The sequence below is a fragment of the Thiorhodococcus minor genome (genome assembly GCF_010820565.1).
Classification (GTDB): domain Bacteria; phylum Pseudomonadota; class Gammaproteobacteria; order Chromatiales; family Chromatiaceae; genus Thiorhodococcus; species Thiorhodococcus minor.
This window is the reverse complement of record NZ_JAAIJQ010000016.1, coordinates 1-56,753: the sequence shown is the minus strand read 5'-3', so window position 1 is coordinate 56,753 and position 56,753 is coordinate 1. Positions and strand designations below refer to the sequence as shown.

52 protein-coding genes and 2 pseudogenes (1 of these 54 running past the window's edge) are annotated in these 56,753 nt (G+C 65.8%); 10 read left to right on the top strand and 44 right to left on the bottom strand.

The window, feature by feature from the left end:
- Positions 1–737 carry the 5' portion of a bifunctional alpha/beta hydrolase/OsmC family protein gene (locus G3446_RS07530; RefSeq protein ID WP_164452213.1) on the bottom strand. The gene continues 514 nt to the left of window position 1, outside the view, so 737 of the gene's 1,251 nt are visible here — the first part of the coding sequence; its start codon is at positions 735–737; the stop codon falls past the left edge of the window.
- A gap of 311 nt (positions 738–1,048) precedes the next feature.
- On the opposite strand from G3446_RS07530, the gene alr reads away from it, so the two are divergent.
- From alr to G3446_RS07515, 3 genes are all read left to right on the top strand, one after another.
- Positions 1,049–2,140: an alanine racemase gene (gene alr / locus G3446_RS07525; RefSeq protein ID WP_164452212.1), complete on the top strand. Its 1,092-nt coding sequence runs from the start codon at positions 1,049–1,051 to the stop codon at positions 2,138–2,140.
- A gap of 121 nt (positions 2,141–2,261) precedes the next feature.
- Positions 2,262–5,042, top strand: a complete 2,781-nt coding sequence (rapA, locus tag G3446_RS07520; RefSeq protein WP_164452211.1) for an RNA polymerase-associated protein RapA — start codon at positions 2,262–2,264, stop codon at positions 5,040–5,042.
- Between the two features lie 304 nt (positions 5,043–5,346).
- Complete coding sequence (locus G3446_RS07515; protein ID WP_164452210.1) at positions 5,347–5,934, top strand: cytochrome b/b6 domain-containing protein; 588 nt, start codon at positions 5,347–5,349, stop codon at positions 5,932–5,934.
- 112 nt (positions 5,935–6,046) lie between these two features.
- On the opposite strand, the gene G3446_RS07510 is transcribed toward G3446_RS07515, so the two are convergent.
- Together G3446_RS07510 and G3446_RS07505 are read right to left on the bottom strand one after the other, a co-directional pair.
- Positions 6,047–7,201 carry a GGDEF domain-containing protein gene (locus G3446_RS07510; RefSeq protein WP_164452209.1) on the bottom strand — a complete coding sequence of 385 codons (1,155 nt, stop codon included), beginning with the start codon at positions 7,199–7,201 and terminating at the stop codon, positions 6,047–6,049.
- A gap of 252 nt (positions 7,202–7,453) precedes the next feature.
- Positions 7,454–7,654: a Trm112 family protein gene (locus G3446_RS07505; protein WP_164452238.1), complete on the bottom strand. Its 201-nt coding sequence runs from the start codon at positions 7,652–7,654 to the stop codon at positions 7,454–7,456.
- A gap of 329 nt (positions 7,655–7,983) precedes the next feature.
- Here G3446_RS07505 and G3446_RS07500 point away from each other — a divergent pair, with 329 nt between their 5' ends.
- Both G3446_RS07500 and G3446_RS07495 read left to right on the top strand, forming a co-directional pair.
- On the top strand, positions 7,984–9,429 hold the full coding sequence (locus G3446_RS07500) for an alpha/beta hydrolase (protein ID WP_342450060.1): 1,446 nt from the start codon (positions 7,984–7,986) through the stop codon (positions 9,427–9,429).
- 490 nt (positions 9,430–9,919) lie between these two features.
- A complete protein-coding gene (locus G3446_RS07495; RefSeq protein WP_164452208.1) occupies positions 9,920–10,369 on the top strand; it encodes a hypothetical protein in 450 nt (149 codons plus the stop codon).
- Between the two features lie 114 nt (positions 10,370–10,483).
- Here the strand turns inward: G3446_RS07495 and clpX are convergent, their stop codons facing one another.
- The 9 genes and pseudogenes from clpX to G3446_RS07450 form a co-directional block, all read right to left on the bottom strand.
- Entirely contained in the window at positions 10,484–11,782 is a 1,299-nt protein-coding gene (clpX, locus tag G3446_RS07490) for an ATP-dependent Clp protease ATP-binding subunit ClpX (protein WP_164452207.1), read from the bottom strand.
- Positions 11,779–12,615 (bottom strand): annotated as a pseudogene (nifM, locus tag G3446_RS07485) (nitrogen fixation protein NifM); the annotation flags it as partial. The pseudogene nifM and the gene clpX, both read right to left, overlap by 4 nt.
- 102 nt (positions 12,616–12,717) lie before the next feature.
- Positions 12,718–13,176 (bottom strand): annotated as a pseudogene (locus G3446_RS07480) (nitrogen fixation protein NifZ); the annotation flags it as partial.
- Positions 13,160–13,504: a nitrogenase-stabilizing/protective protein NifW gene (nifW, locus tag G3446_RS07475; protein WP_164452206.1), complete on the bottom strand. Its 345-nt coding sequence runs from the start codon at positions 13,502–13,504 to the stop codon at positions 13,160–13,162. The pseudogene G3446_RS07480 and the gene nifW, both read right to left, overlap by 17 nt.
- A 147-nt stretch (positions 13,505–13,651) precedes the next feature.
- A complete protein-coding gene (locus tag G3446_RS07470) occupies positions 13,652–14,194 on the bottom strand; it encodes a hypothetical protein (protein ID WP_164452205.1) in 543 nt (180 codons plus the stop codon).
- A gap of 4 nt (positions 14,195–14,198) precedes the next feature.
- Positions 14,199–14,981 carry a serine O-acetyltransferase gene (gene cysE, locus G3446_RS07465; protein WP_164452204.1) on the bottom strand — a complete coding sequence of 261 codons (783 nt, stop codon included), beginning with the start codon at positions 14,979–14,981 and terminating at the stop codon, positions 14,199–14,201.
- 21 nt (positions 14,982–15,002) lie between these two features.
- On the bottom strand, positions 15,003–16,151 hold the full coding sequence (gene nifV, locus G3446_RS07460; protein ID WP_164452203.1) for a homocitrate synthase: 1,149 nt from the start codon (positions 16,149–16,151) through the stop codon (positions 15,003–15,005).
- Between the two features lie 478 nt (positions 16,152–16,629).
- On the bottom strand, positions 16,630–17,508 hold the full coding sequence (locus G3446_RS07455) for an HDOD domain-containing protein (protein WP_164452202.1): 879 nt from the start codon (positions 17,506–17,508) through the stop codon (positions 16,630–16,632).
- Between the two features lie 230 nt (positions 17,509–17,738).
- Entirely contained in the window at positions 17,739–18,398 is a 660-nt protein-coding gene (locus G3446_RS07450; protein ID WP_342450059.1) for an SOUL family heme-binding protein, read from the bottom strand.
- A 358-nt stretch (positions 18,399–18,756) separates the two neighbouring features.
- Between G3446_RS07450 and G3446_RS07445 the strand changes: the two genes are divergently transcribed.
- Positions 18,757–20,247, top strand: coding sequence for a DUF2867 domain-containing protein (locus G3446_RS07445; RefSeq protein ID WP_164452201.1), 1,491 nt, complete (start codon positions 18,757–18,759; stop codon positions 20,245–20,247).
- Between the two features lie 26 nt (positions 20,248–20,273).
- Here the strand turns inward: G3446_RS07445 and G3446_RS07440 are convergent, their stop codons facing one another.
- The 14 genes from G3446_RS07440 to G3446_RS07375 form a co-directional block, all read right to left on the bottom strand.
- Complete coding sequence (locus tag G3446_RS07440) at positions 20,274–20,723, bottom strand: PAS domain-containing protein (protein WP_164452200.1); 450 nt, start codon at positions 20,721–20,723, stop codon at positions 20,274–20,276.
- Between the two features lie 19 nt (positions 20,724–20,742).
- Positions 20,743–21,207 carry an SRPBCC family protein gene (locus G3446_RS07435; RefSeq protein WP_164452199.1) on the bottom strand — a complete coding sequence of 155 codons (465 nt, stop codon included), beginning with the start codon at positions 21,205–21,207 and terminating at the stop codon, positions 20,743–20,745.
- Positions 21,208–21,395: 188 nt separating this feature from the next.
- A complete protein-coding gene (gene der, locus G3446_RS07430; protein WP_164452198.1) occupies positions 21,396–22,793 on the bottom strand; it encodes a ribosome biogenesis GTPase Der in 1,398 nt (465 codons plus the stop codon).
- A 5-nt stretch (positions 22,794–22,798) separates the two neighbouring features.
- Complete coding sequence (gene bamB / locus G3446_RS07425) at positions 22,799–24,070, bottom strand: outer membrane protein assembly factor BamB (RefSeq protein WP_164452197.1); 1,272 nt, start codon at positions 24,068–24,070, stop codon at positions 22,799–22,801.
- Positions 24,071–24,091: 21 nt separating this feature from the next.
- Positions 24,092–24,724: a tetratricopeptide repeat protein gene (locus tag G3446_RS07420; RefSeq protein ID WP_164452196.1), complete on the bottom strand. Its 633-nt coding sequence runs from the start codon at positions 24,722–24,724 to the stop codon at positions 24,092–24,094.
- Positions 24,725–24,865: 141 nt separating this feature from the next.
- Entirely contained in the window at positions 24,866–26,146 is a 1,281-nt protein-coding gene (gene hisS, locus G3446_RS07415) for a histidine--tRNA ligase (protein WP_164452195.1), read from the bottom strand.
- A gap of 69 nt (positions 26,147–26,215) precedes the next feature.
- Positions 26,216–27,199, bottom strand: coding sequence for a RodZ domain-containing protein (locus G3446_RS07410; RefSeq protein ID WP_164452194.1), 984 nt, complete (start codon positions 27,197–27,199; stop codon positions 26,216–26,218).
- A gap of 15 nt (positions 27,200–27,214) precedes the next feature.
- Positions 27,215–27,997, bottom strand: coding sequence for a type IV pilus biogenesis/stability protein PilW (pilW, locus tag G3446_RS07405; RefSeq protein ID WP_164452193.1), 783 nt, complete (start codon positions 27,995–27,997; stop codon positions 27,215–27,217).
- On the bottom strand, positions 27,994–29,088 hold the full coding sequence (rlmN, locus tag G3446_RS07400) for a dual-specificity RNA methyltransferase RlmN (protein WP_164452192.1): 1,095 nt from the start codon (positions 29,086–29,088) through the stop codon (positions 27,994–27,996). The genes pilW and rlmN overlap by 4 nt, the downstream gene beginning before the upstream one ends.
- Before the next feature lie 16 nt (positions 29,089–29,104).
- Positions 29,105–29,533 carry a nucleoside-diphosphate kinase gene (gene ndk / locus G3446_RS07395; protein WP_164452191.1) on the bottom strand — a complete coding sequence of 143 codons (429 nt, stop codon included), beginning with the start codon at positions 29,531–29,533 and terminating at the stop codon, positions 29,105–29,107.
- Between the two features lie 199 nt (positions 29,534–29,732).
- On the bottom strand, positions 29,733–30,659 hold the full coding sequence (locus G3446_RS07390) for an FAD:protein FMN transferase (RefSeq protein ID WP_164452190.1): 927 nt from the start codon (positions 30,657–30,659) through the stop codon (positions 29,733–29,735).
- Between the two features lie 10 nt (positions 30,660–30,669).
- Complete coding sequence (locus G3446_RS07385; protein WP_164452189.1) at positions 30,670–31,944, bottom strand: DUF3570 domain-containing protein; 1,275 nt, start codon at positions 31,942–31,944, stop codon at positions 30,670–30,672.
- Positions 31,931–32,158, bottom strand: coding sequence for a DUF4266 domain-containing protein (locus G3446_RS07380; protein WP_164452188.1), 228 nt, complete (start codon positions 32,156–32,158; stop codon positions 31,931–31,933). Before G3446_RS07380 ends, G3446_RS07385 begins: the two co-directional genes overlap by 14 nt.
- Before the next feature lie 9 nt (positions 32,159–32,167).
- Positions 32,168–32,662, bottom strand: a complete 495-nt coding sequence (locus tag G3446_RS07375) for a TlpA family protein disulfide reductase (RefSeq protein ID WP_164452187.1) — start codon at positions 32,660–32,662, stop codon at positions 32,168–32,170.
- Between the two features lie 327 nt (positions 32,663–32,989).
- Between G3446_RS07375 and G3446_RS07370 the strand changes: the two genes are divergently transcribed.
- Positions 32,990–33,943 (top strand): acetyltransferase, encoded by a 954-nt coding sequence (locus G3446_RS07370; protein ID WP_164452186.1) that lies wholly within the window; start codon positions 32,990–32,992, stop codon positions 33,941–33,943.
- A 784-nt stretch (positions 33,944–34,727) separates the two neighbouring features.
- Positions 34,728–36,395: a BCCT family transporter gene (locus tag G3446_RS07365; RefSeq protein WP_164452185.1), complete on the top strand. Its 1,668-nt coding sequence runs from the start codon at positions 34,728–34,730 to the stop codon at positions 36,393–36,395.
- A gap of 610 nt (positions 36,396–37,005) precedes the next feature.
- On the opposite strand, the gene G3446_RS07360 is transcribed toward G3446_RS07365, so the two are convergent.
- The 5 genes from G3446_RS07360 to G3446_RS07340 all read right to left on the bottom strand — a co-directional run bounded on the left by G3446_RS07360 (position 37,006) and on the right by G3446_RS07340 (position 43,710).
- Positions 37,006–37,596 carry a L,D-transpeptidase gene (locus G3446_RS07360; RefSeq protein ID WP_164452184.1) on the bottom strand — a complete coding sequence of 197 codons (591 nt, stop codon included), beginning with the start codon at positions 37,594–37,596 and terminating at the stop codon, positions 37,006–37,008.
- 25 nt (positions 37,597–37,621) lie between these two features.
- Entirely contained in the window at positions 37,622–38,890 is a 1,269-nt protein-coding gene (locus G3446_RS07355) for an alpha-amylase family glycosyl hydrolase (RefSeq protein WP_164452183.1), read from the bottom strand.
- 156 nt (positions 38,891–39,046) lie between these two features.
- Complete coding sequence (locus G3446_RS07350) at positions 39,047–41,161, bottom strand: glycogen synthase (protein ID WP_164452182.1); 2,115 nt, start codon at positions 41,159–41,161, stop codon at positions 39,047–39,049.
- A gap of 156 nt (positions 41,162–41,317) precedes the next feature.
- Entirely contained in the window at positions 41,318–43,162 is a 1,845-nt protein-coding gene (locus G3446_RS07345) for an Hsp70 family protein (protein WP_164452181.1), read from the bottom strand.
- Positions 43,159–43,710 carry a DUF2760 domain-containing protein gene (locus G3446_RS07340; protein ID WP_164452180.1) on the bottom strand — a complete coding sequence of 184 codons (552 nt, stop codon included), beginning with the start codon at positions 43,708–43,710 and terminating at the stop codon, positions 43,159–43,161. The genes G3446_RS07345 and G3446_RS07340 overlap by 4 nt, the downstream gene beginning before the upstream one ends.
- Positions 43,711–43,925: 215 nt before the next feature.
- Between G3446_RS07340 and G3446_RS07335 the strand changes: the two genes are divergently transcribed.
- Positions 43,926–44,165 carry a DUF2934 domain-containing protein gene (locus G3446_RS07335; protein ID WP_164452179.1) on the top strand — a complete coding sequence of 80 codons (240 nt, stop codon included), beginning with the start codon at positions 43,926–43,928 and terminating at the stop codon, positions 44,163–44,165.
- Between the two features lie 327 nt (positions 44,166–44,492).
- Here G3446_RS07335 and G3446_RS07330 read toward each other — a convergent pair whose 3' ends face one another.
- The 12 genes from G3446_RS07330 to G3446_RS07275 all read right to left on the bottom strand — a co-directional run bounded on the left by G3446_RS07330 (position 44,493) and on the right by G3446_RS07275 (position 54,800).
- Positions 44,493–45,119 (bottom strand): flavin prenyltransferase UbiX, encoded by a 627-nt coding sequence (locus G3446_RS07330; protein WP_164452178.1) that lies wholly within the window; start codon positions 45,117–45,119, stop codon positions 44,493–44,495.
- 59 nt (positions 45,120–45,178) lie between these two features.
- On the bottom strand, positions 45,179–46,543 hold the full coding sequence (gene mpl, locus G3446_RS07325; RefSeq protein ID WP_164452177.1) for a UDP-N-acetylmuramate:L-alanyl-gamma-D-glutamyl-meso-diaminopimelate ligase: 1,365 nt from the start codon (positions 46,541–46,543) through the stop codon (positions 45,179–45,181).
- A gap of 175 nt (positions 46,544–46,718) precedes the next feature.
- Entirely contained in the window at positions 46,719–47,234 is a 516-nt protein-coding gene (locus G3446_RS07320) for a hypothetical protein (protein ID WP_164452176.1), read from the bottom strand.
- A 101-nt stretch (positions 47,235–47,335) separates the two neighbouring features.
- Positions 47,336–48,850 (bottom strand): apolipoprotein N-acyltransferase, encoded by a 1,515-nt coding sequence (gene lnt / locus G3446_RS07315; RefSeq protein WP_164452175.1) that lies wholly within the window; start codon positions 48,848–48,850, stop codon positions 47,336–47,338.
- Between the two features lie 186 nt (positions 48,851–49,036).
- Positions 49,037–49,345, bottom strand: coding sequence for a ferredoxin III, nif-specific (fdxB, locus tag G3446_RS07310; protein WP_164452174.1), 309 nt, complete (start codon positions 49,343–49,345; stop codon positions 49,037–49,039).
- Positions 49,346–49,558: 213 nt separating this feature from the next.
- Positions 49,559–49,777: a CCE_0567 family metalloprotein gene (locus G3446_RS07305; protein ID WP_164452173.1), complete on the bottom strand. Its 219-nt coding sequence runs from the start codon at positions 49,775–49,777 to the stop codon at positions 49,559–49,561.
- Positions 49,778–49,906: 129 nt separating this feature from the next.
- Complete coding sequence (locus tag G3446_RS07300; RefSeq protein ID WP_164452172.1) at positions 49,907–50,380, bottom strand: NifX-associated nitrogen fixation protein; 474 nt, start codon at positions 50,378–50,380, stop codon at positions 49,907–49,909.
- Positions 50,381–50,489: 109 nt separating this feature from the next.
- Complete coding sequence (locus G3446_RS07295; protein ID WP_164452171.1) at positions 50,490–50,987, bottom strand: SoxR reducing system RseC family protein; 498 nt, start codon at positions 50,985–50,987, stop codon at positions 50,490–50,492.
- A complete protein-coding gene (locus G3446_RS07290; protein ID WP_245232363.1) occupies positions 50,975–51,406 on the bottom strand; it encodes a NifB/NifX family molybdenum-iron cluster-binding protein in 432 nt (143 codons plus the stop codon). Before G3446_RS07290 ends, G3446_RS07295 begins: the two co-directional genes overlap by 13 nt.
- Before the next feature lie 237 nt (positions 51,407–51,643).
- Entirely contained in the window at positions 51,644–53,041 is a 1,398-nt protein-coding gene (gene nifN / locus G3446_RS07285; protein WP_164452169.1) for a nitrogenase iron-molybdenum cofactor biosynthesis protein NifN, read from the bottom strand.
- Positions 53,034–54,497, bottom strand: coding sequence for a nitrogenase iron-molybdenum cofactor biosynthesis protein NifE (gene nifE / locus G3446_RS07280; RefSeq protein ID WP_164452168.1), 1,464 nt, complete (start codon positions 54,495–54,497; stop codon positions 53,034–53,036). Before nifE ends, nifN begins: the two co-directional genes overlap by 8 nt.
- 57 nt (positions 54,498–54,554) lie before the next feature.
- Positions 54,555–54,800, bottom strand: a complete 246-nt coding sequence (locus G3446_RS07275) for a hypothetical protein (RefSeq protein WP_164452167.1) — start codon at positions 54,798–54,800, stop codon at positions 54,555–54,557.
- A 47-nt stretch (positions 54,801–54,847) separates the two neighbouring features.
- Between G3446_RS07275 and G3446_RS07270 the strand changes: the two genes are divergently transcribed.
- Positions 54,848–55,492, top strand: coding sequence for a bifunctional 4-hydroxy-2-oxoglutarate aldolase/2-dehydro-3-deoxy-phosphogluconate aldolase (locus G3446_RS07270; RefSeq protein WP_164452166.1), 645 nt, complete (start codon positions 54,848–54,850; stop codon positions 55,490–55,492).
- 151 nt (positions 55,493–55,643) lie between these two features.
- On the opposite strand, the gene G3446_RS07265 is transcribed toward G3446_RS07270, so the two are convergent.
- Positions 55,644–56,753 (bottom strand): reverse transcriptase domain-containing protein (locus G3446_RS07265; RefSeq protein ID WP_164452165.1); only part of this gene is annotated, 1,110 nt, incomplete at its 5' end.

Sequence of the window (56,753 nt, the reverse complement as noted above, 5' to 3'; positions counted from 1 at the left end):
ACCAGGGTCTCGGCGACATACTCGGCGTCTTCACGGTTGCTGAGCATGTGGTCGGCGTTGTCGAGCGAGATGAAGCTCTTGGGGTGGCGCGCCGCCTGGTAGATCTTGGCCGCTTCCTCGATGTCGACGATGGTGTCCAGCGGCGAGTGGAAGACCAGAAGGGCACGGTTCAGATGACGGATGTGGTCGGCATCGCCGTATTGGGCCAAGTCATCGAGCAACTGCTTCTTGATGCGGAAACGGCGCAGGCCGATGGTGATGTCGGCCTCCCCCGTCTCCTCCAGCTGACCGCGTGCCCCACTCAGCAGGTGCTGGACATGCGAGGCGGTGGCCGGTGCGGCGATGGTGACGACGGCCTCGACCGAGGGGAGCTGGGGTGCCGCGGCCAGCACGGCGGCGCCGCCCAGGCTGTGCCCGATCAGCAGGGCCGGTGCCTCGAAGTCCTGCTCGAGCTTGCGCGCGGCGGCCAGCAGGTCCTGGACGTTGGATGAGAAATTGGTGTTCGCGAAGTCGCCGTCGCTGTTTCCCAGGCCGGTGAAATCGAAGCGGAGCGAGGCGATGCCGCGCGCCGCCAGCGCGCGGCTGATGCGGCTTGCGGCCGCCACATCCTTGCTGCAGGTGAAGCAGTGGGCGAAGAGGGCATAGCGGGCGATGGGGACGCGATCCGGCGGCGTCTCCAAGAGACCGACGAGGGTCTCGCCCTCGGAATTGGGGAATTCGAGCTTGGTGCGTGACATTCCTAAGGCAATCCGTTCAGCGTTGCATCCAGGCTGGGTTGTGACCGGTGTGGTGGCAATCAAGCGGCGCCAGGCGTGCCTTGCGTCGCCTGCGGCCTCTCATGCTGCGGCGCAATATAACGCAGAGGCCGCAAGGGTGCGAACTGGATCGCCGATAAAGCTCAATATAATCATTGAATTATATTCTGCGCCGCAGCCTTTCCCGAGCGCGGTCGGCGTGGATGCGGGGGCGGGGACCTCCTCGACGCCATCGCCCTTGTGACACCATCGCCTCCGCGACAAGGGTGTCGCGCCCATGGCAAAGTGATCGCATGACCCCTCAAGCCCGTCCGCTCAGCGCCCGCATCCATCTGGATGCCATCCTGCACAACTACCGTCTCGCGAAACGCGCTGCCCCCGCGGCGCGTGCCCTGGCCATCATCAAGGCCAACGCCTATGGGCATGGTGCCGTGCGGGTCGGCCAGGCATTGGCGCCGGAGGCCGACGGCTTCGCGGTCGCCTGTGTCGCGGAGGCCCTGGAGCTGCGCGAATCGGGGATCCGCAATCGCGTCTTGCTCTTGGAAGGGGCCTTCTCGCCGGACGAGATCGTCCTGGCGGACCGCGCCGGGCTTGCGCTGGTGGTGCATTGCCAGCAGCAGCTGGATTGGGTGCTGGCCGCGCGTCCGGAGAGACCGCTGGAATGCTGGATCAAGATCGACTCGGGCATGCATCGGGTTGGCTTTGCGCCAGGGGATTTCCGCGCCGCCCATGCACGCTTGCGCGGCTGCCCGCACGTGGCGGCGGTGCATGCCATGACCCATTTCGCCCGTGCGGATGAGCCGCGGCATCCCTACACGGCAAATCAGGTCGAGGTCTTCGACGGGGCCTTGCAGGGACTCCAACTGCCGTGCAGCCTCGCCAACTCCGCCGCCATTCTGGCGTGGCCGCAGACCCATCGCGATTGGGTCCGTCCCGGCATCATGCTCTACGGGGCCTCGCCCTTCGCGGAGGCCGTGGCACGGGCGGCAGGGCTCCGGCCGGCGATGACCTTGGAGTCGGCGCTCATCTCGATCCGCGACCTCGCCCCCGGCGAGCCGGTCGGCTACGGCGGCCGCTTCGTCTGCGATCGGCCGATGCGGGTCGGCGTGGTGGCCGTCGGCTACGCGGACGGCTATCCGCGCCATGCCAAGGATGGGACCCCGGTCGCGGTCAATGGCCAACTGACCCGTGTGATCGGGCGTGTCTCCATGGACATGATCACAGTGGATCTCACTGGGCTCGACAACGCCGGACTGGGCGACAGGGTGGAGCTCTGGGGGCGGCGGGTGGCGGCGGCGGACGTTGCGCGCTGGAGTGACACCATCGCCTACCAGCTCTTCACCAGCATCAGCCGACGCGTGCCTCTGGTCTACGCCTCGGGGTGACGGACGTCGCCGGCGTCGCGCTGCGGGTCCGCTGCGTGGAGGCATGCTCGAATTGGGTCAAGCTCCCCTGGGGTGTTAGCATGGCAGGCTGTTTGATGACGGCTCCGGTGACTGAAGAGAAATGCAAGAATTCGTGCCTGGCCAGCGCTGGCTGAGCGAGACCCAGGCCGAGCTGGGTCTGGGCATTGTCATGTCGACGGATGGCCGTTGCGTGCAGATTGCCTTTCCGGCAACGGGGGAGACGCGGCTCTACGCCATGCGGGATGCGCCCCTCGTGCGCGTCGAGCTCGCGCCTGGCGAGCGCGTCCGCGACCACCGCGGCCGCAGGCTCCTGGTCACCGGGGCGCAGGACGACGGCGGGCTCCTAACCTATGCGTGCGAGGACCTGGACGGTCGGCGCGTGACCCTGCCGGAGGCCGAGCTCGACGACCGGATGCGCTTCAACCGTCCTCAGCAGCGGCTCCTGTCCGGCCGCATCGATCGCGACCATTGGTTCTCCCTGCGCTATCGAACCTGGATGCAGGGCATGCGCGAGGCCAGCTCGCCCGCACTCGGGCTGGTCGGGGCCAGGGTCGCCCTCATCCCCCACCAGCTGCACATTGCCGCCGAGGTGGCTGGCCGAGAGGCGCCTAGAGTCCTGCTGGCCGACGAGGTCGGGCTGGGCAAGACCATCGAGGCCGGGCTCATCCTGCACCGCATGCTGCTGACCGGTCAGGCGCGCCGCGTGCTCATCGTGACGCCGGAGCCGCTGCTGCACCAATGGCTCGTGGAGATGCGGCGGCGCTTCAATCTCAGATTCGCGCTCTACGATCGCGAGCGCTTCGACGCCATCAGCGACGGGAATCCCTTTCAGGACGAGCAGCAGGTGCTCTGCAGCCTGGATCTCATCGCCGCGACCCCAGACGCCGCGCGTGCGGCCCTGGAGGCGCAGTGGGATCTGATGGTGGTCGACGAGGCCCATCACCTGGCCTGGTCCGAGACCGAATCCAGTCTCGAGTACGACCTCATCGAGGCGCTGGCGCAGGAGACGCCCGGTGTCCTGCTGCTGACGGCGACGCCCGAGCAGCTGGGGCGCGCCGGCCATTTCGGGCGCCTCAGGATCCTGGATCCGGACCGTTTCCACGACTACCAGGCATTTCTAGAGGAAGAGGCGCACTATGCGCCGATCGCGGATCTGGCCGCGCGACTGCTCGATGGCGAGTCTCTGAGCGATGCCGACCAGGCTCTGCTGGAATCCCTGCTGGGAGACATCCAGGGCCAGGGGCGTGAAGAAATCATCGCCCATCTGCTCGATCGTCACGGGACGGGGCGGGTGCTCTTCCGCAATACCCGGGCCTCGATTCCAGGCTTCCCGGAGCGCCAGCTCATCCCTCATCCGCTAACCGAGCCCCAGGCCTATCAGGCGCTGTCGGCGGAGTCCTCTCAGCGCCTGACCCCCGAGCGTTGCTTGGGCGGCGATTGGGCCGACGTGGATCCGCGCGTCGATTGGCTGATCCAGCTCCTGAAGGAGCTGCGGCCGGCCAAGGTGCTCCTGATCTGCGCGCACGCGAAGACCGTGCTCGAGCTGCGCGAGGCATTGCTGTGTCGCGCCGGCATCTATGCGGCGGTCTTCCACGAGGGCATGGAGATCGTCGAGCGCGATCGCGCGGCGGCCTACTTCGCCGCCGTGGAGGACGGTAGTCAGCTCCTGCTCTGCTCGGAGATCGGCAGCGAGGGACGCAACTTCCAGTTCGCCCATCATCTGGTACTGTTCGACCTGCCCTTGGACCCAGACCTGCTGGAGCAGCGCATCGGGCGCCTCGATCGCATCGGCCAGACCCAGACCATCCGCATCCATGTGCCTTATTTCTCGGGCGCGGCGAGCGAGACGCTCTTCCGCTGGTATGCCGAGGGTCTCGATGCCTTCGAGCACAGCTGTCCGGCGGCCTCTGCGGTCTTGGCCGAGCTGGGCCCGGTGCTGTTGAGCGCCCTGGATGGGGGGGCGGAGATCGAGTCCCTGATCGCGGACACAGGCGCCCTGACCGAGCGGCTCAACCGCGAGCTGGCAGCCGGGCGCGATCGTCTGCTGGAGATCCACTCCCATCGGGCCAAGGCCGATCTTGCCTTGGTCGACAGCATCGAGGAGATCGATGCGGGGCGTGAGGTCGCCGACTATCTGACTCGGTTCTGGGATGCCTTCGGTGTCGAGCATGAGCCTGGTCCAGGCGGGTCGATCGTGGCGCGGCCCGGCAATCAGATGCTCCAGGAGCACTTCCCCCGGCTGCCCGAGGATGGGCTCACCGCGACCTTCGAGCGCGCCAGCGCACTGGCGCACGAGGATCGCGATCTCCTGACCTGGGAGCACCCCATGGTGCGCGAGGCCATGGAGCTGCTGACCGCCTCTGACCTGGGCACCTCCGGGCTCATCCTCATCAAGGACGGGCGCTTCAAGCGCGCCACCCTCCTGCTGGAGCTGCTCTATGTCGCCGAGTGCCCCGCGCCGCCGGAGCTGCAGGTGGGGCGCTTCCTGCCGCCGACCCTGGTGCGGCTGCTCCTCGACGGCGAGGGCAAGGATTACGCCGAGGAGATCCCTCACGAGGTGATCCGGGGCGATTGTCTGACGCGCAATTTCAAGCTGGCCCGCCAGGTCATCAAGTCCCAGATCCCGCGCCTGACCGAGATGCTGGCGCGTGGCGACGGGCTGGCGCGCGACCGCGTCGAGCAGCTGCAGCGGGACGCGACGGAGCGCATGCAGGCGGTGTTGGCCGAAGAGCTGGAGCGTCTGGTCGCGCTGGCGAAGGTCAATCCCAATGTGCGCCGGGACGAGATCGAGCGCCTGACGGACCGCCGCACGCGGCTCGAGGCCTATCTGGCCAAGACGCACCTGCGCATCGACGCCGCCCGGGTGATGGTGACCACCTGAGCGCGCGTCTGCTCGGCGCCTCTCTCCTCTGGGGCCTGGCCTGGACCTGATGCGAATCGGCGGCAGTCATGCTCGGTAGCTGTTGGCGCGCATCCTCTGCTCCAGGCACCTCGGAGGATCGCGCGCTGAAGGCTCGCTAGCATCCCACTGCCCACTGCCCACTGCCCACTGCCTTTCCCCCCTGACCGAACGCTGACAACGGCCGATAGGCATCGGTCAGTGCCTCGGCACTAATCTACGCCTCGACACGCGGCAATATCGGCCGTGATCCCGCAGGACAACGATTCGCCGAGGTAATTGACTCATGACGACATCCACGCAAGCTCCGGCCGGAGCAGAGCGCACAATCGACCACTCTTCCCCGGGCACAGGTAAGGTCCGCGTCTGGGACCCCTTGGTGCGGGTCTTCCACTGGACGCTGGTCGCCGCCTTCGCGGTGGCCTTCGTGACCGAGGACGAAGTCATGGGCCTGCACATCTGGGCCGGCTATCTGGTCCTTGGGCTCCTCGCGGTGCGGCTCGTCTGGGGTGTGATCGGAGCGCGCCATGCCCGTTTCACCGATTTCGTCCGCGGCCCCCGCGCCGTGCTCGCCTATCTCAAGGATGCCATCGCCTTTCGCGCCCCACGCTATCTCGGGCACAACCCGGCCGGCGGCGCCATGATCCTCGCGCTCATCCTGTCCGTCGGCTTGACCGGGCTCACGGGGCTCTCTCTCGCGGACGCGCACGGCTACGAGAATGAGGCGCTCGAGGAGGTGCACGAATTCTTCGCCTTCCTGTCGCTCGGGCTGGTGCTTGCCCACCTGGCCGGGGTGCTCTTTTCCAGCATGGCGCACCAGGAGAATCTGATCGGCGCCATGATCACCGGCGACAAGCGCGAGAAGGCGCAATGAGCCGGGAGCGAGGCCGGCGGCCGCGGCCCTTCGGGGCCGGCATCTTCGCGCTGGGTGCGATTCTGGTGCTGCTCGCCGCGGGGCGCCACCTGGCGCGCCCCTGCTCCCCTGCCTAGGCCGTGGCAACGACCTGGTTGCGTCCCTGGCTCTTGGCGCGATAGAGGGCGTCGTCGGCGGCCTGGATAAGGGCCTGTGGCGATGTGCCTGCTTTCGGCCTGAGCTCGGCGACGCCGAGGCTGATGGTGACGCAGTCCGAGATGGGCGAGGCGGGGTGTGGGATCTGCAGCGCCAGGATGTCCTCGCGGATGCGCTCGGCGATCGCCCCGGCGTCGCGATAGCCCGTATTGGGCAGGATGAAGGCGAACTCCTCGCCGCCGATGCGTGCGGCGAGGTCGCCCGGACGGCGGGCGGCGGTGGCCATGGAGGCGGCCACCTTCTTGAGGCAGGCGTCGCCCGCCGGGTGTCCGAGCTGGTCGTTGTAGCGCTTGAAGTGATCGATGTCCGCGATCAGCAGGGACAGGCGGGTTTCCGTGCGCTGAGCGCGTCTCCATTCGCTCGCGAGGGCTTCATCGAACAGCCGGCGGTTGGCGATGCCGGTGAGCGTGTCGATCCGCGCCAGCAAGGCCTCTTGCTCTTTCTCCTTGATGGATGAGCTCAGCTTGATGCGAAGCTCGATCGACTCGCGGAAGACGCGGCTGAAGCGCGCCGACGAGACGAGCATGGCGACTAGGAAGATGAGGACGAGCAGCGCCATGGTCAGGTGCAGCCGCGTCCCGGCGGTCGCGAGCTCGAGCATGATCGGGATGGCGACTGGGATCGCGAACAGGGGAAAGGCCGGGACGATGGCTGAAAGCAGTGGTAGAGCGCCCGCGATCATGCCTCCGAGAACGAAGGCCAGGAAGATCTGATGCGCCACCGAGGTCGGGTGGAAGAGGACGATGCCGGCCGTACCCCAGACGAGTCCGGATGCCAAGGCGCCGAGCATGAAGAGCGAGCCCCAATCTAGGTGGCTTTGTCGGGAGCGCTTCGCCGGTGCCTCGAATTCGCGCAGTACGAGATATCTGAGCAGGGTGACCGCGTAGAGGGCGAGCAGCCAGGCGAGGAGGCGGCGTGGGCCGAGGACGTCCCAGAAGATGAGGACGACGATGAGGCCATTGAGGATATTGACGGTCAGCGAGGTGCGGAGCTGCGCGTAGGCTTGCTCGATCTGGACGGCGAGGGCCTCTCGAGCCCGTCTTGTCCGCGGTCTGGGAAGGAGATCGGTCAATCGCAACCTCGGCACCGTCCTCGGGGAGCCGGATTCGGCCCGGCTCTAAGCGGCAGAGCGCTCTGCCCCCGAGGGGGATCGGCGTGGGCCGGCTCCGAGCTTGTGGGTGCTTGCTTGTCGGCTTGTCTCCAAGGGCTTGCTTGTGCGACCTCGCGCGGTCACTTCGGAACATCCGAGGCGAGATCGAGCGGTTGCGGCCGGCCTCATGCGCCAGGTCCGCTCGCTTGGGCGCCGCTGTCGGGTCTGTGTTGGCTAGCGTGCCGCCTCGCGGTAGCTGTCCATTTCTTCCAGCGAAAGGTGGCGGGCCTCCTCTTCGAGCATCACGGGGATGTCGTCACGAATGGGGTAGGCGAGCTGCGCGGAGAGCGAGATGAGCTCCGCCCTGTCGCGGTCGAAGACGAGCGGGCCCTTGGTCACAGGGCAGACCAGGATGTCGAGTAGCTTCTTGTCCAGCATGGCTTGATTGCTCCGAATGAGGATTCTATCTCTGCTCAGTGTCGAGTTTAACCTAGAACCCCCATCGCAGCCGCCAGCTCTCGATTCAAAGCTTTGTATTGACGGAGGGGCGCGGTCTGAGTGCACTGGTGGCAGCGCGGCTGCCGATTCATGATGTGTGATCGCGCCGCTGGCGCTCAGTTAAGGAGCCGATCTTGCTCGCTGTCTCGAGAAAACTGCTAGATGCGTCTTGGGCTGGCCGCGCGTCCACGGCCGTTGCGGTCGTAGCCATTGCGGCTATTTGCGTCGGGCTATGGCAGCTGGGCCAAGCGACGCAGGGTCTGCAAGTGCAGTCTGAGCGGATCGGCCAGCTTCCACTGACGGTCTACCGGCCGCTCGAGGCGCGCGCGGCACCTGCGGTCGTCATCGCGCACGGATTCGCCGGATCCCAGCAGCTGATGCAGCCCTACGCGACGACGCTGGCGCGCGCCGGCTACATTGTGGTCACCTTCGATTTTCCTGGCCACGGGCGCAATGCGGATCCCTTCGTGTCGAGCCTGATGGACCAGGAGAAGCGGTTGCGGATCTTGCTCAATGCCCTAGGGCCCGCGGTGGACCTGGCTTTGTCGCAGCCTGGGGCGGATGGGCGTCTCGCCCTGGTTGGACACTCGATGGCCGGGGATGTCCTGGCACGCTATGCCCTGGCGCATCCCGACCAGGTCTCCGCCTTGGTGCTGCTCTCGCCCTACCTGGCCGAGGATACGCAAACCGCCAACCTGCCCAATCTGCTCCTGATCTACGGGGCGCTCGAGCCAGAAATGCTGCATCGTCAGGGGATGGAGGTCTTGTCGGACGGGCGCGACGGAGCCGCCGAGCCCGGAGTGACCCTGGGAAGCCTGGGCGACGGCACCGGGCGCCGCTTGCTGCTGGCCGGAGGCGTCGAGCACATCGGCGTGCTCTACGCCAGCGAAGGCCTCAGCGCCGCGCTCGACTGGCTCGACCAGACCTTCGGGCGCAGTGGTGGCGGCTTCATCGACAAGCGCGGGCCTTGGCTCGGCCTGCTCTACCTCGGGCTGGTCGGCCTCGCCTGGCCATTGTCGCGCCTCTTGCCCCGGGTTGCCGAGCGCCCGACGGGGGCCGGTCTGCCCTGGCGGCGCCTGCTGCCGATCGCCATCGCGCCGGCGGTGCTCACCCCCCTCATCCTCTGGAAGCTCCCGACCGACTTCTTGCCCGTGCTGATCGGGGACTATTTGGCCCTGCATTTCGGGGTCTATGGGGCGCTGACCGCGCTCGGACTTTGGGCGCTGCGCGCTGGCCCCTTCTCTGTGCAGAAGACCCAAAGCCCGGAGCCTCGCTTGCGGGGCTATGTGCTGGCGACTGTGGTGACGGCCGCCTATTTCACCTTGGCATTCGGGGTTTCCACGGACAGCTTCGTCACTGCCTTGCTGCCAGGTCTCGAGCGCATCTGGGTCGTGGCGGCAATGCTCGGCGGGACACTCGCCTACTTCATGGCGAACGAATGGCTCACGCGCGGCGAGGGTGCGGCCAGGGGGGGCGATGTCCTCACCAAGGTGCTCTTTCTGCTGTCATTGCTGTTGGCGGTCATGCTGAATCTCAACGAGCTGTTCTTCCTGATCATCATCGTGCCGGCGATCCTGGTCTTCTTCGTCGTCTACGGCTTGATGAGCGGCTGGGTGTACAGACGCACCCAGCATCCTTTCGTTGGGGCCGTTGCGAGCGCGATCGCCTTCGCGGTGGCGACGGCAGTCACGTTTCCTCTGGTCGGGGCTTGACTCGCGTTGGTGCCACCGCCACCACTTGCGACAAGGCCCCTCGCTTCGCGGGCGTCGCTCATCCATTGGCCCGGCGTCCCGCAAGGGTGGACGAGCGCCGCGCAGTCTACCAACGCCGGCGCGGGATTCGGTGGACTTCGCTCTCGCTCGTCCACCCTACCGGTCCGACTGACGATCAAGGCCCTTCGCGGGCTCGCTCGGCATGGAGCTGCGGCCCCCGGAATGCCCATAAAGTCACGCGAGCCTTGGGATGTGCGGGAGCGAGGCGCCCATGCGCTCCGCATTGAGGTATCAATAAAACTTGATCGCGCGCAAACTATATTCAAGATAAGGTTTCGCGTAAGATACCGGGACCGCTATGGTTTGCTGGAGTCGTGGACAGAATCACGGCCTGTGTCCATAGCCACCTCTGAAGGACAAAAGTCTCCCACTGCGGAGCGAATCAATAACATCCTTAGGCTGCCGTTCCACCGACCGGAGGAGTATTACGATGGTCGCTTTTGCGCAATTGCACGCTCAGAACCATAAGATTACGGAGCTGTCGAACGTCTTTCTCTATCTGGTCCGCGAGCGCTCCATGTGCGACACAGATGTCGCCTGCGACGTCTTCTTCGATCTTACCAACCGGATTCGCGAGCACATGGAGCTGGTGGATCGCGATATCTGCGGTGCGCTCATTTCCTATCCGGACCAAAAGGTCAAGAACACCGCCAATCGCTTCCTATCTGGATCGACCGAGATCAAGCGCATTTTCGGGGCCTACGTCAAGGAGTGGTGCTCGCAGAAACGCCATGCGCTCACCATCAGCGACTATAGCTCGTTCCTGCAGGATACCGAGCAGATGTTCGCCCTGGTGATGGATCGCATTCAGCGCGAGACGGAGCATCTATACCCCTTGCTCCGCAAGCTCGAGGGTGGCGATGACAAGCAGGTGGCTTGATGCGGGCCGCCAGCCGGAGCGCTGGCGGCGATCAGCAGCATTGCCAATCCCCCAGCTCAACCGGGAGATTGGATACCTCTTCCCCGAGCCGGCGCCGCAACGCCGGCTCGCGCTCTATGCGCCAGCCTCGGCCCGTGCGCCTTCCGTTTCTCCTTCCGCCTCGCATTCGGCATAGCACCACTCGACCTCGCCGACGCCGAGGACAGCTTCCACGCCTACCCGGCAGCTAAGGACACCCTCGAGCGACGGCAGTTGAAACATCGGCCGCTGTAGCAATGATTCCAGCACGCTGCGCAGGCCGCGTGCCCCGGTTCCTCGCTCGATCGCCTTGTGCGCGATGGCGGCGAGCGCGTCCGTGGTGAATTCCAGCGCGACACCCTCGAATTTGAAAAGCTGCTGATACTGGCGGACCAGCGCATTCTTGGGCTCGGTGAGGATTCTCACCAAGGCGGCCTCATCCAGATCGTGCAGCCCGACGATGACCGGGAAGCGGCCGATGAACTCAGGAATCAAGCCGAACTGGCGTAGGTCGTCCGGATGGGTCTCGCGGTAGAGATCGGGGTCGCGCTTCTCCGCGCTGTCGTCCGAGGCTGGCTCGGCGTGGAAGCCGATCCCGAAGCCGCCCTCGTTGCGGCGGCGCTTCAGCACCTGCTCAAGCCCGGCGAAGGCACCGCCGACGACGAAGAGGATGTTGCGGGTATCGATGAGCGCTGGCTCGCTGCCGTCCTTGCGGCCCTTGCCGCCGAGCTTCACCTGCGTCCCCTCGACCAGCTTCAGCAGCGCCTGCTGCACGCCCTCGCCGGAGACATCGCGTGTGCCGTGGGCGGTCTCGCCCTGGCGGGCGAGCTTATCGACCTCGTCGATGTAGACCATGCCCCATTCGGCGACCTCGCGGTTGCCGTTGGCGGCGTCCAAGAGACGGGCGAGGATGCTCTCGACGTCCTCGCCCACATAGCCTGCCTGCGTCAGCGTGGTGGCGTCCGCGATCACGAAGGGGACGCCGACGATGCGCGCCAGCGTGCTCGCGAGCAGGGTCTTTCCCGTCCCCGAGGGGCCGAGGAGCAGGATGTTCGACTTGTCGATCTCGACGCGATCGTCGTCCTCGAGCGAGCGTTTGGGATTGCTCGCCTCGACGGCGAGGCGCTTGTAGTGGTTGTAGACGGCGACCGATAGGGTCTCCTTGGCGGCCTCCTGGCCAATGATGTAGCGGTCCAGGTGCTCCTTGATCTCGATCGGCTTGGGCGGGGATTTGAGCGGTCCCGTCAGTGCTCGGGCACGTCCCCAGCTGCTAATGACTTGATGGGCCAGGCCGACGCAGGCCTCGCAGATGTGACCCTCGATACCCGCGATCAGCGGGGTTTCCGGGGCTTGCTGCGCCCCGCAAAAAGAGCAGCTGTGGACCTTGTCGTTCATGCCGTCGAGACCTCCGTTCGCGGTGGTGCCTGTTGCTTGAGCGCAGCGATCCAGCTCTTCTGACATTCCCGCCGCCGGCGGGTGTCCAGGATGGCATGGATCTTCGTGCGCGCCTGCTCGAAGGTGACAGTGGTGACCGGCTCCGCCATTTCACAGAGCAGCAGGTGGAGGCCGATCTCGGATTCCACGACCCCGCTGATCTGCCCTGGCTCGAGTGTGAAGAGCACGGCGTCCAGCTCGGGGTAGAGCTGCCCGCGGGCAATGGTGCCGAGCTGGCCCTGCTGCATGGCCGTGGGGCACTCGGAGTGCGCTTGGGCCAGCTTGCCGAAGTCCTCCGGGCGCTTCTTCAGGGCTGCAGCGATCTGGTCGATGCGTGCACGCGCGGCCTCGCGGCCGTTCTCCGCGTACTCCTCGTTGATGGTGATGAGGATGTGGCGTGCGCCGCGGCGCTCGGGTGCGGTGAAGCGCTCGTGGTGCAGCTCGTAGAAAAGGCGCTCGTCGGTCTCGTTGACCGGCTCCGCGCGGCTGCCGATGCGCTGCATGACGGCGTCGAAGACCAGCTCGCGATGCAAGGCACCGCGCAGCGCGGTCTCGTCGAGGCCGTTGGCGTCCAGCTCGGCTGCGAAGGCGGCCGCATCCGGGTAGCGGTCACGGATCTCGGTGACGGCGTCGTCCAGCCGTGGCTCGGGAATCAGGGTATCCCGCGCTTCGCTGGTCGACAGCACCAGGCTTTCCAGATCGAACGTCTGCTGGGCCTGTCGCTCGACTTGCTGCATCTGCTCCTCGTCCAATCCGGCCAGTCCGCTCTGGAAGCGCTCGGTGGCCGCGCGGAGCAAGTGGTAGCGGTACTCGGAGCTGGGCTCTTGTTGGGTGGCGTAGGAGAGGCTCATGGTCATGGTGCTGGTGGTGGTTGTCTGTCTAGGAGGCCCCGTGCCTGAGCTTGCCGTATCGTCCTCAGGCGCCTCTGTCAGGGCCGCCTCCGGAACGATGAGGGTATTGCGACCCGGAAAGTGCACGTGATAAGCGACGCCACCCGGGTGGTCGCGCAGGACGCGGATGACTTCGCCGACCTCACCCGTATCGACCATCACGCGCCCTTCGACGCCGAGCGGGCGGGACGTAGCGACCTGGTCGCGGAACTCGAAGCGACTGGGAGTCCAAGGCGCGTCCACTGGCTGCAGCTCCTCCTCGCGGCAGCCGACGATGCGGTCGCTGTCGAGGAAGTGCACGGAGTAGATGATCTGGTCCTGCAGAAAGGTGCCGACGTCCTTGACGAAGCCCGTGCTGCCCCGCCGGATCAGCAGGGTGCCAGTGGGCTCGCCAGGAAAGGTCCCGTCGTTGCGCACATTGCGCAAGACGCGGACCTCGTCGCCATAGTCATACTGAGGGCGCATGCGGAACCTGCTCCATGAGGTCGCTGAGCGGAACGGCGACTTGCTTGGGCTCGTTCATGCGGAAGACGCGGAAGACCTTCTCGGTGGCGGCGTCGGAGGAGACGAAGTCCGCGTAGGCGGCCTTGAGCAGGTCCGCGTGGAGCGCCCACTGTGCATCGGCGCTCTCGGGCATCTCGTCCGCCTGGGCGAGATAGTCATGGAAGCGCTGCAGAATGTGCAGGCGATTGACTTGCACGATGCCGCGCTCGTACTCGATGCCGAAATACTCGAGGAATTCCTCGGCGCTGGAAAGCTCGCTCATATCGAGCTCGAAATCTTCGTTGGTCATGCTCGCCTCCGGGGGTCGAGGGGGTTGGGCTCGGTTTCTGGCAGTAGGTTGGATCAGCGTGCGAAGTCCGCATGGGATCGCGCTGTCGCGGTCTGGTGGACTGCGCTGCGCTTGCTCAGCCTACATCTCATCCATCTTGTCTTGTCGTCAGCGTCCGAGGAAGCGCACGTTGTCGCCGGCTCCGGCGATCTGCTCCTCGGCGACGGCATTGCGCGCCATGGATAGCAGCTCATTGATGCCGAGCCGGTCGCTGGTGTCGATCTCCGCGAGCTTCTCGAAGCGCTCCAGGGCCTCCGCTGGACGGTTCTGCCTCATCAGCAGGTAGCCCGCGCCCTTGAGTGCGAGCAGCAGGAAGCGTGTCAGAGCCATGGAGACCTGCACGGAGTGGCCGAGGTGCGCCTCGGTCAGCTCGCGCCAGTGCACCCTGATGCCGAGGCGCTCGGCGCTGAGCGCGATAGCGCGGTCCGCGATGATGAGGGCCTCTTGGTAGCGGTGCCTGTAATAGAAATAGCGATAGAGGGCGACGAGCACGCTGAGGTGCTGCGGCTCGAGAAAATAGGCGTGCAGCAGGCTCAGCTCGGCGCCGGGCTCGCCATAGCGGGATGCCGCGTCGGCGAGCAGCGACTCGACCTCCGGGCTGACCGGCTCGTCGAAGTACATGTCCTCGCCGTTGAAGTCCAGAAGATCCATTTCTCTATGCCTCCGTGAGGTGCTCGCGCCGGTCGGGTGGCTCGCAGACCTGGATCGCTTCGCAGCTTCCGCACTCGTCTTCCTGCTCGGTGCCGCCCGGCAGGCAACCGTGAATCCCGATCTCTTGCTCCAGGTGACGGATACGCTCCAGCAGGCAGGAGATGGCCCCGGCGACCGGGTCCGGGATCAGGTGATGGTCGAGGTCGATACCGTGCGGGGTGAGGTTGTGCGATTTGCGCGACTTGACCACCTTGGCCGGGATGCCAACCACCGTGCTGTCTTCCGGCACATTGCCGATCACGACCGAGTTGGCCCCGACCTTGACGTGTCCGCCGAGGATCACAGGACCGAGAATCTTGGCCCCGGCGCCGACCACGCAGCCGTCACCGAGCGTCGGGTGGCGTTTGCCCTTGCGCCAGGAGGTGCCGCCTAGGGTGACCCCATGGTAGAGGGTAACGTCGTCGCCGATCTCGGCCGTCTCGCCGATGACGACGCCGGCGCCATGATCGATGAAGAAGCGGCGGCCGATGGTGGCGCCGGGATGAATGTCGATGCTGGTCCAGATCCGCGCGATGTAGGACATGAAGCGCGGCAGCCAGCGCCAGCCGCGCCCCCAGAGCGGGTGCGCCAGGCGATAGAGGATGACGGCATGGACCCCGGGGTAGGTCGTGTAGACCTCGAAGCGCGTGCGCGCCGCCGGGTCGCGCTCGAAGATGCAGTCCACGTCCTCGGCGATGGTCGACCAGACACCTGGCTCGATCGGTCGCTCTAGAATGGCCTCGCTCATGTCTGGGGTCTCCCGCACCGACTACTGGAGCAATGCGGCCTGTGGGTGGCCGATTTCGGTCAGAAAGCGTCTCAGGTCGCCCGTCTCGGGGCTGCGCTTGGTCTCGGTGACGAAGCGCCGCACCAGGGGCAGCACCCGCTCGGCCTGGTCGGTGTCGAGCTCGAAGCGCAACAGCTCCGCATAGATCTGCTGGACGGCGTGCTTGCCGGAGTGTTTGCCGAGCACCATGCGGTGGGCTCGCCCCAGCTCGGCGGGGTCGACGCCTTGGTAGTTCAATGGGTCCTTGAGCAGACCATCGACATGGATGCCTGCCTCATGGGTGAAGGCGCCGAGTCCAACCAAGCTCTTGTGCCAGCAGACCGGGCGGCCGGAGGCCTGGGCGACCAGCTGCGAGAGGCTCTCGAAGTGATGCAGATGGACGCCTGTGTCGATGTTCTGGGTGTGGCGCAGCCCCATCGCGACTTCTTCCAGCGGGGCATTGCCAGCGCGCTCGCCGAGCCCGTGGACCGTGGTGTTGACATGGGTCGCACCGCCGCGCACGGCCGCCAGGGTATTTGCCGTCGCCATGCCGAGGTCGTTGTGGGCGTGCATCTCGATCTCCAGATCGACGATGGCGCGCAGATCGCGGATGCGCTCGTAGACGGCGAAGGGGTCCATTAGCCCGACCGTATCGGCGAAGCGGAAGCGGCGGGCACCGGCCTCTTGGGCGGCCTCGGCGGCCAGCCACAGCAGCTCGGGATCGGCGCGGGAGGCGTCCTCGGCACCGACGCAGACATCCAGCCCCAGGTCCTGGGCCGCGCGGACCTGGGTGCGGATCTGCCGCAGCACCCAGTCGCGGTCGCGGCCGAGCTTGCGCGCAATCTGCTGGTCCGACAGCGGGATGGAGAGATCCACCATGTCGACGCCCAGGTCGCCGCAGAGCGCCATGTCTTGCGGGAGCATTCGGGTCCACACCATCAAGCGCGCCGACAATCCCAATGCCGCCACGGCGCGGATGGATTCGCACTCCTCCTCGCCCATGGCCGGGATGCCGATCTCGAGCTCGGGAACCCCGAGCGTGTCAAGGCCGCGTGCGATCGCCAGCTTCTCCTCCAGGGAGAAGGCGACGCCAGCCGACTGCTCGCCGTCGCGTAAGGTGGTGTCGTTGATGGTGACCTTGCTCTGCTTCATTGCCGTGGCTGACTCCTGAGTGCCGTTGCGTTCACTGAAGCAAAGCCTGTGCCGTTCATTTGCTGCTGATTTATCAGACTCTTAGGTGCCTCTGTGGTGGCGATTGAGGGGTTTGCGACAAAGGGCAGGGCAACGACTTGTCGGGGAGATGACCAAGCAAAATGCTCCTGGATCTCTGCGGGGGATTCGCAGGATCTTGGAGGAGCGTCTTCTGGTGCTGCTTGGAAGCCGTCCTTGCGCGACCGCGCCGACAGGCTGAGGGCGAAGCCCGTCGAGAGCGGGGCTGGCCAGGCGGTCCAGATCGAGTCGTTACCAAAGAGGCAGGACTCTATTGATCTGAGTGTGTGATGCCGCTGGCGAATGCGGTGGTCGTCCCGGCGTTCGAGCCCACGGGACCGGCTCGTGACTGCTCGGCATGACCCGTGAGGGCTGGAAGCTGATGGTCCCTTTTAGGGTGCAAGGGCGTTCGCGGTGCCGCCTATGGGATCAGTGAGCAGCCGGGTATCAGGATCTCGAGCATCTCCAGGATCTCGAGCTCGATCTCAAGGGGCAGGCGGGCGATGGATTCCGCCGGCAGGCGCAAGGGCTTGGCGATTCTCTCGGGCTCGGGGATCTGGACTGAGCCAGGCTCGTCCCCTTTCGCCAGGTCTGCGGCGAGCATGTCGCTGGCGACGCTGACGCTGGCCCAGAGCGTCTCGGTCTCGAGCCGGTGCGTGGGCGCGCGCCCTGGCTGCAAGTGATATTGGACGGGCACCCAAATGCTGTCCGGGAAGCGCCACGCCTTGAGCAGGGTCGCGCCGAGCTCGGCGTAGTTGAAGCCTAGGACCTGCTCTTCCGCTGCGGCGGTCTCCTCAATCGTCGCCGTCTTGCCCAGGCGTTGCATGACCTCGCGGACCTGCGTTGGGCATTGGCTGAGCAGGATCAGCTTCCCCAGCCCATGCACTAGGCCGATGAGGAAGAGGTGCTCGCTCGCGGGTAGGCCGCGCTCGCTGGCGAGCGTGCGCGCGGCGATGCCGCTGGTGACCGAGTAGCGCCAGAAATGCTCCATATTGAGCCCGTCCTCCGGCAAGCCCGCGAATGTCTCGATCGCGCAGGTCGCGAAGACCAGGTCCCTCAAGGCGCGCGTGCCGAGAAGGTTCACCGCTTGCGCGACCTTGGTGACGGGGGAGGCGGGGGCGAAGACCGGGCTGTTGACGAGTCGCAGCAAGCGAGCGGTCAGGGCCGCGTCACAGAGGATCACCTCGGCGAGATCCTGAGCCCGCGTGGAGGGTGCCTCGATCAGCTCCTGCACGCGATAGGCCGCGTCCGGAAAGGAGAAGAGGGTCTCGGTCTGCGCGACGAGCGATTCGGGTGTCATGAATGCTCCTGTCCTGGGCGACGACGAGCGCAATGGGCGCGAGCCAGCGCATTGTGGGCGGCCTAGCGGCCCCGAGCTGCGTTGGGATAGCGGACTGCCATCCACCCGGGGAGGTTCTCGGACCGCCGGCATCACCCTGAAAATAGCACCTGGAGCGGATGCGGGGGGGCGGGGGCGCTCTTGGGCGCCTGCGGTCGAGCTTTCGTCGTCGGAGCGGATCTCTGCGCGTCTCAATCGCGCGGGGGCGAGACCTCGATCATGACCTCGTTGCGCCGCAGGAACCAGGGCGTGAAGGGTGGGTTGTAGCGCGCGTAGAGGGGGGCGCCGATGGCCTCGAGCTTGGCCTCATCGAGGGCCATGAGCAGGATACGGCGGTTTTTCTCGTAGTTGCTGAGCGTCCAACGCCCCGAATAGCGCCGAACGGCCATCAGCTTGGCCGGCTCTGGGCGCAAGGTGACGCGCGGATCCTTCGGCTTGGGCAGTGCGTCCAGACTGTAGCTGGAAGGCATGACGAAGCTCAAGAGATAGCGGTCCGCGCCCGAGCCGCCGGGGCGCTGGCCGACCGGGGCCGTCATTGCGATCTTCTCGCCCCCGGCTGCCCGTTGATTGACCGGCGCCGTCATCGCCATCTTCGTCTTCGACTCATTGTTGCCGAAGATGTAGTCGGCGAGAATCCGGAAGGCCTGGCTGCCCACCTTGTCGAAATCGCCTTGGACCTCCGTCTCGGCGACGACATAGGCCGCGTACTGGCGTAGCTCGAACACCGGATAGGTGCGAACGACCTGGTAGCTTGGCTCTTCGATCGCCATTGCAGTGCCCCCGGCTAAAAGCATCGCAAGGACGAGCATGAGTCGTCCGCTCAGCCCGTCGATTCGGAATCTCGCTGTCATCGAAATCTTGGCTCCATGCGCTGTTGGCATTACGCGTCGATGCGTGCGAGATTGGGTCCGGCGGCGGCAAAAGAAACATGGGCTCTTGCGAGCCGTTGCGGGATGCTGCGCCCGATGGCGCGAATTTGGCCTCTTGACCTCGGGTGCGCGCCTGGCAACGGAGGCTGTGTTGGAATCCGGTGGGGCCGCCCTAAGCAAGGTCTCATGACGCCGATGCGGATGTTTGCCGATCGGCATCTCCGCGAGCGCGTCGTGGGCCTTTCCGGCTCGGCGGCTCTACCCGGAGCCCAACGGCGACTCAGGCGACGAGCCATTGGATGTCGATGTCCGATCCCGGATTCGGGAGGAGCGAAGCGAAATGACCGAGCAAGGGGAAGCTGAGGCCTCGCGGAGCCGTCCTGTGGCGGATAGCGGACGCTGGCTGGTGTTCGGTGCCAGTGGCTACATCGGCAGTCATCTGGTCGTCCACTTGCTCGCCGAGGGGCGAGCCGTGCGCGCCTCGTCGCGCCACGCGGACGTCTTGGAGGCGCGTGGCTGGAAGGGCGCGGAGATCATCGCCGCGGATGTCCTCGTCCCGGAAAGCCTGGTCCCCGCGCTCAAGGGTGTCGAAGTGGCCTACTACCTGGTCCACTCCATGGCCGCCGGGCGGGACTTCGGACGCTTGGACCTCGAGGCTGCGCGCAACTTCGCCGCCGCCGCGGCCGAGGCGGGCGTGCGGAGAATCGTCTATCTCGGCGGGCTGGTGCCGGACGACGCGGCGAGCGAGCACATCGTCTCGCGGCGCGACACGGGTGAGGTGCTGCGGCAGGGGGCCGTGCCGGTAACCGAGCTGCGCGCGGGGATCATCGTCGGACCCGGATCCGCGGCCTTCGAGGTGATGCGCGATCTGGTCTTGCATCTGCCCGTCATGGTGACGCCGCGCTGGGTGCAGGCGAAGTCGCCGCCCATCGCGCTCGAGAATCTGCTGACCTATCTGGCCCAGATCCCCTGGATCGAGGAGGCGGCAGGGCACTGCTACGATGCGGCAGGCCCGGAGACCCTGACCTATGGCGAGATGATGTGCATATTGGCCGAGGCCGCCGGGCGCCGACCGCCTTGGATCATCCCGGTGCCCGTCTTGACGCCACGGCTGTCGTCCTACTGGCTGCGGCTGGTGACCTCCGTGCCGACGAATATCGCGCGCGCCTTGATCGAGGGTCTCCGGCATGACTTCGATGCGGATGATCGGGAGCTGCGGCGTCTGGTGCCGCAGCGGCTGCTCGGGTTTCGCGAGGCCGTCGAGGCGTCATTCGCCATCGAGCGCAGCGGGGCCATGGTGACGCGTTGGACGGAAGGGGCCTTTACGGTGCGCGAGCGACAGATCGACTATTCCTATTACGCCAAGAAGGCGGCGGGCCAGGCCGAGACCTGGGCGGGTCCCGGGGCTGTCTGGCAGGTCGTCTCCGCGATCGGCGGGGAGAATGGCTACTATTATCTCGACCGGCTCTGGTCAGTGCGGGAATGGATGGATTGGGCCGTTGGCGGCCCGGGCCTGCGGCGCGGACGCCGTCACCCGCAAGAGGTCAGGGTCGGCGATCAGATCGACTATTGGAAGGTCATCGGCGTGGAGCCGGAGCGCCGCTTGACCTTGGCCTTCGGCATGCGGGCGCCTGGCGCGGGCGTGCTGGAATTCGAGCTGGAGCCGCGCGAGGGCGGCGGGACGCGATTGACTGCCAGGGTCTACTGGCATCCCGCCGGGGTTTGGGGCCTGCTCTACTGGTTCTCGCTGGAGCCCGCGCATCGCGTGCTGCTCAAGGGGCTTCCGCGCGAGATTTGCCGTCGTGCGGAGGCCGTCTCGAAGCGCAGCTAGGGTTGGCCACCCTGACTGCCTTGCGATCAGTCTTTCTCAGCGAGGAGTGCGTTCAGCCGCTCCAGCTCCTTCTCGGCCCTGACCTTCTCGGTAACGTCGTACTGAATTCCCAAGTAGTAGATGAGATTGCCTTGAGGATCGTACAGCGGGCGGATGGTGAACTGGTTGTAGAAGAGGGTGCCGTCCTTGCGGTAGTTCCGCAGAGTCACCGTGACGGGGGCGCGGTTCTTGAGCGCATCGCGGATCCGCTCCAGCTCGGGCTGGTCGCGATCCTCGCCCTGCAAAAAACGGCAATTGTGGCCTAGGATGTCCTCGCGATCATAGCCCGTGATCAGCTCGAAGGCCTCGTTGGCGTAGATGATGGGGTTGTCTTCCTGGTCCGGGTCCGACAGCGTGACGCCGTTCACGCAGGTATCCAGGATCTGCGACAGCACGAAAGGGATGGTGCCGATGTCTTTTTCGACGATGAAATCCATTGGGAGCTCCGAAATCGTCTCAGCCCAGGCCTTTGGCGGACCCGGTCTGCTCACTTTCGATCAGGCCTTTGATGTTGCGCACGACCCGCTCGGCGCCCTCTTGGATCGCCGCGCGAATGAGCTTCTCGAAGGGACGCATGTAGAGCTCCAGCCGCGCGAGCTCGAAGTAGAAGCGCAGCCGGGCCCGATCGCCCGCCGGCTCGATATGGTACTCGGTTCGAAACTGTCCGGTCTGCTCGACGAAACCGACCTTGCTGGGGCGCTCCAGCGCAATGACCTTGAAAGTGGTGGTGCTCTTGCGCCCCTGGTCGACTCGGACCTGTCTGGCCTTGCTCCCGACCCGCAAGGGGCCGGGTGTCAGCAGCCTTAGCTGTTGAACCTCCGGCGACCAGCGCCGGTAATTGTCGGCGAAATCGGTCGCTACGAAATCGAACACCCGTGAAGCCTGGGTGTCGATCAGGATACTAGCCTCCCCGCGAACCACGCTGATTCACCTCCATTTCTCAGGGTCTGTCTCACCGTCGAGCCGTGGCGGTTGCCTTGGGCAGCCCTAGCCGGTTGTGACCTTGACTAGGGTTATGGTGGGTCCGCCATGTTTTGCAACGCCTGCGCCACGGCCGGGCAGGCTGCCCGGTCTCTTATCGCGAGTGCTGTGGACGCCCGTGGCCTGGCTCAGCGCTTGCGCTGGGTGAAGCGCTTCAGGCGCTGCTTCTTGGCGATCTGGCGCGCCGAGAGCTGATTGCGCTTGCCCTCGTAGGGGTTGGTGCCACTCTTGAACTCGAGACGCAGGGGCGTCCCGGCCAGATCCAGCTGCTTGCGGAAACGGTTGATGAGGTAACGGCGATAGGACTCGGGCACGGCCTCGGTCTGGTTGCCGTGGATGACGACGATCGGCGGGTTGCGGCCACCCTGGTGGGCGTAGCGCAGCTTGATGCGGCGGCCCTTGACCAAGGGAGGCTGATGCTCCATGACTGCCGCCTCCAGCAGCCTGGTCAGCTCGGGAGTGGGCAGGTCGCGGGTGGCATTCGTGTAGGCGGTGTCGACATCGTCGAGCAGCAGCCCGACCCCGCTGCCGTGCAGCGCGGAGACCAGATGCAGCTTGGCGAAGTCCAGGAAACCGAGCTTGCGCGAGAACTGCGCGCGCACCTGGCTGCGCTGCTCGGTGTCCATGCCATCCCATTTGTTGATCGCCACGACCAGGGCGCGGCCGCTCTCGATGATATGGCCGGCGAGGGTGGCATCCTGCTCGCCGATGCCCGCGTGTGCGTCGATCACTAGAATGACGACGTTCGCCGCCTCGATCGCCTGCAGGGTCTTGATGACGCTGAACTTCTCGATAGCGTCCTGGACGCGGGCGCGGCGTCGCAGGCCGGCGGTATCGATCAGGGTGTAGTGTCGGCCCAGCCGCTCGAAGGGGACGAAGATGCTGTCGCGCGTCGTTCCGGGGCTGTCGAAGGCGACGAGACGCTCCTCGCCGAGCAGCCGATTGATGAGCGTGGACTTGCCCGCGTTGGGTCGTCCGACCACGGCTACCTTGGTGCCGCTCTGCTCGTCGTCCGCCTCGGCGACTTTCTCCTGCTCTGGCAGCAGCCCGAAGACATGATCGATGAGGGTGCGCACGCCGAGCCCTTGCGTCGCCGAGACGGCCCAGGGGTCGCCGAGCCCGAGCCGATGGAAATCGGCGACCGCCAGCATGGGGTCGGTGGTGTCGCTCTTGTTGACGACCAGGCTGATGGGCTTGCCGAGACGGCGCAGACGCTGGGCGATCTCGACGTCTTCGGGGGTGCAGCCATCCTTGGTATCGACCAGGAAGAGCAGGTGATCGGCTTCGTCGACGGCGCGCTGTACTTGGCGCTCCATCAGGGCCTCGATGCCCTCGGCCGAGGAGGCGATGCCGCCTGTGTCGACCAGAATGTAAGGACCGGGGCCGATGCGTCCGACCCCATACTGGCGGTCTCGCGTGAGACCGGGAAAGTCCGCGACCAAGGCGTCGCGTGTCCGGGTCAGGCGGTTGAACAGGGTCGATTTGCCGACGTTGGGTCGACCAATGAGCGTGATGACGGGCAGCATGTTAGTCAGCGGGGTGGCTCCGCCTTGGTGGCCTCGGGTGATGCGGTGGCTGGCTGCCCCGCACGCTTGAAGCCGAGCAGGGATTTGCTGGCGGCAGGGGCGCCGAGCGTCAGGGCCGCGATGGTGCCGTCCTCCGCGTAGACATAGAGCCGATTCCCCTGCACCAGGGGGCGCGCGGTGATCCCGGCCTTCTTGGTCACGCGGGTGCGCCCGACGATGCGGCCGTCGCCCTTGCTCAGCAGATGCAAGAAGCCGTCGAAGTCCCCAGCCACGACATAGCTGCCGATCAAGGCGGGTGCGGTGAGCTGGCGATAGCGCAGGGCCTCCTGCTTCCAGCGTCCGCCGCCGTCCGCGATCTCGGCACCCCAGACCTGATCACTAGAGTCGGCCACATAGAGTCCGCTGCCGTCCGCGGCCAATCCGGCATGGGCCGACAGCTCGCGGCGCCAGAGCACGTCGCCGGTGGTGGCGTCCACGGCGGCCAGGTCGCCGTTGTAGGTGCCGACATAGAGGGTGTTTCCGATCAGGATGGGATCCGCATCCAGGTCGGCGATGCGCGCCAGCTCCGAGCGCCCATGCGGCCGGGTGACGACAGTCTCCCACAACGGGATGCCTTCTTGCGTATCGATCTTGACCAGCTTTCCGCCCGACAGTCCGACGATGGTCGCGTCCGGCAGGATCAGTGGCGTGCTGCTGCCGCGCAGCGTCAGCACAGGGGCCGGGTAGTTGATGCGCCACAGCTCCTTGCCCGTGCCCGATGCGAAGGCGTAGATGGAGTCGTTGAGGGTGTGGACGATGACCTTGCCGTCGTCCGTCAGGCGCGGGATGGAGAGCACTTCGCTCCCGAGGCTGGCGCGCCAGAGCTCTTGGCCGTCCTGGGGCGACAGCGCGACCAGGTCGCCCTGGCTGGTGCCCAGGACCAGCGCCTCGCCGGAGACGTCCGGCCCGCCGCTGAAGGCATACTTGGTCTCGCGGCGCCAGATCTCGCGGCCCGAGCCGGCATCGAGCGCCAGGACGCGGCCGCGTGCGTCGGCCAGATAGAGCTTGCCCGCGGCGAGCGCCGGAACGAGGTAGAGCCGCCGCTCGTCGCTGCCGCGCGTCGGCCGGTCGGACCAGAGCCTGGTGACGCCCACCTGCTGGGTGATCTCGGTCAGCTCCGTCGGCGGCGTGGGATCCTTTTCCCCCCCAAACCAGGGGATGCTGCCGCAGCCCGACAGCGGCAGCGTCAGCATGAGGAGGCCGAAGCGGGCCGACAGGGCTTTGAAACGCGGTCCCATAAGACGGTCTCCCTAGTCTGCCTAGCCCGCTGCGGGCAGGTTGTCGATCTTGAGACGGAGGAGCTGTGAGAGGGCGCTGCCCTTCTCGATCGCCTCCTCGTAAGCCCGCCGGGCACCTTCGGTGTCGCCACGCTGGGCGGCGATGTCCCCGCGCACGGCGGCGAACTCGCCAGCGAAGGCGGCGCTAGTGTCATGGGCCTTCACCGTTTGCTCGGCGGCGTCCAGCTCGCCTTGGGCAGCCTGGACCCGCGCCAGGCGCAGCGCCGCGATGCGGGCCAGGGCCGGATCGGGCGCGTCAGTGATCGCCTGACGCAGGGCCGCGACGGCTTCGTCCGGCTTGCCCGCGTCATAGAGGGCCTTGGCCGCGACCAGGGCGCCAAGGCTGGGATAGGGCGTGGACCCGAACTCGTCCTCGATGAGCTGCAGCTGCTTGCCGATGGCGTCCGGCTGCGGGCTGCGGGCCGAGGCGTTGGCCATCAGCTGCTCGAAGGCGGTCGAGGCCTGCGCGGCGACCGACTCCTGGTGCCCGATCCAGAGGCGCCAGCCATAGATGGCGCCGAGGCCGAGGGCTGCTCCGGCGATGACGGATACCCCGTTCTCCTTCCACCATTTCTTCAGGGCCTCGACTCTTTCCTCGTCGGTTTCGTAGGTCACACTGGTCTCCGTCGAAAGTGTTGTAGGCGCTTGCCGAGTCTACCCGCCTGTGCGCAACGGGCGACTCGGGCCAGGTCCAGCGCATCGTCTTGTGTCGATCGGGCGTCGCGCATGCGAAGCCGTCCGTGTGCGAGCCGGCCCTCAGGTCTCCGCGGAGCTGGTGGTCGCGGCGCGCAGATAGGCGGCCAGCGCTTCCATTTCCAGCTCGCGCTGCTCGACATCCTCGCGCAGATGCTTCACGCCGACGACCTGACGCGCCAGCTCGTCCTCGCCGAGGATGAGCGCGAGGCGAGCGCCGCTCTTGTCGGCCTTCTTGAATTGGCTCTTGAAGCTGCCGCCGCCGCAGTGGGCGAGCAGGCGCAGTCCGGGAACGGCGTCGCGAAGCTGCTCGGTCAGTCTGGGGGTGGCCGCCTGTGCCTTGTCGCCGACGGCGACGAAATAGGCGTCGAGCGGGGGCTCCGCGAACTGTCCGTCTTGCTGCATCAGCTCCACGAGCCGCTCTAGGCCCATGGCGAAGCCCACCGCCGGGGTCGGTCGCCCGCCCAGCTGCGCGACGAGGCCGTCGTAGCGCCCGCCGGCGCACACCGTCCCCTGGGCGCCGAGCTCGTCGGTGATCCACTCGAAGACGGTGCGGTTGTAGTAGTCCAGTCCGCGCACCAGGCGCGGGTTGATCTGATAGCCGATGCCGGCGGCGTCGAGGTTGCGGCAGATCTGCTCGAAATGGCTGCGTGTCTCGTCGCCGAGGCAGTCCATCAGTGTCGGGGCGTCCGCGACGATCTGCTGCGTCTGGGGATTCTTGGAGTCCAGGATGCGCAGCGGATTGGTGGCCAGGCGCCGCTGGCTGTCCGCGTCGAGCTGGTCGAGGTGCGTCGAGAGATAGGCCACGAGCCGCTCGCGATAGGCCTGGCGCTCGGCCTGGTCGCCCAGGGTGTTGAGCTCGAGGCGGAAACGCTCGAAGCCGAGGGCGCGCCACAGGCGGGCGGTCAGCAGGATGATCTCCAGGTCGATGTCCGGCCCGGCGAGTCCGAAGGCCTCGACGCCGATCTGGTGGAACTGGCGATAGCGCCCGCGCTGCGGACGCTCGTAGCGAAACATGGGGCCGCGGTACCAGAGCCGCTGCGGCTGCATGAGCATGCCGTGCTCGATGGCCGCGCGCACGCAGCTCGCGGTACCCTCGGGCCTCAGGCTGAGGCCGTCGCCGTTGCGGTCCTCGAAGCTGTACATCTCCTTCTCGACGATGTCCGTGACTTCGCCGATCGAGCGGCTGAAGAGCTCCGTCACCTCGACCAGCGGGGTGCGGATCTCGGTATAGCCGTAGCCCGAGAGCACCTCTCTGGCGGTGTCTTCGAGACGGTGCCAAATGGCGATTCGATCCGGGAGGATGTCGTGCATCCCCCGGATGGCTTGGATGTTCTTGCTCATGCGCGGGGCTCTGGGGCGATGGCGGGATGCGTCTCTACCCAAGTGATCATTGGGTTGTATCAGGAGTGATCATTGGGTTGTATCAGGGTCGAGTGAGAAACGGGCGACGTTCCCTCGGGCGCGGCTCTCCAGGTCGAACGGCTTCCCGCCAATGCTGAGCTGCGTCGCCGCCGCGTTGCCGATGACCAGCTTGTAGGGCGGCTCGCCGCTCAGCACGCGGCGATCGCCGTCACGCATTTCGCCGTTCAGCACCACCTCGCCAGCGGCATCACGAACGTCGACCCATGAGGTTGCGCTGAATTCCAGCACGACGTCGCGATTGGGCGCCGCTTCGACGACAAGCTCGGGCGCTGGCTCGCTGGGCAGGCTGGTCGCCGGGATGGTCTCGCTGGCGGCCGCCGCGGCCTCTTCGCCGCTCGGCGGCGCGGACGGCGCGCCTTGGGCGGTGCCGCTGGGGCGCAGCGGGATGGCATCGCTGGGCACGGAGACGGGGGCGCCGAAGGAATCCACGGGCGTGGCCGTCTCCTCATCGGCCGATGTCGTCTCGGGTCCGGCCTCGTCCGCGAGGATGCCTTGGGTCTGGGTCTCGACGGTGGCGGGCACCGGGGAGAGCGCGGTCATCTCGTCGTCCCCGGCATCGCGGCCTTGCCACCAGAGCCCGGCGAGACCTCCGGCGACCAGGACGAACGTCAGTCCGATCACCCAGCCCCAGACGCGGCCGCTGCCGCGCGACTGAAGATGTGTCCCCGCGGTGGATCTGACATGGGTGTCGGCGTCTGGGCGCACGGCGTTGTAGGCCCGGATAATGGGCTTCGGATCCGCGCCGAGCAGCCGGGCATAGTTGCGCAGATAGCCAGAGATGAAGACCGGACTCGGCAGCTCCTCGAACTGGTCGCGCTCCAGTGCCTCGATCACCCGCCGGTCGAGGTGCAGCTGTGCGGCGACACGCTCGGTCCCCATGTTGCGCCCTTCGCGCAGCGCGCGCAGCTGCCGACCTGGGCTCCCGTACTGCTCGATCTGATCGTCGGGTTGCGTGCTTACAGGCTGATTCATGACGAATGAGGGTCTCTAGGTGTCGCGGGTCTTGGGGGCTTGTGGGAAGTTGGCCTTGAGCACGCGCTCATAGTAGGCCGCGCGCTTGCGGTTGCCGAGCTTGCGCTCGGCGCGCGCCCCGACCTGGAGTGCCTTGTAGGAGGCGCCGGCGGTACGCAGCGTGCTGGGCTCGAAGTAGCGGTCGATATAGCCCTTGGCCGTCTTGGCGTCGCCGCGCGCCATCGCCAGCTCGGCCATCTTCACCAGAGGTGCTCCGAAGGCGGGGCTCGCCTCCATGGCCGAGCGATAGTAGCTCTCCGCCTTGGCGGTATTGCCGGCCTTGGTGGCGCAGTCGCCGGCGTTGGTCATGGCGATCCAGGGGGTTGCGTACACGGGGTTGTCGATGGCTTGGCTGAAGTAGCCATCGGCCTCGGCGTAGCTGCCCTGGCGGCACAGGAAGGAGGCGTAGGCATTGAGGATGTCCGAGCTCTTGGGCGCCAGCTTGATGGCCCGCTGGTAGTGCTTGACCGCGTCCTCGGGCTGGCGCAGCTCTTCGAGGAGGAAGGCGATCCAGATCTGGGCGCGCGGGTACTTCTTGTCCGCCTCGATCGCCTGCTGCGCGCGCCTGAAGGCGACATCGATCTGACCGCGGGCGTAGTACTCCTCGGCCATCTTGACGTAGAGCTCGGCGGGGCTGCCCTCGGGGTCGAGTCCGAGCTCCTGGTCCGCATCCTCATAGGCCTTGTCGGTCGCGCAGCCTGCGAGCGTGAGGCACAGGCCCAGCGTGAGGATCAATCGATGCGCGAGTGTGCTGGTCATGGGGCCACCATTCCGCTGTCCTGGACCACGACCCGTCCGAGCCTGCGTGTACGGTCTTGGACGCGGCCAACCAGTTGCCCGCAGGCGGCGGAGATCTCGTCGCCACGGGTCTTGCGAGTCATCGAGAAGATACCAGAGCGTGCCAGGCGCTGACGAAAGGCCTCGACGCGCTCTGGCGGCGAGGTGCCGAAGTCGCTCCCCGTGAAGGGATTGAAGGGGATCAGGTTGACCTTCGACGGCACGCCCTGGAGGAGCCGGATCAGCTGCTTGGCGTGCGTCAGGCTGTCGTTGACGCCGTCCAGCATGATGTATTCCCAGGTCACCTTGCGGCGCTTGTCGCCCGCGACATAGGCCTTGCAGGCGGGGATCAGCTCGGCGAGCGGGTACTTGCGATTGATGGGCACCAGGGCGTCGCGCAGCTCGTCCGTGGGTGCGTGCAGGGACACGGCGAGCGAGACATCGCTGACCTGGCGCAGCCGGTAGATGTTCGGCACGATGCCTGAGGTGCTGAGGGTGACGCGATGCTTGGCCAGCATGTAGGCGAGGTCGTCCTGCATGATGTCCATGGCGGCCACTGCGGCGTCGAAGTTGGCGAGCGGCTCGCCCATGCCCATCATGACGACATTGGTCGGTGCCTTACCCAGCTGGCGGGTGGCGTGCCACACCTGGCCGATGATCTCGGCGACGCCCAGGTTGCGGTTGAACCCTTGCTGTGCGGTCGCGCAGAAGGCGCAATCGAGGGCGCAGCCGACCTGCGAGGACACGCAGATGGTGCTGCGCTTGCCCTCAGGGATAAAGACGGTCTCGACGCGCTGCCCGTCCTCGAGCTCCATCACCCATTTGGTCGTCCCATCCGCGGATGGGTGGTCTTGAATGATGCGCGGCAGGCGGATCTGGGTGCGCTCGCTCAACGCGGCCCTGAGGGTCTTGGGGACATCCGTCATGGCGTCGAAGTCGACGACGCCATGTTTGTGCATCCATTTGAGCAGATTGCGTCCATGAAAGGTCTTGAAGCCAAGCTCCGCGGCCAGGGCCTCGCAGCCGGCGAGGTCCAGGTCGAGCAGGTTGGGCTTGGGGTCGATCGCAGTCATGGACGCCTCTGCGGTCTTAGCGCGTGCGCTCGCAAACGCCTTCCGGGAAGAAGAACTGGATCTCGACCGCCGCGTTCTCGGGCGAGTCGGAGCCATGGGCCGCGTTCTCGGTGAAGGAGTCGGCGAAATCGGCGCGGATGGTGCCCGGAGCCGCCTCGGCGGGATTGGTCGCGCCCATGATCTCGCGATTCTTGGCGATGGCGCCTTCGCCTTCCAGGACCTGCACCATGACTGGGCCAGAGCTCATGAAGCCGACCAGCTCGTCGAAGAAGCCCTTGCCCTGGTGAACGGCGTAGAAAGCAGATGCCTGCTCCTTGCTCATGTGCAGCATGCGCGCGGCAACGATCTTCAGACCGGCTGCCTCGAAGCGGCTCAGGATGGCGCCGATCGCGTCTTTGGCGACGGCGTTGGGCTTGATGATGGACAGGGTACGCTCAATAGCCATGCGGGCTCCTAATCTTGGGGCGTTGAGAATGACAAGGGGTTTGGGAAAGTGGCGTCGGGAGGAGATCCGCTGATATTGATGGCTAGCGCCGGCGGGGATCATCGACTTCCTAACAGGCTAACACGCAAGTGTAAAGGCAGTGTGTCGGGCGAGCAATGGCGTGTGAGGCATTCGTAAGACCGCTCGGGACCTGATGCCGCTAGGTCGCGCGCGTTGCGCCTGTCAGTCCGGCCAGCCCGCCCGCGCCACCGCGGTTGCCCGCCGCGTCGATCCAGAGATGCGACAGCCCGAGCCCCTCGAGCCAGGGGATGCCTTCACGCCCCTTGAGCATAGCGATGGTGCAGGCGCTGCCCGCGACCAGGCAGGCGTCGGCGAGCACGCTGACCGCGGCGAGCCCTTCGACCGGCCAGCCGGTCTTGGGGCTGAGGATGTGGCCGTAGCGGCGGCCGTCGATCTCCAGGCAGCGGGCGTAGTCGCCGCTGCTGGCGAGCGCGCCTCCGCTGAGCAGCAGGCCGCCGAGCAGCCGATCCGGTCGCTGCGGGTCCTGCATGCCGACTTGCCATGGGCTGCCGTCGGGGAGCGGGCCGATCACCCGAACGTCGCCCCCCAGGTTGATCAGCCCATGCCGGATGCCTGCCTCCAGGCAGATCGCGGCTGCGCGGTCCGCCGCGTACTCCTTGCCGATGCCGCCGAAATCCAGGGCCATCCCAGGGACGCGGAAACCGAGTCGCGGTCGCCGCCAGCGCACCTTGTCCCAGCCGATCCGTGCGAGCAGGCGGTCGATCTCCGCTTGCTTCGGCAGTCGGCCGGAGTCGAAGCGCCAGACTTGTCGCAGTGCGCCCGAGGTGATGTCGAAGAGCCCGTCGCTCTCCCGGTAGCAGGTCTCGGCATAGTCCAGGAGTGCCGCCGTCTCCGCATCGACCTCCAAGCTGCCGCCTTGGGCGGCCACGCGATTGATGGCCGCTGTGAGACTGTCATCCAGGTATCTGGAGTAGCGCCGCTCGAGTCGCAGCACGTCTTCCGCCGCTCGCCGACAGACGGCCTCGGCGCGTCTGGGATCGTCGCTGTAGAGCTGCAGCTCGCACGGCGAGCCCATGGCACGGAAGGCGACACGGTGCAGCTGCATCTGGCTGGGCTCAGAAGGCGAAGTCGACGCTCAGGCTGTAGATGGTGAAGCCGTAGTCGGCATAGCTGCTGTCGTCGTGGTCGTTCAGCGCGTAGTGCGACTGGCGGTCGTAGAATTCGACGCCGGCATCCAGGCGTACCTGATCCGTGATCTGCTTCGTCAGTTTGAGTGCGCCGCTGAGCGCGCCGAAGCCGGCTAGGCGATAGTCGCTGCTGTAGTAGCCGTCGGCTGGGAGATCCTCGAAATAACTCTGGTAGAAGTCCGCTTGCCCCTGGCTGTAATAGCGTAGCCTCGGGACGAGCTGCCAGCCCTGTCCGAGCGACTGGATCCAGAAGGTCTCGACCGTGTGCGCGCTAATGCCCCAGTCGTCGCGGCTGTAACGGTAGTCGAGGTGGAGGGCCGACTTGAGCCCTGGGAAGTAATGGACGTAGCGGGTCAGCAGATTCCACTGGCGACGCGCCTCGGGGCGCGATTCCTCGATCGCCTCGTTGGTGGAGAGCAGGTAGACGTTCTTGTAGGGATCGGTCAGATAGCCGCTGCTGTCGCCATAGGTGAGGTTGGCTTGGATGAAGTCGTTCTTGCTCAGGACCTGGGTCACGCCGACCAAGAGCTGATGGGTTTCCTTGTCGCCTGAGAAGTTGGTCTTGTTGAGCGGCGTGAAGGTGTCCGAGGCTAGGCTGTAGCCGACCGCCAGGGTGGTCAGCTTTTGATTCATCTCCTGGCGGAGGTCCAGACTGAAAAAGTCCGAGTCGTAGTCCTTCTCGCGCGAGAGGCCGGCGCCGAAGCTCAGGGTCGTGTCGTCCCGGTAATAGCTCAGCTTGAAATCGCCGGCCGTGCGGATGTCCTCGAAGGTGCTTTCGAGCATGACCTGACGCACACTTGAGATGCCGCAGCTCCCGTCGTTCAGGGGCGGGCGCTCGGGCGGCGGGCCGCCAGTGGAGGTCGAGCCCGAGGCCCCGCTCACGGTCCGCACCGGGGCGTCGAAGACCCTGCCGTCCTCACAACGGATCTGCGGGACGTTGTAGATGGGGGAAGCGCCGGAGATGGTGTCGCGCACGCCGTTGAGCCGGATGTCGAGCCGGTCTCCGAGCGGGACGACCAGGCTCTGGTTGAGGCTCTCGACCGTCATGCGGTCGTCGCCTTCCTCATAGTAGAAATAGCCGACCTCCCAGTCGCGCTCCTCGGGCGTGGCGGCGACGCCAGTCTGCGGCATGCCCGGCAGGGCGAGTGCCGCTGAGGTCAGCGCCGTCAGCGTCTTGCTCGGGGGCTGGTCAGTTGCAGCCACAGCCGCCACCTCCGATGCCATAGCCGCCACTGACGGCCTCTTTCGAGAAGAAGACGTGCTGCCTGAAGACTGCCTCCAGCGGGTAGGGCTCGAGCGCCATCTCTTGGCGGGCGAGGTTGCCGCGCTCCCAGGGGGCGACGTCCATGGCGCAGCCCGCGAGCGATAGCAAGGTGCCGAGTCCGCAGGGGAGCAATGCCGAGTGTCTTGAGTGCATGAGTCTTTCCTAGGGCTGCGAGAGCAGTGATTCGATCTGGGCGCGGATCTTTGGCGCGTCCGCGGATTCGAAGCCCTCGTGGATGTCTCGAATCTGCCCGCTGCGGTCGATCAGGTAGGATGTCGGCATACCTTTGACCTTGTAGAGCCTCGGGCACTTGCCCTTGGGGTCGGAGCCGATGGTGAAGCTGACGGGGTGCTTGGACAGAAAGCCCTCGGCGTCCTGGCGCTCTTCGTCGAGATTGATGGCGACGACCTCCAGCCCCTGCGCGTTCAGGTCGCGATGCATCTGCTCGATGAAGGGAAAGGACTTGGCGCAGGGGCCGCACCAAGAGGCCCAGAAATCCAGGTAGACCACCCGGCCGCGCAGCCTGGCCGGGTCTACCTGTGCATCGCCCGAGAGCGACGGGACGGCGCAGCTCGGGGCGGGCGAGCCGACATCCGCCGCCTGGGCGGAGCTGCCGCCAAGCAGGATCAGGAGTGGGAGCAAGTGGTTGAGTCTCATGGGACGTCCCTCAGCTTGTGGATGAGGCGAAGCGACTCTGTCGGCAAGTGAGCATTGCCCATGCCTCCTCCATGAGGTCCTTGGTCGTTCAGTTGGGCCTGTCGGGTGGACGAGCCCGAGCGAAGTCCGCCGAATCCCGCGTCGGCGTCGGTGGACTGCGCCGCGCTTGCCCGTCTTGCGCGAGCAGACTGACCCAAACGACAACCGACGCCTCCACGCGAGAATGGCGCCGACCCGATCGACGCCGCATTCTATCGAAGTTTCATTGCGTTGCGGGGGCTTGCCGTTCGCGGCGCCTGTAGCTGACTCACTATTTCGGGAGATTCGATGAGCCATTACGACGTGTTCAACGGCGACGCCGACGGGATTTGCGCGCTGCAGCAGCTGAGGCTCGCCGAGCCGGTCGATGCGGTCTTGGTGACTGGGGTGAAGCGCGAGATCGACCTGCTGCGTCAGGTGCCGGACGCGGCGGGCGCCTCGGTCACTGTGCTGGACATCTCCTTGGACAAGAATCGCAAGGACCTGGAGCGGCTGCTCGCGGCCGGCGCTCGCGTCCGCTATTTCGATCATCACTTCCCGGGAGACATCCCAAGCCATTCCGCGCTCAAGGTCCATATCGAGACGCTGCCGGACAAGGGCACCAGCCTGCTCGTCGACGACTACCTGAAGGGCAGCCAGCGGGCCTGGGCCGTGGTCGGCACCTTCGGCGACAACTTCGACGAATCCGCGCGCCGCGCCGCCGAGCCTCTGGGGCTGCCCGAATCCGAGATCGCCAAGCTGCGCGAGCTGGGGATCTACATCAACTACAATGGTTACGGGCCTTCGGTCGAGGACCTGCACTTCGCGCCTCAGGAGCTCTACCGACGCCTGCATCCCTACGCAGACCCGCTGGCCTTCATTGCGGAAGACGCCGCCTTTGCCGCCCTGCGCGATGGCTATGCCGAGGATATGGAGCAATCCCGCGCCGTCGCCCCTGAGCTGGATGATGCGGGTCACCGGCTCTTCGTCCTGCCGGCCGAGCCCTGGGCGCGCCGCGCCAGCGGCGTGCTCGCCAACGAGCTGGCTCAGGCGGAGCCCGAGAAGGCGCACGCCATCCTGACGCGCCTGACCCAAGGCGGATTCGTGGTCAGCGTGCGTGCCCCCATCGCCAGGCCCGAGGGCGCCGACGCCCTGTGTCGCCAGTTCCCGACCGGGGGAGGGCGCAAGGCTGCCGCTGGGATCAACGACCTCCCGGAGAGTGGCTACGACGCCTTCGTCGCCGCCTTTCGGGCCGCGTTCTGAGCTTCCGCTCCTAGCTTGCTCGCGGAGCTCTCCGAGCGCCCAGGGATTGGGCGATCGCCTCCAGCACGTACACGTCTTTGCAGGATCTGAATCATCGCTGCACACTCGGGTGTCAGCCGAACGACCGCTAGTCGGGCCCTGCAATGTCACGAGGATGCTGCCGCTGCCGCGGAGCATGATGTCACCGTGAGCCCTGGCCTTTATGTGATTTCCGGGAAACAGATTCCCCCTAGGATGGGCAAAGCGCAGCATGCCCATCGTCCAGGCGCCTGAGCGGACCTGGGTGGGCACGCCCCACAAAAGCCTTCCCCATGCGCGCCGGCGTGCCAGGGGCTTTGCCCATCCTACTGGAGGCGCTGTTCTGGGTAGGATCATTCGAGGAAATCACCTTATGGTGGCCTGGCGCCGAGGATGCGGAGCTGATCGCAAGGCGATTTCCATGGGATGAGGGTAGACAGGGCTCGCCCCGCGGCGCCATTGCCAGGGGGGTAGGGTCTGCGCCCTGGGGGACCTGTTATGATACGGCCTCCCGAACAGTTCGTGCTCGGCACCCGAGGTGCCGTTCTGCCTGCCCCTGCATGCGCAGCGCGCCGACCTGTCTGGCTCATCAAGCTTGCAGGCGCACACCCGCCAGGACTCCGCACGGCCGAGCCGGTTGGGCGTCATCACCGAAGACACAAGCGGCTCGTTTACGGCCGCAACTGCTCCATACATCAAAGTCCTCGCTGATCGAGTGCGCGCTCCGGCGCGCACCTCAACAGTTAATCAACCGCAAGTACAGCCTATGACTGATCCGAGAGACAACCTAGTTGCGACCCGGGGAATATTCTCCGGACTCCATCCCGGCATGGGAATCGCCGCCAAGGGGATGGTGGCGGCCTTCGTGATCTTTACCGTACTGAATGTCGAATTTGCCGGCAGCCTCTATAGCGCGGTCCGCAGCTGGATCGAGAACGGCCTGTCCTGGTACTACATCTCCACCGTCACCGGCATGCTCGGCGTCTGCCTCTTTCTGATGTTCTCCAGGTGGGGCTCCATCCGTCTGGGAGACGACAGCGATCGCCCGGAGTTCAGCAACTTCTCCTGGTTTGCGATGCTGTTCTCGGCGGGGGTCGGCATCGGCATCCTCTTCTTCGGCGTCGCGGAGCCGATCTTCTACTTCGACAGCTCGGGCTCATTCGGCTACCCCAACAACCCTCACGCCGACATGCAGGGCAACACGGAGATGACCGTTCAGCGCGGCGTGGACGCGCTGCGGGTGACCTTCTTTCACTGGGGATTCCACGGCTGGGCCGTCTACGTGGTGGTCGGGCTCTGCCTGGCCTATTTCGGATTCCGTAAGAAGCTCCCGCTGACCATGCGCTCGGCGCTGTATCCGCTGATCGGTGAGCGGATCTACGGCCCGATCGGCCATGCCGTCGACCTACTGGCGGTGTTCGGCACCGTCTTCGGCGTCGCCACCTCCTTGGGGCTCGGGGTCAGCCAGATGGCCACGGGCCTCAACGTGCTGTTCGGCATCGACCCCGGCGTGCCGACCCAGCTGACGCTCATCCTGGTGATCTCGCTCATTGGCACCGCATCGGCGGTCTCAGGTGTCGGCAACGGCATCCGCATCATCTCGGAATGGAACATCTGGCTGTCGATCATCCTGCTGGCCGCGTTCGTCGTGATCGGGCCCTTCGATTTCCTGATGAGCCTGTTCGTCACCTCGTTCGGAAACTACCTGTGGAATGTCGTGCCCATGGGCTTCTATGCGGCCAACGATACCGGCAACTCCGCCTGGCAGGGTGCATGGACCATCTTCTACTGGGGCTGGTGGATCTCCTGGGCGCCGTTCGTGGGCATGTTCATCGCCCGCATCTCGCGCGGCAGGACCATTCGCGAATTCATGGTCGGCGTGATGTTCGTACCGACTACCATCGCCTTCTTCTGGATCTGCATGTTCGGCGGCAATGCCATCTGGCAAGAGCTGAACGCGGTCGACGGCGCCGGCGTCATCGATACGGTCATGGCCTGGAACCTGCCGAACGCCTTGTACACCACCATCGACAACCTCGGCAGTATGTCCTGGATGGGCGATATGAGCTGGGCGGTCTGGCCGCTGTCGGCCTTGGCCACCTTCCTGCTGGCCACCTGGTTCATCACCTCATCGGACTCGGGCACCCTGGTCATCACGACCATGCTGTCCATGGGCGACGAGAACCCGCCGAAGACCTTCCGCATCATCTGGGGCATGGGCGAGGGCGTGGTTGCCGCCGTGCTGCTGGTGGCCGGTGGATTGAAGGCCTTGCAGACCGCCTCCATCGCCGCCGCCTTCCCGATCTCCTTCGTCCTGCTGGCGATGGTCTGGGGGCTGCTCAAATCCCTCAGAGAAGACCCCTCGGCCCTACCGACGCCGGAGTCAAGGATCGCCGCCGACGGTACGCGCATGGCGCAGGAGCTGAGAACCTGAAGCCTTGGAGACTGTCTGGAAATCATCGTTGAGACCCTGATGGATGGGTGTGGCGGCGATTTCAGTCGCCCACCCGTGAGGGTATCTAGGGCGGCTGAATTCGCCGCTGCGAGTTTCCAGACAGCAGCTTAGGCTCGACCAGGCTAGCTTGCATAACTCACCGGGATAGGTTGGCGGCGATGACAGCGGGTTTCGTGGGTGAATGGGGAAATGTGTCCGTAGGCCAAGACGGTGGGCAGGACTGCGGCAGCGAGCCTTTGTTCGAGATCTGCGATAACTCGCTCGATGACGACGGTGACGGCTTGACGGACTGCGACGACGGCGATTGCGCGGACTCTAGCGTCTGCCAGGAGGATCCGCCGACCCCGAGCTGCGCCTTGAAGAAGGAGGCTTGCTCGACCGGCGATGATTGCTGCTCCGGCCGCTGCAATACGTCGAAAGGGGCCTGTCTCTGAGGGTTGCTGGGCCTGAGGAGCCGATTCTTGCCAGGGATGGCGTGATCTCTCTTCGAGTACTTCGTGCCCTTCGCGACTCGAATTGCGTCGTCCAGGCCGGAATGCTGACAGTGCCGACGAGGCGCTAAGGCGGCTGAAGGATCCGCGACTCCCGCCTAGGGCTTCACCGTCACGGTATCCCCGATCTTCATCCGCTCGAACAGAAACCTGGCGTCTTTCTCGCCGACGCGCACGCAGCCGTGTGAGTCCGGGTGGCCGGGCAGCCAGCCCTCGTGCAGGAAGTAGTGGCCGTGGAACTGCATGGCGTAAGGCATCCAGGCCTGCATGCCGAGCTGGTTGGTGTAGCGTGAGGAGACCTTGTCCTCGTCCTTGCTGAGAATGGCGAACTTGCCGGTCGGCGTCGGGTAGCCTTCGGCCCCGGACGAGATCGGCCCGGTTCTGACCACCTCATCGCCTTCCGAGTAGCTGAATGCCTGCTCGCTCAGCGAGATGCTGAGCTTGCGGGCCTTTTCGGCGTCTCCCGATTCCTCCGGTGATCCGGTAGCCGCGTCGGTCGGCGCCCCGTCGGCGGTCTCCTGGGCGTCTTCATCGCCAATCGGCGCGCCGTCTTCCGCCGTCACAGGTCCCTCGGTCTTGGCCTCGGGCGCTGGCAGATCTTTGGCCAGGTCCGTTGGCGCATGCGCACAAGCGGCTAGAAAGAAGCCGGCCCAGATCGTTAGCAAGATGCGGGGGATGCGTCGAGGCATTTGCACGTCTCCCGGCTGACGTTTCTCAGGGCTCCGTGACCAGGATTCGGCCCATGCCGGGGCCGAGCTCGAAGTCGAAGGGTGTCGGGAGATAATCCATCGGCCACTCAGGGGAGGCGTCGATGAGCGGTCCCTGTCCCTCGATGTGGCGGTAGAGGTCCTCCACATAGAAATGCTGGCGGCTCCAGGGGTCCTTGTTGAGCGCGAGCAGGGCCTCGCCCTTGCCGCGAGGGTGCTTCTTGTGGAGCAGCAGGACCGCTGGATTCGAGGTGTCCAGCCGCCTGATCGGCCCCTCGCTCTGAAAGACGGGATAGGTGTCCTTGATCCGGTTGATCTGGGCGATGTAATGGGTCAGGTCGACATTGACCCCTTCCCATTGGTCGGGCTGCGTATTGACGACGTCGAGCCGGCTGCGGAACCCATACTCGAAACCGATCGGGATCATGACCCCCGAGGAGAAGAGGGCGGCGAAGAGGTAGCGTTGCCGCATGGCGTCGGCGTTGTCGCCGGACTCGCAGTAGAGCCGCTCGGTGTCGTGGCTCTCGGGGAAGCTGATGGAGGGGGCGACCTCGCGGGTGAGGCTGTATTGATCGAGCAGCCAGTCGCCCTCGAAATCCCACCATTTCGAGCTATTGAAGATGGCATCGAACCCGGCGCGGGCCGTTGCCGCGGTCTGCTCGGGCGAGCAGCCGAGCGTTTCGGCGATGAAGACGGTCTCTGGGTGACGCTTGCGGACCCGGCTGATGAGCTTCTGCCAGACGTCGTTGGGGATCTGGTAGGCGGCGTCGCAGCGGAAGCCGCGGAAGCCGAGGTCGACGAGATATTCGATCAGCTCGACGCAATAGTCCTGGAGCCCCTCGCGGTCCGGCGAATGCTCGTGATCGAACTGCGCGAGGTCGTACCAAACGACCTTGGTGCCGTCCGCCTCCAAGCAGAAGGGGTTGGCGACCTTGCTGCCATGCCGCACGAACCACTCCGGATACTCCTTGACCAGCTTGGAATCCACCGCGCAGTGGTTGATGACCAGGTCGATCATCATGGATAGGCCATGCGACTTGGCCGTTTCGACCATGGCGCGAACCTGATCCTCTGGCGAGACTCGGGCGCGTGGGCGCAGGAAGTCCTTGTTGATCGCGAAATAGTCGGCGATGGAGTAGAGGCTGGCGGAGCGTCCCGTCTTCTGGATGGGGTTGACGAACACCCAGTCGAGCCCCATCGAAGCGGCCCGTTCCAGGTGCGGCCCCCAGTCGGAGAAACGGCCGGCGAGACGGGGGAAGAGATTGTAGATCTTCATCGGGCGAATGAGTCCTTGCCGCGAGCGTTCGCAGCGCCAGCCAAAACCGGATGACACCTGAAGCAACCGCGACCTCTCGAGGTCGGCCTACTGGCTGTCATCGAAATGCCCGGGAGACGCGAGCGCAGCGCGGCCCAGGTCTGAGCCTGAGGTGGGTCAAGCGTTTCGGATGTAGTCGTAGATATTCAAATAATCCTGGCCCGGTCGATTCCAAGAGAAGTCCGAGCGCATGGCGTTGCGGATCAGATCGCGGAAGTGCTCGGGGAAGTCGTGATAGCAGTCGATGGCGCGTCCGAGCGCGGACTCCAGGCCGGCGTTGTCATAGTCGTTGAAGACATAGCCGTTGCGCTCGTCGAGGGGGCGCAAGGAGTGGTCCTTGTCGAGCACTGTGTCCGCCAGTCCGCCGACCGCGCGCACCACGGGGATGGTGCCATAGCGCAGCGAGATCAGCTGGGTGAGTCCGCAAGGCTCGAACTGGCTCGGCACCAGCATCATGTCGGCGCCGGCGTAGATGAGGTGGGAGAGATCCTCGTCGAAGCCGATCTCGAGATGACAGTCGGGGCTGTCGTTGAGCATGTGCTTCAGGCCCCAGAAGTCGGCATTGATGCCCTCGTCGGGACTCGAGCCCAGCAGCACGAATTGAGCACCGCGCTCCAGGGTGTAGAAGATCGCGTGTCGCACCAGATCCAGGCCCTTTTGCGGGTCGAGCCGGCCGATGAAGGCAACCATGGCCTTCTCGTTGTCGGCCAGCATCAGACGGTGGCGCAGCGCGCGCTTGTTGTCGTACTTGCGGTCGATGGAGTCGACGCCGTATCGGACGGGGATGTGGTGGTCGATCTCCGGGTTCCAGACGTCGTAATCGACCCCATTGACCACGCCGCCATACTTGACCTGATGCGTGTGCAGCGTCGGCTCCAGGCCGAAGCCTTGACCCTGGTCCTTGGTCTCGAAGGCGTAGCGCGGCGATACCGTGGTGATGAAGTTGGAGTAGACGATGCCGCCCTTGAGCAGGTTGAGCGCCTGCGGGTAGCGCTGATCGCCGAGGCGCTCGTGGGCGAAGTAGCGCTCCGGGTGATTCAGCCCGGTCGCGCGCAGCAGCTCACCGCCCGCGACGCCCTGGTGCGCGAAGTTGTGGATGGTGAGGCAGGCGCGCGGATGCGTCATGCCCAGGCTCTGGTAGATCTCGTAGAGGAAGACCGGTACCAGCGCCGTCTGCCAGTCGTGACAGTGGATGATGTCAGGCTGCTTGCCCGCCTTCCACAAGAACTCGATGGCCGCCCGCGAGAAGAAGGCGTACCTGAGGATGTCGTCACGGAAGCCGTAGATGTTGGGTCGGTCGAAGAAATTGTCCTGGGAGTGGGGCTCGATGAAGAAGCACTTGCGCCCATGCACAAAGCCGAAGAGCACGGTGCAATGGACGGCGCCCTCGTACCAGGGCACCCAGAGATCCTTGTAGACCTCATGCAGCTCGTAGATGTTCTCGTAGCGCAGCGAGGCGTACTTGGGGAGGATGATCTCGACATGGTTGCCGCGGATCGCCAGCTCGCGCGATAGCCCGAAGACCACGTCCGCCAGCCCTCCTACCTTGGCCACGGTCGCCAGCTCGGGCGTGATGTGGACGATGAAGAGGCTGGGGCGAGCGGGTGCCTGTGGCGGCGGTGGCTCGTGTACGATTTCTGGCTCTGGCTCTGGCTCTGGCTCTGGCTCTGGCTCTGGCTCTGGCTCTGGCTCTGGCTCTGGCTCTGGCTCTGGCGGCGGGGCGGACTCTGACGGCGGGGCCAGCTCCTGAGCCTCTGCTACCTGGGCTTCCTGTGCCGCCGGCTCCTCTGGAGCTGCCTCCATCATGCTGGCTGTGGACTCGCTCGGTGCCTCGGCGCGCGGCGTTTCGGCGACCTGCTCCAGTTGCTCGCTTGGCTCCGGAGGCTCGGTCTGGCGATCTGCGGGGACGGATAAGGCTGCCTCCGCGAGAGGCACTGACTCATGCGGTACCGATGACGAAGGCTCTGGTGCAGGCTCGAGAGTGGGGGTTGGCGTGGGCTTGGCCGCCCTGGATTCCGCGCTCTGCGCCGTGCGGGCCTTCTTCTTGACCGTCGTACCCTTTCCCGCCGATGCTTTTGGGGGCGAGGCCGGTGGCCGCCGCGTCCCCTTGCCAACCACCCTGGTCTTGGGCTTCGAGGTCGATGCGGGGATGCCTTCTCCGGGCTCGGCGGCCTTCGTGGCCCGCTTGGTTGTCGGCGTTGACTCTTTGGATCCAGTCGGCTTTTTCGCCATTCGCAGATGTCCTACAGCGCTGAGGTGTCAGTAAGGGCCATGGCTCACAGCCCCATTCTGCCACGAAGGGCCTCGGGGGTCTGCGTGCTGCGTGATCGCTGCCTTTATGGCGGAGACGCCAGCCCCGTCGGGTCAGGGGGCTGGCGCTCGGCGGCCCTAGTCGTGCATGCCCCTGGTGTTGAAGGCGACGTTCCAATGCTCATCGCCGCCGTCCACCGGGAATGCGGTCAGCTCGAGCGTGCCGACCTCGGTGACGGCGGCCTGCAGGCGCACGGCCACGACCTCGCCGGGCTTGCGGCTCTTTCCGCTCAGCGTGGTCTGGATCTCGTCGAGCTCTTCAAGCTCGTCCTCCGCCCATTCTTCCAGCAGCTCGCCGACGTGATCCTCGCGCCGCACGCTGGAGCTGAAGAAGCGGAAGCGCACGGGCTCGCCCACGACCAGGCCGAACTCCTGCGGCGGCGCGACCGGCTCCGAGCCCTCCTCCAGGCCGAAGGGGACCAGGCAGAGCGCCTGCAGCTCCGGCTCCATGCCGGGGACGGCGGGCATGGCGCTCTCGACGCCCACGTAATAGGTGTGGGAGGTGCCGCCGCGGATGCGCACGCCGCCGTGACGGCGGACATGGGCATAGAAGGCGGCCCCCTTGGAGACCGCCAGGTCCAGATCCTGAGCCTCGAGCAATCTGGCGGCGGGCGCATCATCGGCCGCCAGCCATTCGTTGATGACCTGGATGACACGGTCTTGGAGGATGCGGGCCTTGAAGACGCCGCCGTTGAAGAGCACTGCCGTGGGTCTCAGGAAGCGCGCGTCCGCGGGCCGGTCGGCGAAGCCGGACAGATCCTGGGTCGCGCCCGTCTGGCGTCCCAGGAAGGCCGCCAGATGACGGGTTACGCCCGGATCCTGCGCATAGGGCAGGCCAACCTTGGTCAGGGCGCCACGGGGGCGGCTCGTGGGTCGCGCGCTGGCCTCGACGGACGGGAAGAAGCCCTCGATCAGTGTGGTCTGGACCTCTTCCCGGGTCAGCTCGGTGCGGATGCTGCCGCCGATGAGGCGCGAGCCGCGGCTGGGCACGACGACGGGAACGCTCTCCAGGTCGGCATCCGCGAGCAGCGTCTCCTTGGCGTGGCGGCAGCCGTGCGTCAGGGCTTGCAGCTGCCAGCGGTCCAGCTCGACACCCGTCTTCGCCAGCTTGCCTTTGAGGACATAGGCGAGCGCCAGGTCCATGTTGTCGCCGCCGAGCAGGATGTGCTCGCCCACGGCCACGCGGGTCAGCTCCAGGGCGCCGTCGCTCTCGGTGACAGCGATGAGCGAGAGGTCCGTGGTCCCGCCGCCGACGTCGACCACCAGGATGACGTCGCCCACGCGGACCTGATTGCGCCAGTCTCCGCGACTGTCGTTGACCCAGCTGTAGAGTGCGGCCTGCGGCTCTTCCAGCAGCACTAGGTGCTCGATGCCGATCGCCTTGGCGGCCTCGGCCGTCAGCTCGCGCGCGGCCGGATCGAAGGACGCGGGCACAGTCACCGTGACCTCCTGACGGGCCAGCGGATCATAGGGATGCACCCCGTTCCAGGCGTTGCGCAGGTGAGCCAGGTAATCAATGCTCGCCTCGAATGGCGAGAGCTGCGGGACCTCTTCGGGCGCGCCTGCGGGCAGGATGGGGGCCTTGCGGTCGACGTCCGGGTGGCAAAGCCAGCTCTTGGCGCTGGAGACCAGGCGGATCGGGGTCGTGCTGCCCTGCTTGCGCGCCAGCTCGCCGCCGATGCGGGTGGTATTGCTCTCCCAGGGCAGGCCGAGGTCACTGGTCTTGAATTCGTCCTGATGCGGCAGGTAGAGGAAGGATGGCAGCAAGGGGCGCGTTTCGACCGCGCCAGCCGAGACCAGCTGGGGGATCGGCAGCATGGCCTGGGCGATGTCCTCACCCTCGCACTTCTCCGACTCGACGAAGGAGAGGGCGCAGTGCGTGGTGCCCAGGTCGATGCCGACGGCGAAACGGGCAGCGCTCACAGCTCTACCTCCGCGGCGGCCAGGACCTTGAGATCATGCCCGCTGGTCACCTTCGGCAGGCGGGTGTCGACGACGCGCCAGCCGCGATGCACCAGTGCCCCGGTGAACGGCGGATCTCCGACCACATGCCCGGTCGGGCGTACCGAGGCCGCGTCGAATCCTGGCTGGAGCGTCACGCGGCTGCCCTCAGGCTCATCGCGAACCGGGGCGATCTCGAGATAGTCCGCGATCACCTGCTTGCAGCCCTGATGGACGACACGGGCCGCGGCGCCGACTTCTTGGTCCGAGTAGCCCTTGATGTCCTCTTGAAGGAAATCGACGAAACGGCCTTCCTTTTGAAAGAGTCCGAGCAGCAGCAAGGCGGCGTCGGGTGCGGCGGTTGCGAGCGGCGCAGCGGCAGGTGCGGCCGGTCGCGCTGTGTGCGGCGCGGCTCCTGCCTTGAGCAGCGAGTCGACGGAGCTTGCGAGCTGCGGATCCTTGAAGATGCGCTTGAAGCTCGTGAAAGCGATGGAGGCCCTCCGAAAAAAGGACGGCGCCGATGATGACATGGAAGCGCTCCTCATCGTAATGGAGACGAATGCAGGGATGGTTGACGGCTGGGTGTGGAAGTCTCGCAACGCCGAGCGCGCAGATCCAGATAACGGCGAATCTCTCGAGCGCGGCTCGCGGGCGCCGCTATTGTAAGGCGGAGTGGCGAGCGTGACATAATGCCTTCGTCGACGGGAGATGCTCCCACCCGCTCAGCTCTGAAATTGCCTCTGCCATGACCGCCGAGATCCACGACCAGCCAACCCCCCAACAGCGGCACGACATGATCGCCATCGCTGCCTACTATCTCGCCGAGCAGCGCGGATTCGCGCCTGGAGGCGCCGACAAGGATTGGCTGGAGGCGGAGGCGACGATCGACGCCATGATTGCCGACCATTTGCTGTCGCGGACGACAGCGCTCGAGGCCGGTCGGCGCCTCATTCGCAACGCCCTCGTGCTGTCCGACACGGACTAGGCCGGCGCCCGCCTTTGGCGTTCGCGGGATCCTCAAAAAACGGCCGGGCAAAAAAAAGCGCGACAAGAGTCGCGCTTGAATAAATACCACCAAAGGAGGATGGAGGAGTGCACTGAAGCGAAGTGCTTCAGTACATCAACAGTTTCTTATGAAGCTCTGAAGCTGTCAACCCCGCCGGTTTCGAAACCAAAGGCGCGGCCATCGTTTCTACCAATCATCTTGATCGGCCCTCGCTCGTTCTTGCGACGAAGGCGTTTTCTCGGCATCCATGATTCGAGCCGTTGGCGGGCTGCCGGCTCGATGGCACTGCGGCCGACGACGCCCGGGCTAGCCGTCCCCCCAGCGCTCCACGAGCCGATGCTGGACCCCGAGGTGATCCAGTACGCGCGCCACCATGAAGTCGACGATATCCGACACCTGGGCTGGTTTGTCGTAGAAGCCGGGGCTGGCAGGCATGATGACCGCGCCGCTCCGTGCCAGGCGCAGCATGTTCTCCAAATGGATGATCGAGAAGGGCGTCTCGCGGACGACGAGGATCAGCTGGCGCCGCTCCTTGAGGGCGACGTCCGCGGCACGCTCGATGAGCGTGCTTGAGAGCCCTGCCGCGATGCGGCCGACGGTGCCGGTCGTGCAGGGGCAGATGACCATGGCCTCGGCGGGATTGCTGCCGCTCGCGACCGGGGCGGCCCATTGCTGGCGCCCGAAGACGCGCAGCTGGCCCTCGGCGGCTCCGAAGCGCGTGGCGAAGAAGCGCTCCGCCTCCGTCGGCTGAGCCGGCGCCTCGATACCGGCTTCCATGCGGAGCACGACCTGGGCCGCCTGGGAGACGAGCAGATAGACCCGAGCCCCGGCTGCAATCAAGCACTCCACCAGCCGCAGCCCATAGGCGGAGCCGGATGCGCCTGTGATGGCGACGGTGACCGTCTTGGGCCAGGCGGCTGCGTCAGTGGGCATGGATGGTCAAGGTCCGGTCGGGCCTGACTTGGGCGCCGTCCTGGCGCGCTGATGCCCGCTCATCCTGCATGTCGGGCACGCAGCGCGCTGAGCAGCTTGTCATGAATGCCGCCGAAGCTGCCGTTGCTCATCACCAGGATCTGGTCGCCGGCGCGGCTTGCCGCGGCCACATCTTCCACGATCGCCTCAATGGCATCATGCACAGCTGCGCGGTCGCCGAAGCCCGCGAAGACGGCCGTCGCGTCCCAGCCGAGATCCTTGGGTGCATAGACGTGGATCTGGTCGGCAAGCCTGAGCGATGCGGCCAGCTCGGCATTGTGGACGCCGAGCCGCATGGTGTTCGAGCGTGGCTCCAGGACCGCCAGGATCCGCGCCTGGCCGACACGATGCCGCAGACCCTCGAGTGTCGTGGCGATCGCCGTCGGGTGATGGGCGAAGTCGTCGAAGATGCGGATGCCGTTGACCTCACCGCGCAGCTCCATGCGCCGTTTCACGCCTTGGAAACGGCTCAGGGCATCCGTGCTCGCAGCGATCGGGACGCCGGCGTGGCGGGCCGCGACGACAGTGGCGATGGCGTTGCTGACGTTGTGCTGGCCGGTATGGGCCCACTGGACGACGCCGACCTCCTCGCCGTTGAGCAGGATGCGGAAGTGGGAGCCGTCGGGCTCGATGAGCTGGGCCGTCCACGCGCCCGTTTCGCCGACTGTCTCCCGGGGCGTCCAGCAGCCCATGGCGATGACCTGGTCCACCGCGGCCGAGCCGGCCGGGTGCACGATCAGCCCGGTGCCTGGGACGGTCCGAATCAGGTGATGGAACTGACGCTGGATCTGTCCCAGATCCTCGAAGATGTCGGCGTGATCGAACTCGAGGTTGTTGAGGATCAGGGTGCGCGGGCGGTAGTGGACGAACTTGGAGCGCTTGTCGAAGAAGGCCGTATCGTATTCGTCGGCCTCCACCACGAAGAAGGGCTCGGAGCCAAGGCGCGCCGAGAGGCCGAAGTCTCGAGGCACCCCGCCGATGAGAAAGCCTGGATCCAAGCCAGCGTCTTCCAGCACCCAGGCGAGCATGCTCGCGGTGGTCGTCTTGCCGTGCGTCCCCGACACCGCCAGCACCCAACGATCGCTCAGCAGGTTGCCCCTGAGCCACTCAGGTCCAGAGCAATAGCGTAGGTCGCGGTCGAGCATGGCCTCGACGGCGGGGATTCCGCGCTTCATGGCATTGCCGACGACGACGATGTCCGGCGCCGGCTCCAGGTGCGCGGGATCATAGCCTTCCATCAGCTCGATGCCGGCGGCCTCGAGCTGGGTGCTCATGGGCGGATAGACATTGGCGTCCGACCCCGTGACCCTGTGGCCGAGGGCGCGTGCCAAGAGTGCGATTCCGCCCATGAAAGTGCCGCAAATGCCGAGGATGTGTAAGTGCATGACAGGACCCGATAGAGAGGATTCCCAATAGGAAGGGCTCGGAATAGATAAGGCTTTGGTCGCTCAAGGCGCTGTCGCGTCGGTCGCGCGACGGATGCCGAGGCAGTGGACTCGCCTCTTGAGGCTGAGATGGCGCTTGCTGCGCGTCTTGTGCCGACGTCTTCGCATGCTGCGGTCAGGCGCCCCCGAACATGGAGGTCACGATGGTCACTGTGACGATCTCGAAGGCGACGGCGATCGCCGACCCTTGGCCGAGCGTGATCCCAAAGGTGTGGCGCAGAATGTGACCCGTGACCACGATCCCCCAGATGACCAGGGCCAGCAGCAGGAAGGCGCCCAGCGCAGCCAGGTCCGTCTGCTGACTGCCCGTCGGGCTCATGCTGAGCGGCAGGATGGCGATCAGCCCCAGGAGGGCGCCGCTGCCGAGCAGCGCCGTCGCGGACTGGGTGAAGCGGGGCCGCATCCGCAGCTGCCTGAGCGCCACGAAGAGCGCGGTCAGCATGATGAGAATCTCCGCGATGCCCTGCAGGAGGCTGGTCAGCGCGGAGAGCCCCGCGGTGATGCCGACGAGAACGCCGACGATGATGTCTGCGACCAGGGTGATCGCCAGCAGGACATCGGATGCCGGCAAGTCTTGCGGGGGGCGGCGAAGGGCACAAAGCTCGACGAAAAATCGGATTAGGGCCTGCACAACACCGTCCTAGAAGCTGAAAACTTCCGGTAATGATAACCGGCAGTCGCTAGCAAGGCGCAATCCCAGGAATTTGCGGTAATTGAGGATCGCAGATCTCCTTAGGCCCGGGCCTGGCGATAGCGGCCGATGCCGGCACCGGCGAGGATCATCGTCAGCGCGATCCCAATCGCCGCCCAATTGCCGACGATGGCGTAAGGGGTCGCCCCAGTTCTCGGCTCGATCTCGGCGCTCGCGCTGCCGCGCACGAAGGAGGGCAGCGTCGCGATCAGGGCGCCCTTGTGATCGATGATCGCCGAGACGCCGGTGTTCGTTGCCCGCGCCAGAGAGCGCCCGTTCTCGAGCGCGCGCATCCGCGAAATCTCCAAATGCTGATGGGGGGCCAGGGAATCGCCGAACCAGGCGTCGTTGCTGACATTGATCAGATACTCGGCCTCCGGCATGGCCTGCGACACCTCGTTCGGAAAGGCATCCTCGTAGCAAATGGAGGCGCCGACGCGATGCCGTCCCACGGTCAGCAGCGGGCGTGCGCTGTCGCCGCGGCTGAAGTCGGACATGGGGACCTCGAAGAGCGCGACGAGCGGCCCTAGCCACGCCTTGAAGGGCATGAACTCGCCGAAGGGCACCAGGTGCCGCTTCGCGTAGAGATCCTCGGTGCTGCCGAGGCTCACCAGCCCGTTGAAGTAGCGCCCGGTGTCTAGGTCCATCACCGGGATCCCCATCACGATCTCAGTCCCCTCCTCGCGCGCACGCTCGGCGAGCGGGGCGATCAGCGGCTCGCGGACCTGATGGAGGAAGCTTGGCAGCGCGGTCTCCGGCCATAGGATCAGGTCCGCGCCGAACGCCTCCTTGGTGAGCTCGAGATAGGCCTCGGCGATGTCGACCGCCGCGCCAGGCTCCCACTTGACCGCCTGCGGGATGTTTGCTTGCAGCACGCTGACCTTGATGGCAGGCCCCGCGGGCTGCGTCCAGTCGACTCCCCTCAGAACCGCGCCGCCGCCCCAGATCGCGACCAAGCCCGCGACGGCCAACAAGCGTGCGCGGAGCGGCCAGCGCAGCAGGCCCCACAAGAGGCCTGCCGAGACGACGACGAGCAGGCTGATGCCGTACACGCCAATGACTGGCGCATATCCGGCGAGGGGCCCCTCGATCTGGGTGTAGCCGAGATTCAGCCAGGGAAAGCCAGTCAGCAGCCAGCCGCGCAGCCATTCGCAGAGGACATAGAAACCGGGGAAGAGCAGCAAGGGCGCCACCCAGGGCGGGCCAGGGTCGAGCCGTCGCACCAGCCAGCCCGCGAGCCCATAGTAGAGGGCCATGCCGGAGATGAAGAGCGCCGTCGCCAAGTGGGCGACCCAGGCATCCATGTTGCCGAATTCGTTCAGGCTGATGCGGATCCAGAAGACACCGAAGCCGAGCAGCCCCAAGCCGAACAGCCAGCCATGCCAGAAGGCTCGGCTCAGAGTCGCTCTAGTCAGGGAGTCGTAGAAGGCGGCTAGAGCGAGCACTGGGATCGCGAAGAGCGAAAAGGGTGCGAATCCCAGAACGCTGAGTGCGCCGCTGCCGAGCGCAACGAGGCCGAAGATGAACAGCGGAAGGTGCGGGGGGGAGGAAAGCATAGGTCGGACCGGCTACGCAGGCATAGGGACGGCGCCGGTTCTAACAGCAGGGCGGGAAGGGGTCAAATGAAGAAACGGAGACCTCGATATAAGGTCGACTGCGATTCGGTGCGAACCGCCGGCGGGATCCTAGGGTAGGAGCGGGGCGGAGCGCGTGAAGGCGCTCCGTCACCGCCGAGGGCCCTGTCAGGCGGCCATCGAGCCGGGCTCGTGCGACAGGCAGCCCTTGGGGCAGACGCGCGAGCAGGCCTCGCAGCCGATGCAGTCCATGGTGTCGGCGAGGTTCATCACCATCCCAGGTGCTTCGTCGAAATCGTCGTCGTCCAGATCGTCGTCGTCTAGGTCGAGGTCATCGCGGTCGATGAGCTCGAAGACGCTGCGCGGGCAGACCTTGTAGCAACGGCCGCAGCCGATGCACTTGCCCTGGTCGAGGGCGACGATGAAGGCGGGCGTCCACTCGACGCCGCCGCGGGTGAGTCCTGTGATGACAGACATCTCTGTTCTCCGAGTCCTGCTGACTAGTTCGATGTTGATGGGGCAGGGCCCCCGAATGCCTCGGTCTTGCGACCGAGCCTGCTATAGGGATGCGCTTCAAGCCTGCTGCCGGTGGCCGGTCGTAGGGTGGACGAGCGAGAGCGAAGTCCACCAGGTCTACCGCCGCCGCTGGTGGATTGCGCTGTGCTTGTCCACCCGTCATTCGCAGCCGTGTCAGGCGGTTGCCGATGCCTCGGCGGCCTTGAGCTGTGCCGTCGCCTCTTCCCATGCCTTGCAGGCATCGTAGGTGGCTTGGGCGATCTCAGGGATCTCCTCATAGGCCGCGGGCAGGCGGTCTTCGACCAGGTCGTGCAGCTCGCTGGCCTTTTCCGATGCGATGCGCTTGGCCTTCTTCACGGCCTTTTCGAGTGCCTTGAGCTCTTCTGGTGTCATGGCTGGCTCCTGCGAAATCATCTGGGTTTGCATCGGGCGCGGTGGTGGGCCACACGCGCCCCTTCGATTCGTTCGTAGGGTGGACAAGCGCAGCGCAGTCCACCCTACGAGCCGCTGTCTATGGGGCGATCAGAGTCCGGCGACCTTCGGGTGATTGCCGATCAGCTCCAGGGCGACCGAGAGGACCTTGTCGCCCTCGTCCTTCATCTTGGAGAGGCTGGGGAAGCCGAAGCGATGGACGTCGCGCAGGGTGCGGTCCATGACGACCAGCTTGCCCACGGTGATCAGGGCGCGTCCGAAGCCTTCATGGGTGAGGTTGACCAGGGGCACCGCCATGAGGCCGCACTCGGATTCGATCAGGGCCGAGATGGCGTTGTAGAAGACCTTGACCCGCGCGATCACGATCTCGTCGGGGTCGCCGATGATGGGGATCTCGCGCTTCTTCTCCTTGGTGAGGATGAAGGGCTCGAGAACCTCGGCGTTCGACATGGAGTCGTATTGGCCGTAGGGATCGATGGCGCGCATCTGGCGGACCATCTCGACCACGAAAGCGGACTCCATGAGTCCTTGGTTCTCGATGCCGGTCGTGGCTGTTTCGGTCATGGTCAATGCCTCGAAGTGTCTGAATGTCGGTTTGATTCTTGAACCGCAAAGGCGCGAAGGGCGCAAAGCGATCAGGGTTGGCTTGTGCCGTTCTCCTGAGCCGATCGGCTCAGGTTTTGGCGCCATCGGACAGCGTGACGCTGGCCTGGAACGGCACTGGCGCGGAGAAGCTGGCGCGGCCCACAAGCGTCGGGCGGTAGCGGTCGCGACCCTGGGTGCCGCCGGTCAGTCTGCCGCTGAGCCAGAGTCCGGCGCCCAGGCCGGCGAGTCCGGCGAGTGCGACCGGGCCTTCCTCTAGGTGCAGGACGGTTGCAAGACCCGCGGCGGCGACCAAGGCGACCAAGGGCAGCATGTAGGCGGTGAAGGAGGCGCGCAGCAGGGTGCCGCCCTCGACGGCGATGGTGACGCGCTCGCCGGCGTGCAGACCCATGGGGTCATGGATGCGCAGACGTGTGCGGTCTTGCCGGAAGAGCTTGGCGAGCGTGCCCGTGCCGCAGGCGTCCGCGCTGCCGCAGTGTCCGCAGGCGGAGCGGCGATCGGCCTCGACCCAGGCGAAGCCGTCCTCGACGGCGACGACCGTGGCGGTCTCTTCGATTACTCGCTCCATCCCTCGGCCTCCATCGCGTCGAAGCGACTGGCATGCTGTGGGTTTTGGCTCTCGATGGCGCGCGCCAGCCAGGCGCTGGGACCCTCGCGCATCTCGGTCTGCAGCGAGCAGATGGCGTTGCCCAGGGGCGTGCCCGCCGCGACCTTGACCGGCTGGATGCCCTTGGGGCGCAGCTGGTTGACGGCGGAGGCGCCGATCGCCTGGCAATAGACGGCGATGCAGTCGCTCAAGGCGTCGATCTTGGCGGCGAGCTTGTCTTCATTGCCATCCATGTCGAGCTGGCCGAATTGAACGGCCTCGACGAGATCGGCGCTGTCCTGGTCGATCGCATAGATGGCGAAGGCCTCGGCGGCCCCGAAATGCTGATCGACGTGCTTCATGTCGGAGGTCGCGAAGGCGACCTTGACTGTCGTGCCCATGCGGTTTTCCTCGCTGCAGCCGCTCAGGATTCTTAGTCGTCGTTCCACGGTCATGGGGCTTCCTGGTGTCTTGAGCGGCGCGTGTCATTCTGGCGTTGTCCGGAAAAGGGCAATCGAACCGCAAAGGACGCAAAGTGCACGAAGCGGGTTGGTCTCTTGCCCCCGGAGGTTGACGACCACATCGCCGATAAGTCTCTCTCTTCCTTTGCGTCCTTCGCGTCTTTGCGGTTCAAGACACTAAGCCGCGTGCTTGACGTCCCCGGTGCGCTCCTTGGCCGGCCACTGCTTGAGCTTGGACCGATAGGGATGGATCTCCCCCTTCTCGAGCGTCAGCAGGATGTTGGCCAGGTCGAAGAGTGCGGCCTTGGTGCCCTGGTAGCCGATCCAGGTGCGCTGGAAGCCGCCCAGGCGGTCGTATTGCGGGAAGCCGGCGCGCAGCAGCGGGATGCCGAGCCGCTCGGCGGTGTGGACGCCGTGGGAGTTGGTGATCAGCACCTCCGCCTTGGCGGCGCGGGCGGCGATCTCCAGGTCTTCCAGGTCGCCGATCTTCACCTGCTCGCAGGCGACGTTCTGTAGCGACGGCGCATTCGATGGGCTGACCGCGGCGACGGTCTCCGCGCCCACACCGGCCAGCATCTGACTCATGCCGACCAGCAGGTCGGGATCGGCGGCGATGGCGATGCGCGACATGCCGAGCATGAAGTGGCAGTCGAGCATGGCGTCCTGGAGCTGGGCGCGCTGGCGCTCGATCTTGGGCGGCACCGGGACGGCGGCGATGTCGGCCAGGGTGGCGATCAGCCCATCGACGGCATCCAGGCCCATGAGGTGATCGAAGCGGTAGTCCGGGATGCCGGTGCGGGCCTTGAGCGCGTCCGCGGCGCCCTTCATGGAGGCGCCGACGACCAGGGTCGCCAGGGCATCGCCAAGCGTGGCCATCTCGCTCACCAGGGCGCCGCCGATGGTGAGCGGGCTGAAGTCCGTCTCCGGCAGGTGGCCGTCTAGCGAATCGGAAATGTCCGGGATGACGACCGGGCGCAGGCCGAAGCCCTCGATGAGGTCCTTGAGGTGCTCGAGGTCGCCCGGCGTGAGGTGCGAGCCAGCGATGACGTTGACCTGCCGACGGCGGCGTCCCGGCTGGGTGCCGGCCTCGTCCGCCTTGGGCACCAGCGCCTCGATGATGGCGCGGGTCGCGTCCGCGTAGCCCGACTCCATGGACCCCCTGTAGTCGGGCGTGGAGACGGGGATGACCGGGATGTGATCGAACTGCGGATAGGTCTGGCGGAAGACGCGCACCGCCATGCCGACATCCGCGCCCTGGGTCTCCACCAAGCCGGTGGTGGGCACGCCGATCATGTCCGGGCTGTTCTTCTCGCAGATGGTCTTCAACCCTTCGACCACGAAGTCTTGCGTCCCCATGATGGCGCTGACCTGGTCGATGGCCGTGGTCTGCAGCGGGATGGGCTCGCGGAAGTGACGCACGAAGAAGATCTTGCCGAAGGCGGTGCAGCCCTGCGAGCCATGCAGCATGGGGATGGTGCGCCGGAAGCCGAGGAAGGCGAGGGCGGCGCCGACCGTGCAGCTGGCCTTGAGCGGGCTGACCGACAGGGCCTTCTTGCGTTTGATGATCTCAGGCATGGCTGGCCTCCACGGCGACTGGCTCGGCGTCAGCGGTCTCGGCCGCGGCGATGGGGGGCGCTTCATGCTGGGGAGCGACGGCTTGCGCCCAGGGGGCGGGGCGCCGCACGGCCTCCCAGATGGGGCTCTCGGCGGTGAGGCAGAGCTGCTTGGCCAGCTCCAGCATGCCGTCGTAGCCGGCATAGCCGAACTCGCGCTCCTGGTTGATATCCAGGAAGGGGATGCGCGCCTTGAGGGCGGTGTACATGTTGCGGCCGCCGGCGATGAGGATGTCGACATCGTTCTTGCGGACGATGTCGATCAGGGTGCGCGGGTTGCCCTCGTCGAGCATCACGGCGTCCTCGCCCATGAGCTCGCGGATGCGTGCCTTGTCCTCTTCGGTCGACTTGCGCGTGCCTGTCGCGACCACGGTCATGCCGAGGTCCTGGAGCGCCGAGATGACGGACCAGGACTTCACACCCCCGGTGTAGAGCAGGACCTTGCGCCCCTGCAGGCGCTGACGCCAGGGCTCCAGTGCCGCGTCTATGCGGGCCTCTTCGCGGGCGATGAGGGCCTCGGTGCGGGCGGTCAGGTCGGAGTCGTCGATGATGCGGGCGAAGTCGCGCAGGGCCTGGGAGACGTCCTGCACCCCGTAGAAGCTGCCCTCGAACCAGGGCGTGCCGAAGGCGTCCTTGAGCTTGCGCGCGACGTTCACCATGGCCTTGGAGCAGACCATCATGTTGACCTCCGAGCGGTGCATGGTCTGCGCCTCGCGGAAGCGGGCGTCGCCGGAGAGGGTGCAGAGCACGCGCAGCCCCAGCTCGTCGAACAGCGGCATGACGCGCCACAGCTCGCCGGCGATGTTGTACTCGCCGACCAGGCAGATGTCATGGACCTTGAAGCCGTCTCGCTCGATGCCTTCTGGGACGGGGTCCGGCTCGCGGCCGCCGCAGACGTACTTGACCATGGACTCGCCGGCGATGCGGTTGCCCAGGTTCTTGGTGCCATAGAAGCCGGCGGCGTCGACCGGGACGACTGGCGTGCCCCAGCGCTTCTCGGCCTCGCGGCAGACGGCCTCGACGTCGTCGCCCGTGAGGGCGGGCACACAGGTGTTGTAGACGAAGACGGCGGCCGGCGCGTAGCTGTCGATCGCCTGCTTGATCGAATGGAAGAGGCGCTTCTCGCCACGGCCCATGATGACGTCCTGCTCGGTGAGGTCCGTCGTCATGCCGATCTTGTAGAGGGTCGGGCCGGTCGAGCGCGTGCCGCGGTTGTCCCAGGAGTTCCCGGCGCAGGCGATGGAGCCATGCACGATATGGGCGACATCCCCGATCGGCAGCAGCGCGATCTGTGCCCCGTCGAAGGCGCAGCCGCCGGCAGTCGCGCCGGGCTTCGGCTTGGCGCAGCCGGACTTGCCCTTGCTATTGTGCGCGCAGGCAGGCTCGTCGAGCAGGGCGGAGATGTCTTTCTGCTTCATGCAAGGCTCCTGGCAGAGTCGTTTCAGGAGCGAGCATGCAGAGCTTATGCCATTTCTCTAATATTTGTTTTTGCTGAAGAAACGGCTCTTGAAGGCCTGTAGGGTTCCCGACAATCGCTGGCTTTGAAGCAAGTGCGACAAGGGCGTGCCTGCTGGTGTCGGACGGTAGTCGCGGTGCGTCCCGTCGCCTATGGTGACGATCTCATCGTCGGAGGCGGCGCCGGGAGTGTCGGCCTCCAGGCCGACAGGTGTTGACCTGGAGGTCAACACTCCCAGGGGCGTACGACTATCGGCAATCATCATGCTCGCGAGACAGATCATGCTCGCGAGACAGACATTGGGAGACTGAAATGAAGCTGGAAACCTTCTCAAAGCTCCCCCTCATGGGAATCCTCCGGGGCGTGCGCCCCGAAGACATCGTGCCCCTTGCCGAAACGGTTATCGCCGCCGGTCTCGGGACGCTCGAGATCACCATGAACACGGCCGGCGCCCCCGATCTCATCCGCCGGCTCATCGATTGCGCGCAGGGCCGCCTCACCGTTGGGGCCGGCACCGTGCTCTCCGAGCAAGACCTCTCCGCCGCGCTCGCCGCAGGCGCCTCCTTCATCGTGATGCCGACCTTGGTCGAGCCCGTCGTCCGCCGTTGCGTCGAGGAGGGCATTCCAGTCTTCCCCGGCGCGCTCACCCCGCAGGAGATCCACAACGCCCACACTGCCGGGGCGACCATGGTCAAGGTCTTCCCCGCAAACCTCTTCGGCCCCGCCTACTTCAAAGACATCCGAGGGCCGTTCAGCGACATCCCCCTCATGGCCTGCGGCGGCGTCAATCCCGAGACCCTCGGCACCTTCTTCGCCAACGGCGCATCCGCCGCCTCCTTCGGTGGCAGCATCTTCAGGCGCGAGTGGCTGGAAAGCGGTGACTACCAGCGGGTAGGGGAGGCGCTTCGCGATCTGATCGGAGCATACCGCACGGCGGCTGATACCAAGGGAGAATAGTGCGGCCCAAGTGCTCCGTCGGGTAGCAGGATGACCTTACGGCCACCCCGCCCCCTAAGAACCGTGCAAGCGACTTTCACCGCACACGGCTCAAGCCTTGAAAAGGCGCCGTGAAGCACCCGGCGATCAACGGGGTTATGGCTAGGACGCGTCACGGAGCGAGCCATTCGGGAATACGCACGGGTGGCCTGTTTCCACGACGCGCTCGGCGCGCGGCAAAGTAGCCGGCCTGCTGCGGGTCGTAGGGGTTGGCGTCGCCGCGGATCTTCACATGGCGGCGGATCGGAATGCTCGCCATCCGAAAGAGCGTGATCGATCCGTCCGTGAACACCCAGTCGCGGCCGTCCCTGTGGGTATAGTAGCGGTCCTTGACCCACTTTCGGCCTTTCTGGGGATGGCGTCGTCTGGCCCAGGTCCATGTCATGCTCCAGATCGCATGGTCGATGTCGCCGAAAATCTCCTTGCTCACGACATGGCGGTAGTAGTTGCCCCAGCCCCGAATGATCGGGTTGAGACGTCGGATCAGGGCGTCTTGGGTCAGGTTTGAGCCTGTCTTCAGAATGCCCCGAGCCTTCTCCTTAACCGCTGCGATACTGGATTTTGCCGGCTTGATGAGCAGTTTTCCGTGATACTTGCGCAGGTTGAAGCCGAGGAAATCGAACCCCGCATCGATGTGCACGATGTGGGTCTTCGCCTCGGACAACGCCAAGCCTCGCTCCTTGAGGAACTGCTGCACTAGGGGTTTGACCTCCTCAGCCAGTAGCGCCGATGACGCTCCGGTGATGATGAAGTCATCCGCGTAGCGGACCAGATTGACCTTGTGATGTCCTCGGAAGCGCGCCTTGAGACGCGCCTCCAATCCATCCAGCGCCATATTGGCCGCCGTCGGGGACAGGATGCCCCCTTGGGGTGTTCCCGCCATCGTCGGATGAAACATCCCGCGCTCCATGAATCCGGCGTTGAGCCAGCCCCGCAATTTTCCTTGATCGGTCGGGATCTGCCCGAGTAGCCACGGATGTGACAGCTCGTCGAAGCAGGCCCGAATATCCCCCTCTAGAATCCATTCCGCGCTGCGGCGTCGGCACAGGGCCAGAAAGCACCCGGCGATGGCATCCTGCGCTCCACGCTCCTTGCGGAACCCGTAGGAACAGGCATCCGCCAGGGTCTCCGACACCGGATCGAGCGCCAGCAGCTCCAACGCCTGCTCAGCTCTGTCGGCTTGCACCGGGATGCCGAGCGGGCGGCGTTTTCCGTTCTTTTT

Coding starts and splice junctions, on each gene's coding strand:
- alr (WP_164452212.1), top strand. CDS start 1,049: ATGACCCCTCAAGCCCGTCCGCTCAGCGCCCGCATCCATCTGGATGCC.
- rapA (WP_164452211.1), top strand. CDS start 2,262: ATGCAAGAATTCGTGCCTGGCCAGCGCTGGCTGAGCGAGACCCAGGCC.
- G3446_RS07515 (WP_164452210.1), top strand. CDS start 5,347: ATGACGACATCCACGCAAGCTCCGGCCGGAGCAGAGCGCACAATCGAC.
- G3446_RS07495 (WP_164452208.1), top strand. CDS start 9,920: ATGGTCGCTTTTGCGCAATTGCACGCTCAGAACCATAAGATTACGGAG.
- clpX (WP_164452207.1), bottom strand. CDS start 11,782: ATGAACGACAAGGTCCACAGCTGCTCTTTTTGCGGGGCGCAGCAAGCC.
- nifW (WP_164452206.1), bottom strand. CDS start 13,504: ATGACCAACGAAGATTTCGAGCTCGATATGAGCGAGCTTTCCAGCGCC.
- G3446_RS07470 (WP_164452205.1), bottom strand. CDS start 14,194: ATGGATCTTCTGGACTTCAACGGCGAGGACATGTACTTCGACGAGCCG.
- cysE (WP_164452204.1), bottom strand. CDS start 14,981: ATGAGCGAGGCCATTCTAGAGCGACCGATCGAGCCAGGTGTCTGGTCG.
- nifV (WP_164452203.1), bottom strand. CDS start 16,151: ATGAAGCAGAGCAAGGTCACCATCAACGACACCACCTTACGCGACGGC.
- G3446_RS07455 (WP_164452202.1), bottom strand. CDS start 17,508: ATGACACCCGAATCGCTCGTCGCGCAGACCGAGACCCTCTTCTCCTTT.
- G3446_RS07450 (WP_342450059.1), bottom strand. CDS start 18,398: ATGACAGCGAGATTCCGAATCGACGGGCTGAGCGGACGACTCATGCTC.
- G3446_RS07445 (WP_164452201.1), top strand. CDS start 18,757: ATGACCGAGCAAGGGGAAGCTGAGGCCTCGCGGAGCCGTCCTGTGGCG.
- G3446_RS07440 (WP_164452200.1), bottom strand. CDS start 20,723: ATGGATTTCATCGTCGAAAAAGACATCGGCACCATCCCTTTCGTGCTG.
- der (WP_164452198.1), bottom strand. CDS start 22,793: ATGCTGCCCGTCATCACGCTCATTGGTCGACCCAACGTCGGCAAATCG.
- bamB (WP_164452197.1), bottom strand. CDS start 24,070: ATGGGACCGCGTTTCAAAGCCCTGTCGGCCCGCTTCGGCCTCCTCATG.
- hisS (WP_164452195.1), bottom strand. CDS start 26,146: ATGAGCAAGAACATCCAAGCCATCCGGGGGATGCACGACATCCTCCCG.
- G3446_RS07410 (WP_164452194.1), bottom strand. CDS start 27,199: ATGAATCAGCCTGTAAGCACGCAACCCGACGATCAGATCGAGCAGTAC.
- pilW (WP_164452193.1), bottom strand. CDS start 27,997: ATGACCAGCACACTCGCGCATCGATTGATCCTCACGCTGGGCCTGTGC.
- rlmN (WP_164452192.1), bottom strand. CDS start 29,088: ATGACTGCGATCGACCCCAAGCCCAACCTGCTCGACCTGGACCTCGCC.
- ndk (WP_164452191.1), bottom strand. CDS start 29,533: ATGGCTATTGAGCGTACCCTGTCCATCATCAAGCCCAACGCCGTCGCC.
- G3446_RS07390 (WP_164452190.1), bottom strand. CDS start 30,659: ATGCAGCTGCACCGTGTCGCCTTCCGTGCCATGGGCTCGCCGTGCGAG.
- G3446_RS07380 (WP_164452188.1), bottom strand. CDS start 32,158: ATGCACTCAAGACACTCGGCATTGCTCCCCTGCGGACTCGGCACCTTG.
- G3446_RS07375 (WP_164452187.1), bottom strand. CDS start 32,662: ATGAGACTCAACCACTTGCTCCCACTCCTGATCCTGCTTGGCGGCAGC.
- G3446_RS07370 (WP_164452186.1), top strand. CDS start 32,990: ATGAGCCATTACGACGTGTTCAACGGCGACGCCGACGGGATTTGCGCG.
- G3446_RS07365 (WP_164452185.1), top strand. CDS start 34,728: ATGACTGATCCGAGAGACAACCTAGTTGCGACCCGGGGAATATTCTCC.
- G3446_RS07360 (WP_164452184.1), bottom strand. CDS start 37,596: ATGCCTCGACGCATCCCCCGCATCTTGCTAACGATCTGGGCCGGCTTC.
- G3446_RS07355 (WP_164452183.1), bottom strand. CDS start 38,890: ATGAAGATCTACAATCTCTTCCCCCGTCTCGCCGGCCGTTTCTCCGAC.
- G3446_RS07350 (WP_164452182.1), bottom strand. CDS start 41,161: ATGGCGAAAAAGCCGACTGGATCCAAAGAGTCAACGCCGACAACCAAG.
- G3446_RS07340 (WP_164452180.1), bottom strand. CDS start 43,710: ATGTCATCATCGGCGCCGTCCTTTTTTCGGAGGGCCTCCATCGCTTTC.
- G3446_RS07335 (WP_164452179.1), top strand. CDS start 43,926: ATGACCGCCGAGATCCACGACCAGCCAACCCCCCAACAGCGGCACGAC.
- G3446_RS07330 (WP_164452178.1), bottom strand. CDS start 45,119: ATGCCCACTGACGCAGCCGCCTGGCCCAAGACGGTCACCGTCGCCATC.
- mpl (WP_164452177.1), bottom strand. CDS start 46,543: ATGCACTTACACATCCTCGGCATTTGCGGCACTTTCATGGGCGGAATC.
- lnt (WP_164452175.1), bottom strand. CDS start 48,850: ATGCTTTCCTCCCCCCCGCACCTTCCGCTGTTCATCTTCGGCCTCGTT.
- fdxB (WP_164452174.1), bottom strand. CDS start 49,345: ATGTCTGTCATCACAGGACTCACCCGCGGCGGCGTCGAGTGGACGCCC.
- G3446_RS07305 (WP_164452173.1), bottom strand. CDS start 49,777: ATGACACCAGAAGAGCTCAAGGCACTCGAAAAGGCCGTGAAGAAGGCC.
- G3446_RS07300 (WP_164452172.1), bottom strand. CDS start 50,380: ATGACCGAAACAGCCACGACCGGCATCGAGAACCAAGGACTCATGGAG.
- G3446_RS07295 (WP_164452171.1), bottom strand. CDS start 50,987: ATGGAGCGAGTAATCGAAGAGACCGCCACGGTCGTCGCCGTCGAGGAC.
- G3446_RS07290 (WP_245232363.1), bottom strand. CDS start 51,406: ATGGGCACGACAGTCAAGGTCGCCTTCGCGACCTCCGACATGAAGCAC.
- nifN (WP_164452169.1), bottom strand. CDS start 53,041: ATGCCTGAGATCATCAAACGCAAGAAGGCCCTGTCGGTCAGCCCGCTC.
- nifE (WP_164452168.1), bottom strand. CDS start 54,497: ATGAAGCAGAAAGACATCTCCGCCCTGCTCGACGAGCCTGCCTGCGCG.
- G3446_RS07275 (WP_164452167.1), bottom strand. CDS start 54,800: ATGATGATTGCCGATAGTCGTACGCCCCTGGGAGTGTTGACCTCCAGG.
- G3446_RS07270 (WP_164452166.1), top strand. CDS start 54,848: ATGAAGCTGGAAACCTTCTCAAAGCTCCCCCTCATGGGAATCCTCCGG.